Origin of the sequence: Neptunicella sp., from assembly GCF_048268085.1 — a bacterium.
Classification (GTDB): Bacteria; Pseudomonadota; Gammaproteobacteria; order Enterobacterales; family Alteromonadaceae; genus Neptunicella.
Map to the genome: position 1 here is coordinate 1 of NZ_JBLWWF010000025.1, position 57,671 is coordinate 57,671.

Below are 57,671 nucleotides of genomic sequence, written 5' to 3' on the forward strand. Positions count from 1 at the left end.
TCAGTCAAGAAGCCGCCGCCAAGCTGTTTGCCAATGCACCGATGAGTCTGGAACAAATTTATCAGGAACTGGAAGCAGATAAATCCCCTGTCGGGTTCGATTTACCGGTTAGTGTCGAAATGAGTAAAACCAGTACTCACAAACTGATTACTAGCCCCAATGTAGCAGGCGTCTTGGTGGGTAGCGATCCTGAGTTGAAAAACGAGTTTGTTGTTTATAGCGCTCACTCGGATCATCTCGGTATTGCCAAATCGGTGGCGAAGGACAAAATCAATAATGGCGCAATGGATAACGCCACCGGTACTGCCATGCTAATCGAAACGGCTCGAATGATCAGTGAAGGTCCTACTCCGAAACGCTCAATATTATTCTTGGCGGTGACCGGTGAAGAAAAAGGCTTATTGGGTGCCGATTATTTTGCTCACAATCCTACACTGCCAATTGACAATATCGTCGCGGACGTCAATCTGGATATGCCGGTATTAACTTATGAATTCAGTGACATCATTGCTTTTGGTGCCAATCATAGTGACCTGCAAAAAACCGTTAGTGAAGCGGCACAGAAAGCCAATTTGACCTTAAGCCCAGACCCCATGCCAGAACAAGCCATCTTTACCCGTTCCGATCACTATGCCTTCGTTAAGCAAGGTGTGCCTTCGGTGTTTGTGGTTCCCGGCTGGACCTCAACCGATCCTAACGTTGATGGCGGCAAACTGTTTGCTCAATTCTTACATACCAACTATCACAAACCGTCCGATGATATGAATCAGGACTTTAATTGGAAAGCAGCGAAAAAGTTTGCCGAGGTAAATGCGCAGATTGGTCTAAGTATCGCCAATCAAATCGAGCGCCCTAAATGGAATGAAGGTGATTTCTTTGGGAAGACCTTTGGTAGAAAAAACTAGCCTACCAACCGGTATATATATGCAAACAAAAACGCGGCTAATGCCGCGTTTTTTATGATTCAATAATTAAGCAAAAATGTACATCAGGCAAAAAACTGGTTTTTAATAAACTTCCATTGCTCACTAAAACCTTCTGTTGGCCGTTTGGTAAACTCACTGCGTACAAACTGATTAATACGTCCATCCGCGAAGCACACCAAGATATTGGCCACATGACTTTCATCGGTGCCTAAGGTTTTGCCTTCCCGCAGTTTTCGCTCACGCAATACCTGCCGTAACTGAGTTTCTAAACGTTCGTACAATTGGGCGATACGGGCCCGCAATCTTTCCTGCTCACCCATCAGTGCATCACCATTTAAAATACGAGTGATCCCGGGATTTTTTTCTGCAAAGCCCAATAATAATTGCAGAATTAGTTGGCAGCGGACGGTGGTTTCTTTTTCTTCATCCAGAATCTTATTAATCCGCGAAAACAAGGTTTCTTCGATAAACTCGATTAACCCTTCAAACATCCGCGCTTTGCTGGGAAAGTGACGATATAGCGCAGCCTCGGATACACCGACTTCAGCGGCTAACTTAGCCGTAGTGATCCGTTGTCCCGGATTGGTTTCCAACATACTGGCTAGAGATTGTAGGATTTGCGCACGTCGGTTAGAGCGTTTTTGAACAGCCATGGGATATCCTTATTATTGACGACCCGACGAGCCAAAGCCGCCTTGCCCACGTTCACTTTCTGAAAATTCATTTACCACGTTAAAGCTAGCTTGAATCACCGGCAGTATCACTAACTGGGCAATACGATCACCGGGTTCAATATTGAAGCTTTGTTGGCCACGGTTCCACATTGATACCATTAACGGCCCTTGATAATCAGAATCGATCAATCCGACCAAATTACCTAACACGATACCGTGTTTATGCCCCAAGCCGGAACGCGGCAAAATGGTAGCGCATAAGCCAGGATCGGCAATATGGATAGATAATCCGGTGGGGATTAAATGGGTTTCACCAGGCTCGATAGTTAAGGTGTTATCCAGACATGCGCGTAAATCTAATCCGGCTGAACCGGGAGTGGCATATTCTGGCAATGGAAAGGTGGTACCCATTCTCGGGTCGAGTATTTTAAGATCGATTTTATGCATTGTTATAATGTTGATTCAGTAAAGTAAGTAATTGGCATGCCAAATTATATTTATCATTTTTTGGCAAACGTTGTTCCCCATCGGGCCAATATATCGTTAAGGCATTGTGATTACTATTAAACCCGATACTTTGATCAGACACATCATTGGCCGCGATCATATTCAATTTTTTTCTACGTAGTTTATCTTGCGCATACTGGCCCACATGCTGGGTTTCTGCGGCAAATCCCAACGTAAAAGGTGGATTTGGCAACGCAGCAACACTGGCAAGAATATCAGGGTTTTTAACAAAAGTAAGTGATAACTTATCATTGTCTTTCTTAATTTTTTGTGACACTTGCTCAGCCACTTTATAATCGGCTACCGCGGCACAGCCGATAAAAATATCACAGTCATTCACTTGCTGCATAACTGCCTGATACATTTGTTCGGCACTTTTGATTTGTGTTGTGTGGCAATGAATTGGAGCGGTTAACGCGGTTGGACCGGAAACAAGACTCACCTCTGCTCCCAAGTCCAATGCTGCTTGGGCTAATGCATAACCCATTTTCCCGGAACTATGATTACTAAGATAACGTACCGGATCGATGGCTTCCTGAGTCGGGCCCGCAGTAATTAAAATACGTTTACCGGCTAAAATAGGTTGGATAAAACACTGGCTGACCGCATCAACAAGTTGTTCTGGCTCCAACATACGACCGGCTCCCACATCACCACAAGCCTGCTCACCTTCAGCAGGTCCGAAAATGCGGACCTGCCGCTGGATTAATATTTGCAAATTTTGTTGGGTGGCCGTGGCGCGCCACATTTGCTGGTTCATGGCAGGGGCTACCGCGATTGGAGCGGCGGTTGCCAAACATAATGTGGATAATAAATCATCGGCTAGGCCATGAGACAACTTTGCGATCATATTGGCGGTAGCGGGAGCGATTAAGACTAAATCAGCCCATTTAGCTAATTCGATATGGCCCATTGCAGCTTCAGCGGCAGGATCGAGTAAATCGTCCGCCACCTCATAACCTGAAACCGCCTGCAAAGACAATGAACTCACAAACGCTTTACCGGATTGAGTTACCACGGTTCTGACATTGGCTCCAGCGGCTTTAAGTTTGCGCACTAAATCCGGTGTTTTATAAGCAGCGATACCGCCACAGATGCCTAACAGAATATTTTTATTGTTCAGTACACTCATTGACAAGCTCGTTGTGGCATTCGATACATTCATTCTGGATCCGAGGATGAGTAGATTAGCATAAATTAATAACAGGTCGTTAATGGCTGAATTATTGCCTTTTTGCTAACGTTATCAATACCTATTATCTCAATTGAATCGATTTATTCTTTGCATTTAAGGAAAACACAGGAATTGCTGTAGACGATTTAATCGCATGGAGTGCGCCGCATGAAAATTACTGACTGGCCCGCAGCAGAACGCCCTCGTGAAAAACTACTGGCACGGGGAGCATCTGCATTATCTGATGCAGAACTACTCGCTATCTTTCTGCGTACTGGCATTGCTGGAATGAGTGCAGTAGAACTCTCTCGTAGTTTACTTAATCAATTTGGTAGCCTTCGGGCGATGCTTGCCGCCAGGCAGTCGACATTTTGCCAACATAAAGGACTGGGACCGGCCAAATATGTTCAGCTGCAAGCCGTTGTCGAAATGTCCCGTCGTTGTTTTGCAGAACAGTTACCCAAAGGCACGGCCCTTAGCAGTGCGTCACAGACACGGGAATATTTGATCAATCAGTTGCGCGATGAACCCAACGAAGTCTTCGCCATGCTACTACTGGACAGCCAGCATCAGGTCATCGAATTCAAACCCGTATTCTACGGCACTATCGATTGTGCGGCAGTATATCCCCGAGTGTTGGTAAAACTGGCGTTAGACAAAAACGCAGCGGCAGTTATTCTGGCGCATAATCACCCGTCTGGGGTTGCCGAACCGAGTCAGGCTGATAAGCAGATAACCCAACGTATTATCGACGCCATGGCATTAATCGATATTCGTGTACTGGATCATTTTGTTATTGGTGATAGTACAGCGGTCTCCTTTGCGGAGCGGGGGTTACTGTAAACCATAAATACCTCATCAATTTGTCAATCAGGCTTATCTACAGCACTGATAAAATGGCATAATATAACGCCCAAAGCAGTTAATGGATTAAATATACAGTGATAACTCAAAAGTTGATTTTTTGTGCCTAGCCAATATAAAACATTACTTATCAATCTGGTCCACTCAAAGGAACGCTTAGCCCATTCTAGTGATAGCCTTAAGCAAGCAGGTATAGAATTCGAGCGTATTGAAGCAGTTAATGGTAACGCATTAGCCACCAATGGCTTAATTCCAAACTATAGTGCGACACTCAACAATCGCACTTACCATAAAGACCTGAACTATGGTGAAATTGGCTGTTATTTAAGCCATCGTAAAGCCTGGCAAAAAATCGTAGATGAAGGTCTCAATTTCGCGGTAATTTTGGAGGACGATTTTTCATTAACCGGAGATTTGACCAAAGCGATTGAAATTGCCAAAACAACTCATCATCAATGGGATTATATTAAACTGGCAGGTCACCGACGTACGCGCCACCCTATTCATATTCAAAATATCGACGATATGCAGTTGGTAACCTATGGAAAATTACCTTCGCAAACATGCGCCCAATTAGTAAGCTTGGCTGGAGCTAAAAAACTGCTAGCAAAATCCGAACAATTTGGTCGGCCTGTTGATGTGGACATTCAACATTGGTGGGAGGCAGATTTACAAGTCTATGGATTATTGCCTTATGCGATTACCTCAAAAGAGGCATTTGGTAGTGAAATTGATCGTATTTCTCGACGAAGAGAAACGTCCCAGCGCCCTTTCCAAAAAATCTGGCTGCAAATATTATTCAAATTAAGAAGTAACAAAGAAAACAAACGCCGGCTGGTGACATTGAAATCAATTTAAAGACCAACATTTAAAGAGGAAAAAACTTGATCTGGCGGGGTGATTACTGTATAAAATGCGCCCTCTTGTCACTAGCGTGAAATTTGTCGACGCGTGCAGATGACGTGTTGAAGCAGTATTTAAGTAATTGGAGACAATAATGTCCAGAGTATGTCAAGTAACAGGTAAGCGTCCAGCGGTAGGTAACAACCGCTCACACGCTAGAAATGCGACCCGTCGTCGTTTTCTACCAAACCTACAAAACCACCGTTTTTGGGTTGAAAGCGAAAACCGCTTTGTAAAATTGCGTCTTACCCCTAAAGGTATGCGTATTATCGATAAGAATGGCATTGATTCAGTATTAGCTGACATGCGTGCCCGCGGCGAGAAAATTTAAGGAATCCACCCATGCGTGATAAAATTAAATTACTATCTACTGCTGGTACAGGCTTTTTCTATACCACAGACAAAAACAAACGTAATATGCCTGGCAAAATGGAGATCAAAAAGTTTGATCCTAAAATTCGTCAGCACGTTTTGTTCAAGGAAGCAAAAATCAAGTAATTGACTTGCTTTTTGTCTCCCGAGAAACCCGGTTTTTTAGCCGGGTTTTTTGCGTTTAGAAATAAGCGTAAACTAGGATACGCGGAATCAAACTAGCCAAAAAGGAAAGCCAATGATTCGATTATCCAGACGTGGCTGGAATAATGTACTGATTTTTGCCACTCTATTTATGATCTTGCTATTTAGCACCTCCAATCGCATGTTGCTGCAAAATGCAGAGCAATCTCAGAGTCAATTATTATTACCTGAATCCAGCGAAATCATGGCGATCGATTACGGTACCCATAAGATTGAACGCATTGGTCGTGGATGGCGAGCCGTTCCTGGTTTGAATCTGAATGAATCCCAACTCAACAATATTAATATCCATTGGCAACAGGCCATTGGCCAACCGATCGATGGACAGCTCAGCCAACCTTACATTGTGACTATCTGGTTAGCAGGACAAGAACAAGGGGCAGTATACAAAGTCCTCCCTCAGGGTGAAGATTTACTGGTACAGCATCAACAGCAAATTTATCTGGTAAAACATCAATCCTTGTCTAGCTTTATCCCATTGGAGATCCAATAATGCCAGAGTTACCAGAAGTAGAAGTTTCCCGCTTAGGCATTAGTCCCCATATGATTGGCCATACCATCAGCCAAATTATTGTACGCCAACCCACATTGCGTTGGCCGGTTCCGCAGGAAATCCAACAAGCTTGCGGATTAACCATCAACACTATCCGCCGTCGGGCTAAATATCTTCTGATTGATACCCGTGCCGGCAGTATTATTCTGCATTTAGGTATGTCAGGTAAATTACGGGTGATTGATGCCACCACTCCATTACAAAAACATGATCACATAGATATTGTGCTTGATACCGGTGTTTGCTTGCGTTTTAACGATCCGCGCCGTTTTGGTGCCTGTTTATGGCAACCGGCAGATCAACCGCAAAATACTCTGCTGAGTCATTTAGGCCCAGAGCCTTTATCGGAAGACTTTGACCAACAACGGTTATTTGAACTGTCACGTGGTAAATCGGTTGCGGTTAAGAATTTTATTATGGATAACAAAGTCGTGGTCGGTGTAGGTAATATCTATGCCAACGAAGCCTTATTCTTTACCGGTATTGATCCACGTAAAGCCGCCGGCAAGGTCAGCAAAAAAAAGTATCACCAACTCACTGAACAAATCAAAATCGTGCTAGCAAAAGCGATCCAGCAAGGGGGAACCACCCTTAAAGATTTCGCTCAGGCCGACGGTAAACCTGGTTATTTTGCCCAGCAATTACAGGTATATGGACGTAAAGGTGAACAATGTCATCAATGTGATAGCTTGATCGAATCCATTACTATTGGTCAGCGTAACAGTTTTTATTGTCCTAACTGCCAGCGTTAATCGGCAAACTTTTCTCGCAACGCTGTTTCTATGATTGGATGACAAAAACCGCTGACATCGCCTTTATGCAAAGCAACCTCTTTCACCAGTGTGGAAGAGATAAATGCATTCTCTTCCGATGGGGTTAAAAATACACTTTCCAATTCCGGACTCAAACGACGATTCATATTAGCCAGTTGGAATTCATATTCGAAATCCGACACAGCACGCAAACCACGAATTAACACCGTTGCTTGGCACTGTTTGGCAAAGTTAACTAACAAACCGGTAAAACCAACAACCTCAACATTATCCAGATGGGCGGTCACCTGACGCGCCAGCTCAACGCGTTCTTCCAGACTAAATAACGGCTTTTTGCTGGGGTTTGAAGCTATTCCCACTGTAATATGGGCAAACATATTGGCCGCACGTTCGATTAAATCGATATGACCATTGGTAATAGGATCAAAAGTACCGGGATAAACGGCTTTGGTATGCATAGTGTTCTCGTCATTTATTTTGCGCGAAAGCTTAACGTAGCGCCGTTAAAGTTTCCAGTAACCGAGTTTTTTGCGTAATTTCAGGTTACGGATACGATTTTGGGGTTTAGGTAATAAAGGCGTTTGATCTTCATAAAAAGCGTCAACGGCATCTAATACCCTGACACTCGATTTACCATCTGTATAGGGGTGAGTTTGTTGAGCATAATCACGAATCTTAACCATTAATTCTTCCGGTTTCCCAAGCGCATATTGCATGGTTTCATGTAGCTTTTCTTTTTCTATCACATTAAGTAAATGCGGCATCGGATGTTCATTTTTGAATGTTACCACCGGTTTATCCAATAACAGGAAGTCTATAAGCATCGATGAATTGTCACCCAGCATTAAATCCGCTTCCAGCATGTAGGGAGTTAAGTCATCAGTCTCAATAAAGGTTAGGTTGTCGTGTTGGATAGCCTTATAGGCGTTTACCACTGATTTATCCATCTTGGGGTGAAAAGTCACTTTCCACTCCCATTCACGACTTAGTGACAACTGTTTTATCGTATCAATCAGTGCCGGGGCTTGAGTCATCCGCGGCGAAAACGTTGAGCTGAACAAAATAATAGGTCTTTGTTTATCCGGGTTACTGGATTTTGAAGTATTAAAATAGGGATCCATTTTGGAAAAGCCGGTTTCCTGTACTCTAAAATGCCCTAATTGCTTGGCTAAAACTTTGTAAGGTTCTGTGGTAGTTGGACCGTAAGTACAATACAAGTCAAAACAATCACGGATAACAAAAAAATAATTTACGTTATCTTTGGCACGAGTTTTAAAGCCCATAAAACCATGATGTAGAGAAACCTTTAACCCCGGGATAAAAGCAGGAACAACATTGCCGGGCACAAAAACCGCGTAAGGATTAAAACGCACGACTTCATCAATGGAACCTAACAACAATTCGTTTTCACGGAAGTAATCTCGATTGACATCGTTACCTTCAATAAACCAGGCAACTTGATCACCCCTTTTGATGATTTCATCCTGAATTGGACGCAATATTTGAAAAGAATAGTTTTGCGAAATATAAAATAAATATTTTTTCAAAGTTTCCCTATTATCTATCCGGAGTAAGGTGCAAATAGTCGTATGTCACGCTGTGTTTATGGAGTATATGTAATTCAAAGTCATGAATTTCAATGAGTATAATATGAAATACTCACTGAAATATTATCACAATTCAGATAAATTAACGCCTTTATAAGGTTGTGTAATGCTAGAATATCCCGTTTTTTACCTATCATTTTTGTTTGGGTACGTTGCATCATATGAATAAATTTAAATTTTGCCGAGTCTTTGTTTTAACTTGTTTCAGCCTGCTTTACTCAATACAAGCTTCATACGCCTCTCCATGGATAGGAACCACAGAACCTTTATTATATCGAGATTTACAAACACTGGTGGAACAGGGCTATCTTAATGTCGCCCTGAGCACCTTTCCGGTACCTTGGAAAGGTATAGATACACAATTATCCTCACTCGACATCAGCCAATTAAGTGCCGAAGCTCAAGTTGCTGCCAACCGTCTGCAACATTATTTCAATCAACAAAAAAACAATCATACCCAACGATTTTTAAAGCTGTATGCCGCTAATGCTAAAAAACGCTTTGTTGATTTTGCCGAAGAAAAAGGCAACAACGCTGCATTTAGTGTAATCAATGACTCAACAATGGGACACTGGGCTGCAAAACTGTCAGTTAATTTTGAACCTGGCGGCGAGAAAAATTTAGACCAAAGCTACGTGGCCTATCAATTTGGTGATTGGAATTTACGCTTAGGTGCAATTGATCAGTGGTGGGGGCCGGGTAATGCTTCTAGCCTTATCTTATCCACTAATGCTCGACCAATAACCTCCGTAGCACTATCACGTTCACAAGCGACCGTCTCAGCAGATTCATGGCTTAATTTTTTAGGACCTTGGTATTTTACTGCGCAAATCGGTCAAACAGGTGATGACCGTGCCGTAGACAACGCTCGATTATGGGCTAGCAGGGTAAACTTCCAACCACTAACTGGATTAGAAATCGGCTTGTCCTGGACCGCAATGTGGGGAGGCAATGGGCAGGGCAATGGCTTTAGTGATTTATTTAAAGTACTTACGTTTCGAGCAGAGTGCGCCAACAATGCCAAGCAATGCGATGACAGTTTAGACACTAAGGCCGGGAATCAATTAGCTGGCTATGATATTCGCTACAGTTTTACCCTGTTCAATCAGCCACTCAGTTTATACGCCCAACAAATTGGTGAAGATGCTGTCGATTACTACAAAATTACTGATAAGGCATTATTAGTAGGTTTATCAACCTACCTATGGGGTAACAAACTGTTTATCGAAAACGCCGATACCAATGTGGTGTGTGGAGCATCAGAATCAACTATCACTAATTGTTATTATGAACATAGCCTGTATAAATCAGGTTACCGTCATTACGGCCGTGCGATTGGTAGTACCTTCGATAGTGATGCCAATGTCACGTCTATAGGACTGACTCGCCACTTAGCCAATGGTAACGCTTATGCTATCACTGCGCATTATGCTGATTTAAATAAAGATGGGGTGCGCCCTTCACCTTTATTAGCTGGTCAACAAGAAAAGTTGATTCAATTAAGTGGTTATTACCAATTTCCACTAGATAACTGGTTAATTAAGCTGGGTACCACAATTACTGGCAGTGAAGTTGATTTGCAACCCCGTGAATGGGACTCGGTTTTCTATGCTCAATTTAACTATTACTTGTAGCCGTTATAACCTTCACATAAGTATTCCCAATCATCTTCCTGCCAATAAAAACAGGGCTGCCGTTGCTTCTCTTTGCACAATGAACGCAATAGTCGCTCTAGATTTTGTTGCTTCCATACATGGCCGTTTTTGCGCTGACATTTATCAAAATCGATAATCCAGATTTTACCCTGTTGATCCAACATCAGGTTATGGATATTTAAATCATGATGAAATATCTGCTGATCATGCAATTGTCGGATGGTTTGCCCCATCTTGCCCCACTGTTGTGCTGACAGTTCTTGCTGACACAACAGTTGAAAAACATCTTGGCTGGCCGGAATTCTTAATGTAATCAAATCCGCTCGATACCCGACGCCCCTGCGTTCAATTTTAGCCGCAACAGGAACAGGGGTTGGCAATTGAGATTGTTGCATCTTGGCCAATAAATAAAACTCCTGCCAAGCCCGTGTTTGCGTTAAGCCAGTATAAAGATATTGATCCTGTAGTATTTTGCCAATCACCCCTCCCCGTCGATAATGACGCAGGACCATTTCATGTTGTTGATAGTGAAAAAAATAGGTGGTTCCGCGCCCTGTTGATTCACCAGTCAGGCTCTGTTGCGCTCGCCAGTGTTCGGGATCAAATAACAATACATCGGGATTGGAGACAATGTCTGCGTCAAACAGGATGGTTGTTCTATTTTGGCTAATTATCTGAATGTCCGACATACCATCCCATCAGGGTTTAATTGAGAAAGGCTTTTCTCATATTGATTATTTTATAATGGGGTAGATGAAAGATAAACACGCCCCATAACTTATGATAGATTCCACATTGTAATCAAATCATCAAAATATTCAGCGGTTTATCCGTTTAAGTGTGCAATTTAGTGAAAAAAATATGCCTTCTGCGCCTGTCTGCTATCGGTGATGTTTGTCATGCTGTGGCCATGGTGGCGCGCATCCAGCAACATTGGCCTGAAGCTGAACTGACTTGGATTATCGGAAAAATAGAATACCAGCTGGTTGGTGATATGCCTGGTATTCGTTTTGTGGTGTTTGATAAAAGCCTTGGCGTCCAAGCATATAAAAAACTGGCAGACGACTTACAAGGTCAATTATTCGATACGTTATTAGTGATGCAAGTCGCCTTTCGAGCCAATCTGGCCGCACGCACAATAAACGCTAAACAAAAAATCGGGTTCGATTGGCGCCGCAGCAAAGAATTACATTGGCTTTTTACCAATAAACGCATTACCGCCCAGCCCCACGCCCATGTTTTAGATGGTTTTATGGCTTTTGCTGACGCATTAGGTGTTCCAATCTCTACCACTCCCCATTGGCCGATTCCGCTCTCAGAACAAGACCAGGCGTGGGCGGAGGAACAGGCGAGGCAACTAGGTAAATTTGTGATTATCAGTCCTGCCGCCAGCAAGGCCGAACGTAATTGGTTAGCCGAACGTTATGCCCAAACGGCAGAGTATTTGGTCAGTAAAGGTAAAAACGTCATTTTATGTGGTGGTCCGGGCAAATTAGACCAACAAATTAGCCAAGACATTTTGGCTCATACAGATTGTTTTAGCGCTAACTATGTGGGTCAAACGTCGCTCAAACAATTATTTGCGTTAATCGGCAAGGCGCAATTAGTCATTGCTCCTGACACCGGCCCAACACATATGGCAACTGCAGCGGGTACCCCGGTGATTGGACTATATGCCCATAGTAATCCGCGTCGCACTGGCCCGTATTTAGATCAGCAGCGAGTAGTCTCAGTCTATGATCAAATCATCGAGCAGCAACAAGGTAAGCCCTGGACTGAATTGCCTTGGGGAGCCAGAGCCAAAGGTGAAAATTTAATGGCACAGATTCAGGTCAGTGAGGTGTTCGACAAGATCGATCAGTGGCTTGAGTAAGGTTACTTTTTCGAGCTCAGATTAATGTTCAAGCATCGCCAAACTTTTCGCTAATGCTCCGCTATTGTCGAGAATCACCTGATGAGCATGCTGACCGGCTTCGCTCCGGTTTGCATTATGTTCAAACCAGTACTGGGCGGCATTCACTATTTGAGCCGAATTTTCAATCACCTGCATGCCTTTTTGCGCCATTAACAATGCGCAAATTTGCGGATTATTAAACTGACTGGGACCCATTAAGATTGGCACTGACCAAATAGCCGCCTCCAAAGGATTATGCCCACCTCTTTGTGCAATAGAGCCACCAACAAAAGCCACGTCGGCTGCCGCGTATAAGGATTTTAACAATCCCATTGCATCCCCTAGAAAGATATCAGTTTGTTGACTAACTGGCTGCTGCAACGACGCTCTGACAATCGTCCAACCAGCTTGCTGGCATAATTGAAAAACTGGTTCAAAACGCTGGGGGTAACGAGGTACCAAAATCAACAACAAATCCGGTATGGATTGTTTTAAATGCTGAAAGGCATCCAGCATCAGTTGTTCTTCTGGATCATGAGTGCTGCCAGCGATTAAAATGGGTCGCTGCTGTAAATTGAATTGCTCAAGGATTTCTTTTGCCTGTGCTTTATCTTCATCCGTTAGCTGCAAATCAAATTTGATATTGCCTGTTAGACATAGTTTTTTCGGTGATAAACCTAATTGCAGATAGTTATCATAATCACGCTGTCCTTGTGCCCCGACATAGCGAAGTGAGCTAAGCATAGGTTGAAACAACCAGCTTAAACGCTGCATTCTGCGATAAGATGGCTCGGTCATTCTAGCATTGAGAATGTAAACCGGTATTCGCCGAATTGCGCACTGGTGAAGCATGTTAGGCCAAAGCTCAACTTCAGTGATAATGAGCTTTTGTGGTTTTAACTGTGTTAATAATCTGGCCATACACCAAGGTAAATCAACCGGTAAATAGTAATGGCTGACCCGCTCAGAAAATAATTGTTTAACCCGCTGCCCTCCCGTTGCAGACGCAGTCGTAATCGAAATGGACAAGTTGGGATACTGTGCAAGTAACCTATTAATTAAACCGGATGCCGCCACGACCTCACCCACCGAAGCACAGTGAAACACCCACCCTCCGGATGATTTAGCAGCCCCCTTAGCGACCCCGAATCCTAAGCGTTGCAAGCACTCAGCATCGTTATCAAGCCCCGACGCCCTCTTTTGCCGCCAGAGATATATCCCCAATAACGGTAATAGCAATAGCATGATGAATGTGTAAAACCAGCGGGCGAAGGTAACTTTCACTGTGACTCACATAAGTTAACGATTGGAATTTTTAGCACATTTATCAACTTCATTATTTAAACAAATTTATACTCATTATAATATCAAGCAGCTACACTAAAAAACTAAAACATTAGCTATTATAAGTAGTTACCATGACCAAAGGGGCATCGATGTGCTGATTAGGGCATCACGGATGATAATTTTTCTGTTAGGGATCGTGCTTGTAAGCCATCCCCTACCCAGTATTTCACAACCTTCCAATCAGGTTTTTGTAGGTGTCAATCCATCTGTTTCAGTCAAACAACTTTCTATCGCACAACTACGCAGAATTTTTACTATGCGGCAAAATAATTGGCCAAATGGGGACCCCATCACCGTTTTTGTTTTGAATACCAACAATTCATATCACCAATACTTTACAAAATCAGTACTGGACTTATTCCCTTATCAACTAGAGCGACTTTGGAACAAATTAGTCTACTCTGGGCAAGGGGAGCGACCAATCATGGTCAGTGACATGCTTGAAATGCAGCAGCGGGTAGCCAATACCCCTGGAGCCATTGGTTATTTTTCAGGATTGGATAAATTAATCAATATCAACTTAGTTAACATCAAGGAAGAAAAATGAGTTTAATGAAATACATTTGTCATTTAGCTTTGATCGTCCTGTTTTCCGTCGCCTATTCAAAACACACACAAGCAAATGATTTTAATTGGCATGGATTTATTGCACAAGGAATTACCCAAGCCAAAAGCAGTAACTTTATTAATCAGGATGGCCAACCGTCTTTTGAACTAACCGAGATGGGCATCAATGCCTCCTACCAAATAAATAATAAACTGAGACTGTCAGGTCAAGCTGTCTATCTAAACGGTGACAATCGTTATTCGGATGGCATACGGCTTGATTACTTATTTATCGATTGGTCCATTGTGTCAAAGCTGGATTGGCAACTAAATGCTCATATTGGCCGATTTAAAAATTATCACTGGTTATATTCCTCCACCCGTGACGTTCCTCATACCCGCCCGTCGATAATTTTACCTCAATCAATCTATTTTGACGTCTTTCGGGATATCGCCCTGGGTTCTGATGGCGTTGCGTTGCGGGCCAGTATTAACAGTCAGTTTGGTGAGTGGGATATTGATTGGGGGTATGGCAACACCCCTGTAGACAAATCACAAACTCAAAACTTATTCAGCCAATGGGCTCACGGTGATATTGACCTAAAGTTTGATCATAAACTTAGTGCCTATTTTCGTCCCAAGGAAACCAATCTGCAATTGGGAATAAGCCTACTAGATTCAAAATTTGAATATTTGCAGGGCCCAGAGGATATGCTCGGAGATGGCGAAGCTCGGGTACAACGCATTATATTCAACGCAAAATACGGCGCAGATAGATGGGATCTTGTAACAGAAATTATGCAGGAACGCGTCATTTACGATGACATTATCTATCCCGGATTTCACAATGAATCGAAATCACAGGGCGGTTATCTTCAGGCTACCTATCACTTAAATGAAAGTTGGGACGGATATTCCCGCATTGATCTGTTTGATCTGGACAAAAATGATCGCAATGGACAACGTCGCCAGCAACAGAGTAACAATACTATCCCAAATTATTTTGGCTATATGGATACCGCAACTATTGGTCTGGCGTGGAATATTCAGTCGCAATGGAAATTGGCAGTAGAGTTTCATCGAGTAAAAGGACGCGGAAGATTAGCTCCGGTGTTGGTACCTGACTTAGTCAGCAACCATGGTGAGTACTGGAATATGTGGGCTGCTCAGTTAATGTACTGGTTTTAATAATGAAATTTTCACTTAGCCTCCCCTGGAAAATATTAGGGCTTCTGTCAGGTTTTTTCTTACTGGTTAGTGCGCTTATTACTAATAGTTGGATTAACAAAAATGATCAGGATTTTTTAAATTTACAAAAGCAGCTTAGAAATCAAGATCAGAGACAATTACAAGTTATAGATGAACTCCTGCGTAACCGTATTGAAGCATGGTTTGAAGCATTTGTTCATTTTCAAAAAAACTATGGTAACAACATAGAAGCCACCGCATTTTTTTTAGAAAATGAATTTGATTTTCTACAATTACATTGGCAAATAAATAATATTTGGTTATTTGATAATCAGAAAAAATTGTATTTCTCTTCCTCTGCAAGCATACCTGATGAATTACAGTCCGATGTCATCCAAACCTTTAAACAACAACGCTCTCAAACTAATGTACGTTGTAATCCTGTATGTGAACAATTTTTTTCTATTCCGCTGTTAATTGATCAGAAAGAAATTGCAGTATTGGCTGTCAGTAATTCACTGCAAGAAACCCTAGCTTCGTTAAACCAAGCTACCCACGCTGATATGGTTATAATGAAAATGAGTGGAAAGCAGTGGGCTACAACACCGATAAAAGAATTGGATATACAGCCTCCAATAGCAGCGTCTCAGAAACTATTTATCATAGATTTATTCAATAAAATTAACGCCAATATCAGTGTCGAAAATGTTATTCACCAAGGTGTTCGAGTTGGCAACAATCAGCATACATATCTAATCAACATGCTACCAATTAGAGCGTCCGAACAAAGTAGCCACTTTTTAACTTTTATTCACGATATAACAGAATCCAGTCAGCTTCATACCGACTTTCAAGCGAAGATCATATGGGTATCAATTACTGTCATTAGTCTCTCTTTTCTCGCTTTTTTTGTACTCACCCAACGTTTACAACGGCGTTTATTGTCTATAACTCGCAGCCTGCCATTGCTTGCCGAAAAGCGCTACGACGATTTCCAACATCACCAATATATTAGTAGTTACTTTTTTACTGATGAAATAGATAACTTACAGGAATCTGCAACTTTACTCTGTCACGAACTTGAATCCCTTGACCGTCAAATTGAACGCAATACCCGCGAACTGGAAAACATCGCCATGTATGATCAATTATGCGGTTTACCCAATAGGAATATGCTTAACCATAGGTTAAAAAAATCCATTCTTGCCTTGGCTGGTGAAGCAAGACAAGTCGCTGTTATGTTTCTCGATTTTGATAACTTCCGTAAAATCAATGATAGCCACGGCCACAATATTGGTGACTCATTCCTGATGGAAGCGGCTAGACGTATAAAGGAAACAATCAACAAATCTGATTTTGTTTGTCGGTTTGGCGGTGATGAGTTTGTGGTGGTCTTGGAGGATCAAGAGTCGTTGGACGATGTGATGCTAATTGCCGAGCGGCTTATCAATCGTTTCCATCAGCCAATGGTCATTGTTGGACAACGATTTTATGTCACCACCAGTATAGGTATTGTAGTGACCAATAACCCGCTCGACCAGGTAGAAGATTTGATTCGACAAGCTGATATGGCGATGTATACGTCAAAAGATCGTGGGGGTGATCGTTATAGTTTGTTTAATCATGAGATGTATCAGCGAGTTATCGGTAGAGTGCAAATCGAAGATGAGATGCGTGAAGCAATCGAAAACGAGGATATTAGCTTCGCTTTGCAACCACAAATAGAAATAAGCACCGGTAAATTAGTGGGATTTGAAGCACTTATCCGCTGGCATCATCCTGACAAAGGTCTGGTTCCGCCTGATGAATTTATTCCTATTCTGGAAAACTCTGAAAACATGATCCAGCTGGGTTACTGGGGATTAAGGCGGGCTTTTATTATTCTATCGAAAATGGAGCAACTTGGTTTTAAGCATCAACGCGTAGCGGTGAACCTGTCTGCGGTGCAATTACTTGATCCCAACCTGCTACCCTTTTTAAAGCAGCTATTGATAGATTTTAACCGGGATGGTTCACAAATCGAACTTGAGTTGACCGAACGAACTGTGGTGGCTGATATTGAAAATACACTCACTATCATGTCTGATTTGAGGAAACTGGGATTCACCTTTTCTATTGATGATTTTGGTACTGGTTACTCATCGCTGGCTTATTTAAAACAAATGCCAGTGGATATTATTAAAATCGATCGGAGTTTTATTTCAGGCATGACAGATCGACAAGCTGATAGACAAATTGTCTCTTCCATCATTGCCATGATTCAAAAATTGGGGATGAAAGTCGTGGCTGAAGGGGTGGAAACGTTGACGCAGTTGAATATGCTCAAAGAAATGAATTGTGAAATAGGTCAAGGCTATTTTATCGCCAAACCCATAATGGAAACTGAATTATATGACTTAATGCCCGATATGCTAAAAAACGGGATCTGGGATAACATGGATAAGGTTTAACTCTTTGTACAATTTACCTGACGGTTGATTGTTCTCTCCACCATTACCTTTATATCGCAATTCCATTAGAATAGCCGCCAATTATCAGTAGCGAGGCCAATCCATGAAAGCCGATTTCTATGCACAGATCCAGCAACAAATCCGTGATACACAAGAGCAAGGTTTATATAAAGATGAGCGGATCATCGTCACCCAGCAACAAGCAGACATCGGCATTAGTTCAGGTCAGCAGGTATTAAACTTTTGTGCCAATAATTACCTTGGTTTAGCCAACCATCCCACTCTAATCAATGCGGCTAAAGAAGGTCTGGACAGCCATGGTTTTGGCATGGCCTCGGTACGTTTTATTTGTGGTACTCAAGATATTCACAAAACCCTGGAACAAAAGCTCAGTCAATTCTTGGGTATGGAAGATACGATTCTTTATTCTTCCTGTTTTGATGCCAATGCCGGTTTATTCGAAACCCTCTTGGGTCCTGAAGATGCGATTATTTCCGATGCGCTCAACCATGCCAGTATCATTGATGGTGTGCGCTTATGCAAAGCCAAACGGTATCGCTACGCCAATAATGATATGACCGAACTGGAACAACAGTTAAAACAGGCCAAAGCTGATAATGCCCGGCATATTTTAATTGCCACCGACGGGGTATTTTCCATGGACGGAGTCATTGCCAATCTTAACGGCATTTGTGATTTAGCCGATCAATACGGTGCATTAGTCATGGTGGATGATTCCCATGCAGTGGGTTTTATTGGTGAAAATGGCCGGGGGAGTCATGAATATTGCAATGTGATGGACAGAGTCGACATTATCACCGGCACACTCGGTAAAGCGATGGGCGGCGCATCAGGGGGTTATACCTCGGCAAGCAAGGAAGTGGTAGACTGGTTGCGTCAACGTTCCCGCCCCTATTTATTTTCTAATTCGTTAGCACCAGCGATCGTATCAGCCTCAATTGCGGTGATTGATTTGTTAGCTCAAAGCCATCAATTACGTCATCAATTACGCGACAATAGTGCTTATTTTCGTCAGCGCATGACGGATGCCGGATTTACCTTGGGAGGCGCCGATCACGCGATTATCCCGGTAATGTTAGGTGACGCCAAGTTGGCGGGCCAAATGGCCGATAAAATGCTACAACGCGACATTTACGTAGTAGGATTTTCCTTTCCGGTGGTGCCACAAAATAAAGCCCGGATCCGCACGCAAATGTCAGCCTCTCATACCAAAGAGCAACTTGACCGCGCAATTGATGCCTTTATTGAGGTAGGCAAAGAATTGGGAGTGATCGCATGAAAGCCCTGAGTAAACTTAAAGCCGAAAAAGGCATCTGGTTAACCGATGTTGAACAACCCGAGGTCGGTCATAATGATCTGTTAATCAAAATTCGCAAAACGGCCATTTGCGGTACCGATATGCATATTTATCATTGGGACGAGTGGTCACAAAAAACGATTCCGGTGCCTATGGTGGTGGGTCACGAATATGTCGGTGAAGTCGTTGATATGGGTCAGGAAGTACGTGGCTTTACTATTGGTGATCGCGTCTCTGGTGAAGGTCATATTACCTGCGGTCATTGTCGTAATTGCCGTGCAGGACGACGTCATTTATGCCGCAATACCGTGGGCGTGGGTGTCAATCGCCCCGGCGCTTTTGCCGAGTATTTGGTTATACCCGCCTTTAACGCATTTAAAATTCCGGACAACATCAGTGATGATCTTGCATCTATTTTTGACCCCTTTGGTAATGCAGTACACACCGCATTATCGTTTGATTTAGTTGGCGAAGACGTACTGATTACCGGAGCTGGCCCAATTGGTATTATGGCTGCGGCGGTGGCTCGCCATGTCGGTGCCCGCCATGTCGTTATCACCGATGTAAACGACTATCGACTGGAGCTGGCGAAAAAAATGGGCGCGACTCGCGCAGTTAATGTTAGCCGGGATAACCTAAAGCAAGTGATGAACGAACTGGGCATGACGGAAGGCTTTGATATTGGATTGGAAATGTCCGGTGTGCCATCAGCATTTAATGATATGCTGGCAAAAATGAACAATGGTGGCAAAATTGCCATGCTCGGGATCCCTCCCGGGGATATGGCAATTGACTGGAATCAGGTTATTTTTAAAGGCTTAGTGATTAAAGGCATTTACGGACGTGAAATGTTTGAAACATGGTATAAAATGGCCAGTCTCATTCAAGGTGGATTAGATTTATCCCCTATCATCACCCATAAAATGTCGGTTAATGATTTCCAGCAAGGATTCGAAACCATGGCATCGGGTCAATCAGGTAAAGTTATTCTGGAGTGGTAATGGAGCAGTTTGCACATATTTCAGTCAGTGAAACGGCACAAAAACTGGCTAGGGGTGAGGCGCGTTTAGTCGATATACGGGATGAACAATCCTTTGCAGCAGGCCATATCAAAGATGCATGGCATTTGACCAATGGTAGTCTCAATCAATTTATGGCTGATACCGAATTTGAAACCCCGGTGATTGTTTGCTGTTATCACGGAGTAAGCAGTCAACAAGCCGCGCAATATCTAATCCACCAAGGTTTCGAACAAGTGTACAGTATGGATGGTGGTTTCGAAGCTTGGAAGAGCACACAGCCCTACGATACGGCCAGCAATGCTGATTAATTTCGGGCATGAAAGCCACGCCCGTTTATTGTGTAACTACTTACAATCCGAAGGATTACATGTCAGTTATCGTTACCAGGCGGGAGAACACCCGCACGGGATAGAGTTACTCGATACCAGTCAGCAAGAAAAAGCCAACCAGTTAATCAAGGCCTTCCTGCAAAATCCGCTGGACAAAAAATATCAGCAATCGGCCTGGCAAACCGGTACTGCTGTTAATATGCGCACATCTGTTAAGGTGTCGCCGGAACGTGCCATTCAGTTTTGCCAACAAGCGCCTTTCACCTCAATCATTCTATTGTTGTGCGGCTTGTTTTATATCACCGCCAGTTTAGGCTGGTTTATGCAGGTAAATAACTTTCTGGCTTTTCAACCACTGCCCGTATTAGCTGAAACCCATCAGTGGTGGCGACTGTTTAGCCCCACGTTATTGCATTTTTCTATTTTGCATATTGTCTTTAACTTACTGTGGTGGGGCATGCTCGGCTCAAAAATCGAGCAACGTTTTGGCAGTACTGCGCTGTTTATGTTGTATTTTTTCAGTGGGATTATTTCTAATTACGGACAATATATGGCCACCGGTGTGCACTTCGGAGGCTTATCGGGAGTCGTCTATGCCCTGCTCGGCTTTGTGTGGTGGATTGGTTGGCTGCGTCCCGACTGGAAATTAGGTCTACCCAATTCGATTGTTGGCTTTATGCTAGTGTGGCTGGTCATTGGTTACGCTGACATACTGTGGGTCAACATGGCCAATACTGCGCATACGTTAGGCTTAATATGTGGTTGCACAATGGCGTGGCTGGTCAGTTTGTTAAAAACACGCCCTAAAACCGATTATTAAGGATCAACCCTGATACAGATATTTGGTAAAAATAATATCTTTAACCATTTCCGAGCCGGTTTCTTTTTTCAATTGCTCTCTTAACGTAGTCAAACAAAGTTGTCGAATTTCTTCCCGCCCGGTTAGTGACTTGATTTTATCCGCAGGCTGGCGACCAAAGATTTCAATGGTTAACGACCGCAATAAGGGCGCATGATGAGCAACGACCTCAAGGTAAGTCGCATCTTCAAGCATCAACTCAACCGATACACGGATATAGCCTAAATCTCGATTACTGGCACCGATATAATTGGTAACAATATCGGGTTCTAAACCAAAGTACGCATATTCAGCTTTGGCGCTATACGACTGGGCCATCAGTAATAAGACAAGAATAGTATTCTTCAGCATAAACTTGATCATCTTTTCCCCTATCGGCTAGAAGCCTACGAAACAAAATGGTATCACCATTCCATACAATGATTAACAGAATTCGATTCAGTTGGTATTATCCGCATTCATTCATTACTTGTTGTGCCTGTTTTGACCAAGCATTTTTTATTTCCAATCAATTACGTTCCTCAATGGTTTTCGGCCGAACAACTGAAAATTCCAGATCCGGTTTTAAAAAATTGGCTTCTCGACACCGGCTCCCTCACCGAACGATTACAAGCGAATAGTCGTCATTTTCGGCTAGAATTGCTTGGGCAGGAAGAATTAGCGATTAATGCCAGCGAACAGACGAGCCTCGGTATTGAACAAACTAATCCGGTAGTACGCGAAGTTTTACTACAAGGTAATCAACAAAATTGGGTTTATGCACGCTCACTGATGTCACGCAAATTATGTGATGATGCCAGCCATCAATTCGGCCAACTTGGCAATACACCACTTGGTAAAGTGATATTTAATGATCCTCGTTTTACTCGTCAGCCCTTTGAGATTTGCCGGGTACAAAGTGGTTCGGTGTTACACCAGAAACTCAATATCGACAGCTCCTTTTCATTATGGGGAAGACGCTCCGTGTTTAGCTATCAAGAATACAAACTGATGGTAGCTGAAATATTTTTACCTAATGCTCCGGCCTACAAAAATCAGGAAATTTAAATTTTGCCTTCAGTAAGCTCAAAAATTAATGCCTATTTGCGCCTTATGCGGATGGACAAACCTATCGGAACTCTCTTATTGCTTTGGCCGACACTTTGGGCGGTGTGGATAGCAGCGAATGGGCAGCCTAGCGTTAGCATTATTGTGATCTTTATCCTCGGTGTCATCGTGATGCGAGCCGCAGGCTGTGTGATCAACGATTTTGCAGATCGCAAGATTGATGGAGCAGTAAAACGAACGTCCACACGACCTATCATTACCGGTGAAATTAGTGCCAAACAAGCAATCATATTATTTGTTGGGCTCTGTCTGATAGCTCTCCTGCTCGTTTTGCAATTAAACATTCAAACCGTTTGGCTGTCTTTCGGAGCTGTTACTTTGGCGTTTTGTTACCCTTTTAGCAAACGGGTCACCCACTTACCTCAAGTAGTGCTGGGGGCGGCATTTAGCTGGGGGATCCCCATGGCATTTACTGCTACCAATGGTGAACTTTCTCCAGTGGCGTGGTGGCTATTTGCGGCAAATCTGATTTGGACCGTGGCCTACGATACACAATATGCCATGGTAGACAGAGATGACGATTTGAAAATTGGAGTAAAATCTACCGCCATATTATTCGGGCGTAACGATGTAGCAATTATTAGCGTATTACAGATTGTAACCGTAGCGATACTGTTAAGGATCGGCCTTGGGCTAGGTTTTAGCTGGCCATACTACCTAGGCTTACTGGCCGCTTGCGGTTTATTTGTTTACCAGTATCAACTCATTCGTCACCGCCAACGAGACAATTGCTTTAACGCTTTTTTAAACAACCACTATGTGGGCATGGTGATTGCGATAGGCTTAGCAGTCCAGTATTTATATTAATCAGGTAACTGAGTCTCAATACTGTACCAAAGCTCTTTCCTGCCGAGGGGAGTTTGCGCGGACATCATTGGATTATCCAACCTAATAATCTTACGCTGTTTAAGATTGGCATCCTTTAACATGGACCCGAAATACTGGTAAAAAAGTTGATCAAACGTGCCGTTAGCAATGGCTTTATTCAACCCCGTTTCGAGAATGTCATGCAATATTTGATTGTCTTTACGTACAAACAAATACTGCGCCGCTGGATATTGAAGCACAAATGTCGGGTCAATCACGATGGCGTCATATTGCTTAAGATTGTACTCATGCCATATTTCGATCACCGAGCGAGGAAAGTAATCAACTCTTTTCAGGCTTACCATCTGCAGCAACCCAGCCGTAGTAGTCGCCTTAAATACACGGAAACCATTGCTTTCCAGCACCTTGGTATCCGGCCAGTCTCTTCCTTGCCCAGCAGTCAATTTCTGTAAATTCTGTTTTGTTTCAAGAGCTGCAAACCGTTTTACATTGTCCTGATGTACAAACATCAATCGCCAACCGATTAATCCCTTAAACAGGGGAATTCGGACAGGTAATAATTGCTTCTCACGCTCCTGACTGGTCGCCATCCAATGCACGTCATAGACTCCCTGCTGGATCAGACTAATACTGCGACTCTGCGGCAAGGTAGGAATAGGTACGTTGTGAAAATCAAGCGCAACTCCAGATTGCTGAAACGCAAGACGCACAACGTCTTGAATGTAAAGATCTTGAAGACGATAAATGGGATTACTACTATTGACCGGATAGTTAAGTGTAAAAATAGGCTGCACCGGTTCCTCACTAGCCACTCCGGCGCCGCAAAATAACCCACACATCAGGCACAGGAGCCACTTCCACGCTTTGGCATTGCCAAACAGCTTAAGTTTTGCACCTGTTAAATTCGTTACTAACAACCCAACCTCTGGCTGAAAACAAAATTTCGTAACCATGTTAATACGCTTTGTAAAAAAGGTAGTCAACTACATTTGGCCGATGCTAGTGCATGAAAAAATGATTATTTACATTAAATTCAATTAGTTATTAAATAGCCAAGATAACTAACCAAGCTTGATACTTTGGGCTACATCCGCAACTAACCAGCCACTTAGCTCATTCAACAACCAATGACTTTGCTCAGTATGCGTGAGCATCCCTTCCTCGTCATTGTGCAGTAATTTCATCTCTCGCATGGCGTTAATTAACGCGCTAATCACATTCTTATCGTAAAACTCGGGGGCGGTTATACCATGCAATGTTGCTAATCTTTCGGCAAAACGGATACTTTGCTTTTCTAATTCCGAACGACTGAGCTTGTCTCCTGTTTCGGCCAGCGTTAATACGATGGCATAACGCTGCAACGTTTCTTGAATACAACGATTAAGCATCATTAATGAAAAATATTGCGAACTGGAACGAGCGGCTGGCAATATAGTTTCTTCATCTTGCTGCAAAAGACCCGTTACTCGCATGGACTCAATCATATCGACACATAGTTGTTGAGCTTGCGATGCATCCAAATACATGAACAGCTCTTTTTTCAGTAAGGGAAACAATAAAGCTACCCGGTCGATAATCTGCTGTTTCTGCATCCCGTTATTAGCAATCACCATCGCAGCAATCAAACCGGGGATCACGAATAAGTGCAAAATATTGTTTCGGTAATACGTCATCGCTATCGCGGCGGGCTCGTTCAACGAAATAATCCGTCCAAAGCTATCGTCCTGGACTGTGAATTTATCCAAGCTGAGTGTTTGTTCCAACAATGAATGGGCGGAATTTTCAGGCAGGGTAACCAGTTGGCTATAGGGAGCTTGTTGCAGTAGTTGTAGATAATCCCCAAGACATTGGTGTAATTCAGACTCGGTCAAAGCATGTTTATCCGCCGCCAATAGACACAATGAGATTAAATTCATGCCATTAACCGCGGTTGCCTGATTAATTCGTTGCATCACATCAGTAGCCAATTTATTGACCATCGGTGTCAGCCAAGTCGGTTTTTTATCTGGATTCTGTAAAACTTCATCACGCCAGTCTGGCTGACATTTATCCATAAACTGCCCCAAATTAATTGGCTCACCAAAATTCAGGTACCCCGTGCCATAATTTTTCAATTTGCGAATCGCTGAAAAAATTTGCCAAAAAGATTCTTTCTTTTTGTCTTTGCCACGTAATTCCTTTAAGTAACTGGCCACTTCCATAACGTGCTCATAACCAATGTACACCGGCACCAAGCTAATAGGTCGCTTCAGTCCTTTAAACATACTTTGTACTGTCATGGCTAGCATACCGGTTTTAGGCGGTAATAAACGCCCGGTGCGACTGCGCCCTCCTTCAGGATAATATTTTACCGAATAACCACGATTAAATAGCTGTTCCAGATATTCGCGAAACACTGCAGTATATAGCTTATTACCGGCAAAACTGCGGCGAATAAAAAATGCACCGGCCCGTCTGAAAATAGGTCCTGCTGGCCAGAAATTGAGATTTATCCCCGCCGCAATATGCGGGATCATTAGTCCTTCATGATAAATGACATAAGTTAATAACAGATAATCCATATGACTACGGTGACAGGGAACATAAATAATTTCGTGACCACTTTGTGCCAACTGGCGGACTTTTTCTGCATGTCTGATTTCCAACCCGTTATAAACTTTATTCCATAACTTGGTCAGCATTTTTTCGGCTATCCGAATCAACCCTTCACGATAATCACCGGCAATCTCATTGGCATAATCCTGGGCGCGTTTTTTGGCTTTTTCTGGACTAATCTTCTTACTGTGCTGTTCATCAGCAATGGCTTCTTGTACTGACTCTGATGCCAGTACACCTTGAATTATTTGTTCCCGAGCCATTTGTCTTGGGCCGGTAACAGCCTGACGACGACGCTGGAAATGCGTACGCGCCACCCGAATCAATTTATGTGCGATTTGTTCATCAGAGCCATGCTCGTTTGCCATGTATTGTGACGATACGGCTTTACTAAAATAAACCAAATTATCCCGTCCCAAAAACAGCACTATAAAAATCTTACGTAACCAATTTGGTGATGCCTTATTAGCAATTAATGCCCGCCAACTGGCGTCGGTTTTACCGGGTGCTCGACCCCAAAAAGTTGATACTGGGACTATTTGCAAATCAAGTTCTGCATTTAAGTGATGCTGTTCAAATAACAATTTGAAGGTATGAGCAATATCACTGGCCGTTGCTTTATCAGTAAATACTGATTGAGGTCGTTCTAAAAAAAGACAACGAGAAATTGTATGTGGTCCTACCGTAATCGTCCCATCCGGATCGACAAGGCCTACCTTTTTAACCGCATTTTTTAATGCCAGGCGATCGGTAACCGATTCGGTTTTAAGTAAATATAAAATCGGCTTTTGTGGATCAATTCCTAATTCTTGCTGAACATCTGCCGGAACTACTTTGGTACGAATAAGCAGCTTTGCCGGGATAGAAATGATTGCTGAAAACAACTGTTGCAACCAAGCCATAACCAATAAACTCCATTAAATAATTGCGCCATAGAATAGCATGGCAAGGCATGAAAAATCTGAAGATTAATCGACAATCAACAGTCATTATAACGTTATATTGTGTAAATAAGTGGATACGCTATGATGGCACTATTCTATTTACCGTCATAATAGCATTGGCAAACATGTTGAAAAAATCGATTCTGTTGTTGTCTTTATGCTGGATGAATTCAGTTTTCGCGTTACCGACGCTATCTGTTGTTACTGAAGTATCGCCCCCCCATCAAACACTGATCGATGGAGAAGTTGCCGGAATTAGCACCGAATTAGTTCGACTAATCCTCGACGATGCGGGTTTCGAAGCCAATATTAACGTGTATCCTTGGGCTCGTGCCTATCATATTGCTGACTCACAGCCTAATACACTAATTTATAATATGGCTCGTACTCCAAAGCGCGAACACCATTTCCACTGGATTGGATTCGTCGCCAGTTATCAATTGGGTTTTGTATCACTTTCAAGACCAAGTCAAGTGATTAAAATTGGCTCTTTAGATGATGCAAAGCAATATGTGACAGCAGTGCAGCGTGGTGATTTTTCTACTGAATGGCTGATACAACAGGGGTTTAAACCGGATACTAATCTGATTATCACTCCCAGCATCGCTGAATCATGGCAACTATTACAAAAAGGTAAAGTGGATTTAGTGATTGATGATATCGAGTCGGTCAATGCGATGTTTCATGAACATGCTGATACACCACCTTCAATCACCTTGCAGTACATTATTCCCGAATTAAAACAACAAACTTGGCTTGCTGCTAATATTGATACTCCATTAGCCACTATCGATAAGTTGATTGCTGCCCATAAAAAGGTGAGTAAAACCGAGTTATACCGCCACGTTATGCGTTATACAACCGACTAGGTCATCACACCGGCACACAAGCCACTTTTTCAGACTCACATAAATTGGTATTAATGTAATACTCAAATTTAGTTGTGATTTAAATATAACGGGATATACTGTTTGAAACTGTATAGAAAAACAGGCTGTTTATGCGTCCACTAACTCCCAGACAACAAGAAATTTTGCAACTGATTAAAGACACGCTGGCAGAAACTGGCATGCCGCCCACACGTGCCGAGATTGCTCGACAACTTGGTTTTAAATCGGCTAATGCTGCAGAAGAGCATCTTAAAGCGCTCGCCAAAAAAGGCGTGATTGAGATTCTACCGGGAACATCACGAGGAATTAGAGTTCAATATAGCGAAGAAGAACTACTTGAAGAACAAGGGCTTCCTCTAGTTGGACGAGTCGCAGCGGGAGAGCCTATTCTCGCTCACGAACATGTTGAAACCCATTACAAAATCGATCCCGCTATGTTTCACCCGAGTGCCGACTTTTTATTACGGGTAAGCGGTATGAGTATGAAAGACATTGGCATTATGGACGGTGATTTATTAGCGGTACACCGCACTAAAGATATTCGTAATGGTCAGGTTGTGGTGGCCAGGGTGGATGAAGATGTCACCGTAAAACGTTTTGAGCGCAAAGGTAGTCAAGTTTTATTACATGCTGAGAATGAGGAGTTTTCTCCAATCAAGGTCGACCTTTCCGTACAACCTTTCGATATTGAAGGCATTGCCGTAGGAGTCATACGCAATACTGACTGGATGTAATCCCACTGCTCAATTTTTATTCCTTCCAAAATTCTTCAAGCTAACTTTGTTTTAACTCTCAACAGGTTAGCTTTTTTGTGTTATTACTAACACTTGTTCAAAAATCAATCAGTTAGTTGTAAATTATGCATAAAAAGGTGGACGCCAACCGCCTTATTGAGTAATTCTTGTACTCTTATTTACATATGCATAACAAAAAAGTGGAATATCACTTACAAAAGTGAAGTTTCATCATGTCGATATGACAAATTAGTGTGCGGTTTGTCGATCGATGATTTCTACCTAACGAGGAGATGTCACGTGAACAGAGGTGTTTTCAGAGGGGCGATGGCCTTAATTGCCTTATTGTCTACATCTGCGCTGGCTAATGATATGCGGTTAAACCTGACCAAAGGGGTTTCCGATATTAGTGCGCAGGTTTACGATTTACATATGACCATTTTTATTATCTGTGTGGTTATTGGTGTTGTGGTCTTCGGCGCCATGTTTTATTCCATGGTCATGCATCGTAAATCTCGAGGGGTTAAGCCCGCCAACTTTCATGAAAGTACCAAAGTGGAGATTGTTTGGACCATCATTCCATTTATTATCTTAATTGGTATTGCCATCCCAGCCGCTAAAACACTCGTTGCCATGGAAGATCCCAGCGATCCTGACGTCACAGTGCTTATTACTGGCTCTCAGTGGAAATGGCACTACAAATATATGGATAGTGATGTGGAGTACTATTCCGTCTTAGCTACCCAGCAAGATCAAATCCATAATAAGTTGGAAAAAGGTGATAACTACCTGTTAGAAGTCGATCGCCCTCTAGTCGTACCAACCAATAAAAAAGTCCGTTTTTTAATTACCTCTGATGATGTTATCCACGCCTGGTGGATGCCAGCATTTGCGATTAAAAAAGATGCCAATCCGGGCTTCATTAACGAAGCATGGACCCGAGTTAACGAGCCCGGCATATATCGTGGCCAATGTGCCGAACTGTGTGGAAAAGATCATGGTTTTATGCCCATCGTCGTAATTGCCAAAGAGCCAGCAGAATATCAAGCCTGGATTGATGAACAAGCCGCTATCCAACGCAAAGCCAAAGAAGAAGAGCAAAAATTACTGGCAATGAATATGGAAATGGATGAACTAATGACGTTAGGTGAAAAAGTGTATCTATCTACCTGTGCTGCTTGCCACCAAGGTAATGGTGAAGGCTTGCCGGGTATTTTCCCTGCCTTAAAAGGCAGTCCTATCGCCACCGGTAACATGTCCAAGCACATAGAAACGGTCGTAAATGGTGTTAGTGGTACCGCGATGCAGGCATTTGGCAAACAGCTTAGTCTCAAAGAATTAGCCGCTGTCATTACCTTTGAACGTAATGCTTGGGGCAATAGCACTGGTGACACAGTACAAGCCAAAGATGTTAATGCCGTAATTAAAGGCCAATAGGAGAAAGATCATGAGTAGCGTAGCCGACGATTTGCAACACGACGAACATCATGAACATCATGCTCCCAGCGGCATTAAGCGCTGGTTGTATACTACTAATCATAAAGATATAGGTACATTATATTTATGGTTCGCCTTTATTATGTTTTTAACTGGCGGTGCCATGGCGATGGTAATCAGAGCCGAATTATTCGAGCCCGGATTGCAGATTGTTGAGCCAAATTTCTTTAATCAGATGACGACCGTACATGGTCTGATTATGGTGTTTGGTGCCGTCATGCCAGCCTTTACCGGTCTGGCAAACTGGATGGTACCATTAATGATTGGCGCGCCGGATATGGCGTTACCCCGGATGAATAACTGGAGTTTCTGGATCCTGCCTTTTGCCTTTATCATCCTGCTATCGTCACTGTTTATGGAAGGTGGTGGTCCTAACTTTGGTTGGACATTCTATGCACCGCTTTCAACCACTTATAGTAATGACAGTACCGCCTTGTTTGTATTTTCAGTGCATATCATGGGGGCTTCTTCGATTATGGGAGCGATTAATGTCATCGTAACCATATTTAATATGCGTGCTCCCGGCATGACCTATATGAAGATGCCAATGTTTGTGTGGACCTGGTTAATAACAGCCTTCCTGTTAATTGCAGTTATGCCGGTGTTAGCGGGTGCGGTCACCATGGTATTAACTGATAAATTCTTTGGTACAAGCTTCTTTAATGCCGCTGGAGGCGGTGATCCGGTGATGTTCCAGCATATTTTCTGGTTCTTCGGTCATCCTGAAGTGTACATCATGATTTTGCCAGCCTTCGGCATCATCTCACAAATAATCCCAACGTTTTCCCGTAAACCCTTGTTTGGTTATGCTTCAATGGTCTACGCAACCGCGTCTATCGCGTTATTATCCTTCATCGTATGGGCACACCATATGTTTACCACCGGTATGCCGCTTTTTGCGGAGCTATTCTTTATGACTGCAACGATGCTAATTTCGGTCCCAACCGGGGTAAAAGTATTTAACTGGGTTGCCACCATGTGGCGCGGATCGTTAACCTTTGAAGTCCCCATGTTATTCGCACTGGCGTTTATTGTGTTGTTTACCATCGGTGGATTTTCAGGATTAATGTTGGCGCTTACGCCAGTGGATTTCCAATATCACGATACCTACTTTGTAGTTGCCCATTTCCATTATGTGCTGGTTACCGGTGCGATCTTTTCAATTATGGCAGCCGCCTACTACTGGCTACCCAAATGGACTGGCCGGATGTACGACGTCAAGCTGGCTAAATGGCATTTTTGGTGTTCTTTAATTTCAGTTAACTTACTGTTCTTCCCAATGCATTTTGTTGGACTGGCCGGAATGCCAAGACGTATTCCAGACTATTCTCTGCAGTTTGCCGATTTTAATAAATGGATCAGTATTGGTGGCTTTGCATTTGGCCTGTCTCAACTGATTTTCCTGACCCTACTGATTAAAGCCTGTAAAAAACAAGGCGAACCTGTATCAGATCAAGTATGGGAAGGTGCAGAAGGGCTAGAGTGGGAAATTCCATCTCCTGCCCCTTATCATACTTTTGAAACACCACCGAAAGTGAAATAAGCGATGACGGCACCTAATAAGCCTTCTAAACATAGCAAAACCGTTACCAAACTTATGCTGGTGGTGGTGGGCATGTTTGGTTTCGGCTTTTTACTGGTGCCGCTATACGACGTGTTTTGTGACGTGACAGGTATTAACGGCAAAACCAATGACACCGCGGCCAGTTATGATGGTGTAATTGTTGATGAAAGCCGCTGGGTAACAGTGGAATTTATTACTCGCACCAATACCGGAATGCCGTGGGAATTCTCGGCACAAACCCAAAAAATCAAAGTCCATCCCGGTGAAATTAATCAGGTCGACTTTTATGCTAAAAACCCGGCTAACCGGGATATAGTCGGTCAAGCGGTTCCTTCCGTTTCGCCGGGGTTAGCGGCACTGTATTTAAATAAAACCGAATGTTTTTGTTTCGAACAGCAAACATTGAAAGCCGGTGAAGAAACAATGATGCCGGTACGTTTTTATATCGATCCGCAATTACCGGATGATATTACGTTTTTTACCTTGTCCTACACCTTGTATGACGTCACTGAACCAACCGTAGCAATGAATTAAAAGGGTAATGGAGAACAATATGTCAGAACAACAATACGAAAAATATTATGTCCCTGCGCAAAGCCCATGGCCAATTTTGGGGGCAATTGCATTATTTTTAATGGCGGTTGGTGCCGGTAACTTTGTTATTGAAGCAACCAAAGGCAAAGAAGGCCATGGTGGCTGGATTTTACTCGCCGGTTTAGCCATTCTGTTTTTTATGTTGATCGGGTGGTTCAAAGATCAAATTCATGAGTCCATGAATGGTATTCATAGCAGACAGTTAGGTCGCTCTTATCGTCAGGGTATGAGCTGGTTTATTTTCTCTGAGGTGATGTTTTTCGCGGCATTTTTTGGTGCACTTTTTTATGCCCGGGTGATTTCCACTCAGTGGTTAGGTGGCGCTTCGAATAACGCCATGACACACGAAGTTTTATGGCCTGGGTTTGAGGCCATCTGGCCACTTGTAACGACCCCAGGTGGCACGACAACCGAAGCCATGGGTTGGTATGGATTACCGTTAATTAATACCGTTATCCTGTTGGTTTCTTCAGTGACTTGTCATTTTGCCCATACAGGTCTGGAACAGGGGAATAGAAAAAAGCTTATCACCATGCTAGGGGTCACAATATTACTGGGTATTAGCTTTCTATTTTTACAGGCAGAAGAGTATGTGCACGCCTATCGAGAAATGGGCTTAACTTTACAGTCCGGTGTTTATGGTAATACCTTTTTCATGTTAACCGGATTCCACGGCTTACATGTAACGCTAGGCACGCTGTTATTAATCATTATGTTTTGCCGGATTCTAAAGGGCCACTTTGATGCCAAGAACCAATTCGCCTTTATGGCAGCCAGCTGGTATTGGCACTTTGTTGACGTAGTTTGGGTAATGCTGTTTTTCTTTGTGTATATTCTTTAACTGGTATCCCAGGGCTGATAATTTCAGCCCTGGGGTGAGTCTCTATATTGTATTTTTTTAACTAGAACATACGTGGATTGGGAGTGATAAGTCCGGTCGCAATGGCAATTAACAGCAAGACAATAATAGCCGCAGAGATAAGAACACGACGACCAATAAATTTACTCATCGGTGGTTGATCAGGATCATCTTTGATCATGATTAACATCGCACGAAACAGGTTGTATATCATTAGTAATAATAATCCACCAACAACGATTTTAATCAACATATAAGCCCCTTATGAATATTGCCAAAGGCAACATCAAGCTACCCATTGTTGCTACCTTAATCAGTTTAGTCGCTTTTGTCATCCTGCTTTGTTTAGGCTTTTGGCAACTGGATCGGGCAGAACAAAAACGCTTACGTTTGCAACAAATCGAACAGCGCAAACAGCAGCAAGATATTAATTTGGCTGACATACTGAGTTTACGTGGTGATATTAGAGACTATCCGGTCACCGCATCGGGACATTTCGACCTGTCCCACTATTTCTTAATTGATAATCGAGTTGAACAAGGCCGTACCGGATACCATGTAGTGGGAATTCTAAACACCAATAGTGGCAACGTAGCGGTCAACTTAGGGTGGTTGCCGGCAAACGGTAATCGTGACAGTTTGCCTGAATTTCAACTGCCAAAGGGCTTGCAAAAGGTCAATGGCATTGTGGCATTACCCTCACTTAATCCGATGATAAGTGAAACGGTTAAATCCGCTACTCACTGGCCGGTCAGAATTCAACAGCTTGATCTCACCGTAATGCAGAACTTATCCGCAATTACCCTTTTACCAATGGTCATTTTAGCCACGCCTGATTCAACACAACCACTGATCAGAAAGTGGCAAGCTGTGGTAATGCCTGCCGAAAAACATATTGCCTATGCCATCCAGTGGTTTGGTTTAGCCATTGCTTTAGTGGTGGTATTTGTCGTTGCATTAATGCGCAAAAATAGAGATGTAAATAATGAACAATAAAAAAAGCATGCTAATACTGGCGGTGATATTTTTACTTCCAGTAATATTAGCCAAGTTAGCATTAGAGTTTGACTGGTTTAATAAAGGCGTTACAAACAAAGGACAATTGCTTGATCCGGTGTTGGATATGACCTCACTCTATCCGAGTGACACCGCCCCTGCCATTTGGCGCATCATCTATGTAATGCCCGCTCAATGTGAACAATCCTGTCAAAATGCGTTATACAGTTTAAATCAAGTTTGGATAGCATTGGGTCGTGAAAATGAGCGCGTAAATTCGCTGGTTTTAGTTACCGGAACCAGTGATAAAGAGGCTGTGGAACAACTCAAATTAATGCCTAATCTCAAAGTCTTGCAGACAACTGAACAAAGTATCAATCAGGTATTTAAAGATACCGCGACAGATGGTATTTTTGTTGTAGACACGCTGCAAAACATCATTCTTCGTTATGATTTGCAGCAAGAACAACAACAAGCGGTAATGCATAGCCGCGAAATACTAGCCGACATTAAGAAGCTGTTGAAGCTTTCCCGGATTGGCTAAGGGAGCAAGTCTCGTGAAAAAGATGGTATTGGTTAGTATCTTGCTGGCGTATGTCGTTATTATACTTGGCGCATACACCCGTCTAACCGATGCCGGCTTAGGCTGTCCCGACTGGCCAGGCTGCTATGGCCATTATACCGTTCCTCAGCAAACCGAGCACCTTGAAGCCGCTCAACAAGCCTTTCCAGACCATCCAGTCGAACCCCATAAAGCATGGAATGAAATGATCCATCGCTACTTCGCTAGCACCTTGGGATTGTTTATCGTTATTATTTTTTTACTCAGCCTGTTTAGCAAAAAACCGCTTCGCCCTATTAAATTACCCTTTTTATTAGTACTAATGGTGTGTTTCCAAGGCGCTTTGGGAATGTGGACCGTCACCCTTAACCTAATGCCACTCGTTGTTATGGGCCATTTATTAGGGGGTTTTTCCATTCTTGCTTGCCTTTATCTGTTGCATTTGCGCTTATCCGGATTTCGCATTCCCGGTGGCGATCCTCATGTGAGACGACTCGCCCGATATACCATGTTTGGCCTGTTAATTGTTATCACTCAAATAGCCTTGGGGGGATGGACTTCCGCTAATTATGCAGCCTTGGCATGTACCGAGTTACCGGTATGTGAACCCGGATGGATAGATAATCTCAACTTTTCCGGGGCATTCAGTTTACCCATCGCCGAAACCTATGAATATGGCGTACATGATTATTCAGCGCGGATGACAATGCACATTATGCATCGGATAGGGGCATTAATTACCTTTGTCTATCTTTGTTGGCTAGCCATTAAAATATATAAGGTGGCGCATACCGAACGGTTTAGAAATCAAGCTATTCTGCTGGTATTAGTGTTAGGTTTACAAGTAGCACTAGGTGTCAGCAATGTTGTTTTTGGGTTACCTTTAATTGTAGCGGTATTACACAATGCGATTGGCGCTAGCTTGTTACTAGTGATGGTATTAATTAATTACACTTTATTCAGGAAAGCCTAGCAGATAATGGCATCTAAAATACTCGATCAAGAAATCAAAAATACGCCACAGGTTAAGTGGCGCGATTATTATGAAATGACCAAGCCCAACGTGATTTTGCTGCTGTTATTAACGGCGGTAGTGGGTATGTGCTTATCAACCCCTGGCGCATTACCCTGGCAACCAGTCATTGTCGGCTTGTTGGGTATTGGCTTACTTTCTTCCTCTGCGGCGGTGATCAATCACGTCGTAGACCGACAGATCGATGCCAAAATGGCCCGTACTCATAATCGTCCCGTGCCCAAAGGCAAAATTAGCCCACGAAGAGCTCTCATTTTTGCATTTGTATTGGCAGCAATTGGTTACCTAAGTTTAGAAGTGTGGGTTAATACCTTAACCGCAATGTTAACACTGGCCAGTATGGTGGGCTATGCGGTGATCTATACCATGTACCTTAAACGGGCCACCCCACAGAATATCGTAATTGGGGGGCTGGCGGGAGCCGCTCCACCACTACTAGGATGGTGCGCGATTACCAATGAAATTCATCCTTACGCGTTATTGTTGGTACTCATAATTTATACTTGGACACCGCCGCATTTTTGGGCCTTAGCCATCCACCGCGAAAAAGATTATGCGCGCGCTGGAGTACCAATGTTGCCGGTAACCCATGGCGTTGAATTCACCAAGACATCGGTGTTCTTATATACCATTTTACTTGGAATCGTTTGTTTACTGCCCTATTTGGTGGGAATGACCGGACTGATTTATCTGTTTGGCGCGACCTTATTAAATGCCGGCTTTTTATATTATGCATGGAAATTAAAATTCGACAGTAATGATAACACCGCGATGCAAACCTTCCGCTATTCCATTATTCATCTGATGTTATTGTTTATTGTGCTACTGTTTGATCACTATTTCGTTTTCCAATTATGAATATTAAAAATATCATCATTGGTGTCATACTGATTGCATCCTTAGCAGGAGGCATTTATTTATCTACCGTTATTTCTCCCAAAGAATCGATTCAATATGCCGATCTATATCCGCAACCCCGGGCTCTTGGGGATTTTGAATTAACCGACCAAAATGGCCAGCCATTAACGGCTAACCAACTTAAAGATCACTGGACACTGACCTTTGTAGGTTACACTTTCTGTCCCGATATATGCCCAACAACATTGGCAGAATTACAGTCCATCTATCCTGCATTACAGCGCATAGAAAGCCAATATCCGGTTCAAGTCTTATTTATTTCAGTGGATCCCGGTCGAGATACAACCGCTAGATTGAAAGAATACATCAACTATTTTAATCCTCAGTTTATTGCCGCGAGCGCTGAGCATAAGACGCTATTCCCACTGGTACGCAAAATGGGCATGATGTACGGGATGAACGAAAGTACCGATGGGGATAATTATTTAGTCGATCATAGTGCGTCTATTGTCATTATTAACCCCGCTGCCCAAGTGATTGGCCGTTTTAAGCCTAAACATGAACTTGGCAAGCCAGCTATTAGTGATGGACAGCAGATATTGACCGATATGCCGATCATCATGCAATCAAACTAAGGCCTAATTCAGCCAGTTACCATTTTTATCGGCGACAAAAAACGGCTGTGAATACCAATAATAATGTCCCTTGTGGGTATTACTCGGCACGGTACAATTAATCCGGGTACGACCGATTGGAATAACCTGATCTACGCCAACCTGCACGGTATTTTTATTCCAGTTAACCTCTAATGGCTTGCCTTTTAAAAAACAGGCAAATAGGGCCGGATTAAAATCGACTGTGGATACTTGTAACTCTAACTGAGGATAGGTATCACCCGCATTAAATTGCGGATCCTGAACGTTACTGTGCTCTACTGGCATTGCTAATGAAGCCAGTTTGACTTTGAGGCTATCTAAACTCGCATAAATTCCCGCGGCGGGATAACGCGGTAAAGCGGTAAAATCACTATCGCCGGATATGGCACCCGACTGTTGGCCGAATCCAATATATCCCGACTGTTTTACCCATTTTTGCAGTGCGGAATTATATTCTCCATATGGATAAGCCAAATACTTCAGACTATATCCCAATTGTTGCAGTAATTTAGCTTCAGCATCAACAATATTGCTTGTCACACGGTTTAACCACGCTGAGTGTGACTCTGCGGCTTGGCGTTGTAAAAGGTGTAAATGGTCGTTGGTATGATTGGCAAATAGGACTTTTTGGCTGGATAAAGATTTCACTTGCTGCCAATTCAATTGATTGGTGCGCTGACCAATTTCATCCGGATTAATAAAAATTGTATAGGGGAATTGATATTCTTTAAGGATAGGATCGGCATTTTGCAAAATATTGATATAGCCATCATCAAACGTAATCGCTACCACATTATCCGGCAACACTTCGGTATCTGTAGTTAACGTCTCAATCACTTTATCCAATGGCCACACTTGATAATGCTGTTGCAAAAATGCCATATGCTGACGAAACTGAGCAGTACTAATAGTCGTGCTTGGAGGGGTATCTTCTCCAACATGATGATATTGTAAAATCACTACACTCGGTTTGGCTTGAATAACAGCACTACACGCAACCAACATGATGAAGCTAAGCCATTGAAGGCGTGAAATTAAATTCTTGATCGTTATTCCCTATTGATTCAGTTACCCTGTCATTAACGTTATTTAAGCACGTCTCAAAATGAAAAAACACTGGTTCTGGAATAAATCAGAACACCGCAAAATCGCGCTAATCAGCGTTCCGATGTTACTAAGTAATATCACCCAACCTTTACTGGGCATGGTCGACACCGCCGTTGTCGGACATATGGCATCAGTTGACTTTTTGGCGGGTGTCGCCATTGGCGCGATGCTGATTACACAAATATATTGGTTATGTGGTGCATTGAGAATGAGCACCACCGGATTGAGTGCACAAGCGAAAGGCCAGCAGTCTGCGCACAATGCCTGCAAAGTATTAGTGCAATCGTTAAGTATTTCCTTACTCATTGCCATCATCATTTTTATTGCTAGGTTTGGGTTGCTGCAATCGGCTCTTTACTTCACCCAACCAGAACATAACGTTGCCAATATTACTCAACAGTATTTTTATATTCGCGTTTGGGGAGCCCCAGCCGCCTTAGCCAGTTTAGTTTTAGTGGGTTGGTTATTAGGCCAGCAAAATGCCAAATTGGTGATGTGGGTACAGATTGTCGGTAACACCGTTAATGTTCTACTAAATATACTGCTGGTATACGGTTTTGGCTTGGGCGTGGAGGGCGTCGCGCTAGCGACGGTTATCGCTGAGTATTGCATGTGTATCGCCATGCTTTATTACGCATTGAAAAAAATCGACTTAAGTTACTTTTCCGCTAGCTGGTTTTATTTTAGTCAGCTCACGTCGTTATTCTCGATCAATTCTGCCATGTTTATCCGCAATGTTGCACTGCAACTTTGTATGGCATTTATGGTCATTCAGGGAGCGCGCTGGGGAGAAATGACGGTCGCCATTAATAGCATTTTGCATCAATTTTTTATCTTGTGCGCCTTAGGGCTGGATGCGATCGCTTATGCGGTCGAAGCACTTGTTGGGGAGAGCAAAGGGGCAAGGCACACAGATTCAATTGTCTCACGAACCTGCCTTGGTCTGTGTTGGTCAAGTGCGCTTTCTATTTTCTACTGTCTGATTTATCTGCTTTTCGGTGAGTACATCATTGATCTCATGACCGATATTACGGCGTTGCAACAACACGCAAGAAACTTTCTGATTTATATCTGGATATTACCGCTGCTAGGTCATTGGTGTTTTTTAATGGACGGCGTTTATGTGGGACTTGGACGCGCGAAAGCCATGCGAAATTCCATGATCGTCAGTGCTGCTTTAGGCTTTTTCCCAGTATTTTATCTATTTAACACGCTGGGCAATGATGCGCTCTGGTTAGCTTTATTAAGCTTTTTAACATTACGTGGCATGACGTTGTTGTGGCATTTTAATTATCTTCGGAAGAAGGCGGTGTTACTCGATTAAGCACTTGCGAGAAACGATTGGCAAACAACCCAATATATCCCCAGACTGCCACTATAAAACCAGGAATTAACAGCACTAAACCAGGCACTTGCAATACATAATACCGTTCAGTTCCGACTAAAATTAGCAGTACACCCACCGCAAAAATCACTAACCCAATAATAAACAAGCGCCAACTCTTATGCGGGTTGGCGCCTGCTCGGTAGATGAAATTACGGATAGACATAAATTTATGTCCAATTATTAATAATAGGAATGCTCACCCGCTTCATGTTCAGTGGCATCTTTGACTCCGGTTAATTCATTCGGAAACTGGGCTAACAGTTGTTTTTCAATGCCTTCTTTAAGCGTGACATCCACCATCGAGCAACCGTTACAGCCACCACCAAATTGCAATCGTGCAATACCCTCCGGGGTTATTTCCACCAGAATGACCTTGCCACCATGACTGGCCAATTGCGGGTTAATCTCAGCATCAATCATATAGTTAACACGATCCATTAAAGGAGCATCATCATCGACCTGACGCACTTTAGCGTTAGGCGCTTTAAGGGTTAATTGCGAGCCCATTTGATCGGTTACAAAGTCAATCTCGGCATCTTCCAGAAAAGGGGCGCTTTCAGCATCAACTACCGCATCAAAACCGTTAAAGTTCAATCGCATATCTGTTTGTTCTACCGCATCTGCGGGGCAATAGGATACGCCACATTCAGCGTTAGGTGTGCCTGGATTAACCACAAAAACCCGAATATTAGTTCCTTCGGCCTGACTGCTAAGTAACTTGCCAAAATGCGTTTGGGCAGATTCGGAAATATTGATCATAAAAAATCCTATGATTATGTGACTGGTATGGGTACTAGTTTAACAAAATTACCTGACCAAATCACTCAAGTAATAATTCGCCTGAACGCCGGACAAAAAGTGTCATAACAATTTAAATTTTATATAGCATTAAGGCTTTCAATTGCTAGAAAACTCAAATTCAACAGGCTCAAAAATAGCGCGACTTAAAAGTGCGTCTATTCCAAGTTCAGATTAGTTACTATATGGCGCTGCTACGGCCATATTCAAGCGAACCAAAACGAAAAATATCGATACTGTTATATTCAATCTGGCAGCGCCACACATATACTCCATATATCTATTCGCATATCAGGATTGGCTTGCTTCAATGTTGTAGCCAGTTCATTTACGGTGGTGCCAGTGGTAATAATGTCATCAAAAATAGCAACATGCTGATAAGCCGGCACTGCATTGAGAACAAAAGCATTGTGCAAATTCTTGCGGCGTTGAGCCCCGGTTAAATCTGTCTGAGGTTGTGTCGCCCGCACTCGACGGCAAAGCTCATATTGTAAATAAAGACCCGTTTGTTTAGTAATATGGCGGGCGATTTCAAGACTCTGATTGTACAAACGCTGCCTAAAACGTCTCGGATGCAGGGGCACCGGAATAACTGCCTGTGGCAAGGTAATTGATTCACTAAGCACATAGTGACAGAACAGGTCAGCCAATGCTTTGGCATACAGTGTCCGATGTGAAAATTTTAAGCCAATTAACATATTACTTAGCGGCCATCGATATGCACCAAGCGCCAATAGTTGCTCACACTTAAGTTGCGGCAAGGCTTGCTGAATAACTGGAAAATTGAGTAAATTAGCTTGGCAATTAGCCAAATCAAACGTCGTTATATCCTGTCGACAACACCGGCAAATCAGTGATGATGACAGTTGCAAACAAATTAAACAGGATTGCTGTTTGAGTATATTAGCTAACAGCGCTTTGAATGGATGAAACGACTCAAGGCTCATATCCCTATTCCTCTTCCTAATTATCCCTTATGCTTAGGCGCTTTGAATCTAAGATTGATAAATATAGACCATATGAACACTTCTGTTTTTAGTCACGCACAAGGTATCGGCCCTGATTTAGTCTTATTACATGGTTGGGGAGTCAACTCCGGTGTGTGGGAGCCACTTGTTCGAGAAATGAGTGCAAATTTTCGGCTAACATGTATTGATCTACCCGGGTTTGGCCGCAGTATAGATTGCTTGCCGGAACAATATGATTTGGCCAGTTTAAGTAATCTGCTGCTCCCCCACATTCCCGCTAATAGCATTATCATGGGTTGGTCTCTAGGTGGACTTGTGGCCAATCAAATAGCCATTGAGCAGCAAGTGGCATTGCGTGGTGTTATTAGCGTGGCATCTTCGCCTAAGTTTGTTGCTGAAAATAATTGGCCAGGCATGGCGCCGGATGTGTTGCAGTTATTTGCCAAGCAACTTGAAGGGGATTTCAATAAAACGCTGGAACGTTTTTTAGCCATACAAGCCTTGGGCAGTCCCAGCGCCCGTAAGGATAGCAAAATACTAAAACAATCGATAAACCAGTACCCTACGCCCTGTGCAGAAGCACTGTATGGTGGTTTAGATATATTGCAGACTGCCGATATTAGAGCGGACCTGGCAAAGCTAAATATTCCCGTATTAAACTGCTACGGCAAACTCGATTCGCTGGTTCCTAGCAAAGTGCATTCATTGATCAGTGACTTATACACCAACAGCCCTCAAACACAGGTCTTTTCTAGCGCTTCACATGCCCCTTTTATCTCTGATCCCGATCGCTTTACAAAGGCCATCACTGAGTTTGTCCATTCAATTTCCCCTTAATGCTATAACCACAGACTGTAACCAAACATTCATCAGGCGAAACAAAAACTAATAAACGCTTCAAAAATACCTATTTTTGGTTAATAATTAACCATGAGGTATGAGAGGAGTAGTGATATGTCGTTTAACGTGACCGATAGTGTCAATTCAGCATTGTTATCTGGAGCATTTGAATCCGGTAAATTTGGCTTGCAAAAAGCCTCTAACGGGATAACTCAAGCATCTATCGATATTGCGAATAAAGCCGCCGAACCGCGCGATACAAACGCAGTTTTAGCCGATGCAGCCAAACAGCAACTGGGTTTGCCACGCAATTTATTATCCGGATTAAACAATCAGGATAATCTAACTAACGATCTGCTTTCATTGCAGAACAATCTTAACTTTGCTCAAGCCTCTTCCAAAGTGGTCGGCACCGCACATGATGTGCTTGGCAAGATAATTGACGATATTGCCTAACTAATAATCGAGTATTTTGATGAATATCGTCACCCCACTCCCTACTGCAATACCGTTTACTACATCCAATGTGAACACGGAATCTGCGCGTCGCGATAGTCAGTTGCGCGAAACGATTCCCGCACTATCCAACGGTGAAAAATCCGCAGCAGAGAGTGGATTAGGATCAGAATCAGACAAAGCGAAAGCAGCAGGGCAACCCCCTTTACCCGTCACCTATGAAAAACCGCAACCCAACCAGACTGCGGCAAATCAAAATTCGCCGGGCAAAGATAATGCTGAAGATCCTAGTGCAGGCAAACAAAATGCCGAGGATAAACAGCAAGAACAACAGCAGCGTTCTGATAAGCAAGAAATTGAAGAACTAAAAGATCGGGATACTGAGGTCAGAAATCATGAGCAGGCTCATGCTCAAACCGGTGGGCAATATGCAGGTGCACCAAACTTTGAATTTAAATCAGGTCCTGACGGACAGCGTTATGCGGTAAGTGGTGAGGTGTCAATCGACATCTCGTCAGAAGCCACCTCTGAAGAAACGTTGCGTAAAATGCAACAAGTCAGGGCTGCCGCTTTAGCCCCCACCGAGCCTTCCCCACAAGATTTAAACGTGGCCAGTGAAGCGAGCAAAAAAGCCAGCGAAGCTAGAGCCGAGATAGCCGCTAAAAGCGCGGAAGAAACCAAACAAAGTTTCACTGATGTCTTTAGCGATGAACCAGCAGACACCAAAGTTGGCCCTGAATTAGCGGATATTGTAACAGGCAGTGGAGTTGACTCGGTTCGTCGTTCCTTACGTGAAGACGATCCTGTCGCTGCAGCAGGGGGAGCAGAAGTTTCTCTTGAAAGCAGTGACAATGAGCAAATCCGCCAGCGTTTAGAACAGCGGGATCCACTAATCAATCGATTTGCTTTACGCATTACCGACCATTATTTACAAACATCTCAACCGAATGACCCCAACATTCAGTTAAGTGCCTAGTATCATTGCAGTGATTTAAGTGGCAATCCACTATTGCCACTAAACCTTAATTAACTAACCTCTACGTTTTGCATTGGCAAAAGCATCGGCTAACGCATTCCCCATAATCGCATTGCCACGATTGGCTTGAGGTTGGGCTCCCCGACTAGTTTTTGGGGCTTTTTCATGGACTTTTTTAGTGTTTTTCTCTGCTGGTTTAGCCACCACTTCATCATCCATTCGCATGGTTAATGAAATACGTTTACGTGCAACATCTACTTCCAACACTTTAACTTTAACAATATCGCCAGCTTTAACTACTTCACGGGGATCGGAAACAAACTTGTTAGTCAGCGCCGAGATATGCACCAGACCATCCTGATGAACCCCAACATCCACAAAAGCACCAAAATTAGCCACGTTGGTAACGACACCTTCTAACGTCATGCCTAATTTAAGATCTGAAATTTTGTCCACACCATCTTTAAAGGTCGCGGTTTTAAACTCGGGGCGAGGATCACGGCCTGGTTTTTCTAACTCTTTAAGAATATCGGTAATGGTTGGCAAACCAAATTCATCACTAACAAATGTGTCTGGCTTCAAGCGTCGTAATAGCTCAGTATTACCAATTAAATCATTCACAGCCGTTCCCGCTGTTTCAACAATTTTGGTCACCAATGGATACGCTTCAGGGTGCACCGCAGAACGATCCAACGGATCCTTACCATTCATCACCCGCAAGAATCCAGCAGCCTGTTCAAAAGCTTTGGGTCCCAATCGGTCCACGTTTAACAATTGCTTGCGCCCTTCAAACGCACCATGAGTATCACGAAATTGCACAATATTATTAGCGAGCGTTTTGTTTAATCCTGACACATGAGAAAGCAAAGCTACGGAAGCGGTATTTAAGTCGACACCCACCGCATTCACACAATCTTCTATGACAGTCTCAAGACTTTTACCTAAATTACTTTGACTCACATCATGCTGATATTGACCTACACCAATGGCTTTAGGTTCGATCTTCACCAGCTCAGCCAACGGATCTTGCAAACGTCGAGCAATGGATACGGCACCTCTTAAGGACACATCCATATCGGGAAATTCTTTGGAGGCTAACTCAGAGGCCGAATAAACCGACGCTCCAGCTTCACTCACCACTATTTTATTTAAACCAAACTGGGGATTGGCTTTAATCAATTCAGCAACGAGCTTGTCAGTTTCTCGTGAGCCAGTACCGTTACCAATACTAATTAGTTGCACTTTATATTGCTGACACATATTGGCCAACGTTCTAACCGATTTATCCCAATGATTTTGTGGCGCATGAGGGAAGATGGTATTGGTCGCCAGTACTTTCCCGGTTTCATCTACTACTGCGACTTTTACACCGGTACGCAAGCCCGGATCGAGCCCCATTGTCACTTTAGCTCCGGCTGGCGCAGCCATTAATAAATCATTTAAGTTTTTGGCAAAGACTTGTATTGCTTCTTGCTCGGCATTGTCGCGCAACAAACCAAACAACTCATTTTCCATATGCAGTAATGTTTTAATCCGCCACGTCCACTGCACAACGGATTGTAACCACTTATCTGCAGCACGATCAGAAAAGGTTAAGCCTAAATGTTCCGCAATTATCACTTCACAATATGAGCTTCGCACATCATCTTGCTGACCGGGATCAGCGACCAAACTGACTTGTAGAATACCTTCATTACGCCCCCTGAACATAGCCAATGCCCGATGAGAAGGGGTTTTCATTAGCTTCTCTGTATGTTCAAAATAGTCCGAAAATTTAGCTCCGGCTTGTTCCTGACCAACCACGACCTTACTGCTGATAAAAGCATGTTCGATTAGATGCCGTCTGATTTTTTGCAGTAACACCGCATCCTCGGCAAAGCGCTCCATCAAAATAAATTTGGCACCATCTAGAGCCGCTTTGGTGTCTGCAACACCAGCATCTGGATTAACATAATCTGCCGCTTGCTGATCTGGATCTAATGTCGGGTCAGCGAATAAGGCATCGGCCAGCGGTAATAATCCTGCTTCGATGGCGATCTGACCTTTCGTTCGGCGCTTAGGCTTATAAGGCAGATACAAATCTTCCAGCTCAGTTTTACTTTGTACGCGAGTTAACTGTGTTTCTAATTCCGGGGTCAGCTTTTCCTGTTCACGGATAGACTTGATAATGACTTGCCGTCTATCTTCCAACTCACGCAAATATTGCAAACGCTGCTCCAGCTGACGCAATTGAATATCATCCAACCCTTGCGTTGCTTCTTTCCTATACCGAGCAATGAAGGGAACAGTTGCGCCATCATCTAATAAAGCGATGGCGGCTTGTACCTGTTGAGGACTGACCTGAAGTTCGTTAGCGATTGTGTTAGTTATCATGTAAAAGCTCTTGCTGGTAAATTGAAACGTCTAATTTGAAGGCATCTATAAGGGTTAATTGAGCAGTTTATCATTGGTAGCGGATCGGACAGAGTACTTTTTAAACTTGTCAGACTTAACGGTACTATTACTCCTCAAATGGCAACGAATAACGAATGTTAACCACATACCATTGTTTTGCACCATTCGGGGTTTGCACAACAACCTCATCATCAACCTGTTTTTTTAACAGTGCCCGTGCCATTGGAGAGTCAATAGAAATATAATCTTTTGCATCACCATATATTTCTTCGGGGCCAACAATTCTGAATTGCTTGACATCACCGACATCATTCTCAATTTCAACCCAAGCGCCAAAAAACACTCTCCCTTCTTGCTGCGGCGAATAGCTGACTATTTGTAATTCAGGCAGTAATTTTCTTAGATAACGAACACGACGATCAATTTCTCTTAACTTGCGTTTGTTATATTGATAATCGGCATTTTCACTTCGATCACCTAAGCTGGCTGCCCAAGTAACAATCTTGGTTATTTCCGGCCTTTGGTTATACCAAAGTTCATCATGTTCATCTTTTAGCTTTTTATAGCCTTCCGCTGTAATTAATTTTGTTTTCAAGTCCGAACCTTATTATAAAAATAGCGACTCATCTTTAAGAAGATTATTCTGACTAGCGCGCCAATTCATCGAATGACAATTTGCAGTTTACCCTTAGGTTAACCGAGTACCTTATCCATTAGTTTAGTCACCGTGAAGCAAAATTTATTCAGCTATTATGTGGCAACAGATTAGCGCTTTTTGTTATAAAAAATCACTAACTAAACCGCTAGGGTGAACTACACTATAACTAACACCGCAGATAAACAGGAGGTCGATTATAAAGCGTTCTGAATATCAGGTTTACCTCAATGTTAACGCATAAAAAATGGCAACAAACGCTATTGATTGAAAGAGGTAAGTCATTGAAATACATACTTTCCAGTTCAACAATCAGCCGGGCTAACCGGTCATCATCCCCCGTATAACGGGACATAAAATGAATGGGAAAAGGCTCAGCAAGGAAAACAAGCTGAATATCATTGAAAACAAAGCCGGGTCGAATGCCCGGCTTTTTAATTAACGGTCAAATTCCAACCGCCACATTGTTACTCTTTCGCATCGGCTTTTTTGACAATTTCCAATAACTCCACATCAAATATCAATGTTGAATTAGGAGTGATTTTACCGGTACTTCTAGCACCATAAGCCAATTCAGCTGGAATATAAAAACGGTAGGTAGAGCCTACATTCATCAATTGAACACCTTCCGTCCAACCCGCTATCACGCGATTAAGTGGAAATACAGCGGGCTCGTTACGAGCATACGAAGAATCAAATTCCGTTCCATCCAGCAATGTCCCTTTGTAATGCACCTTGACCGTATCTTCAGCTTTCGGCTTTTCACCATCACCTTGTTTAAGTACTTCATACTGAAGACCAGATTCGGTTACCGTTACCCCTTCTCGTTTAGCGTTTTTAGCTAAGTACGCCTCACCGGCCTTAATATTTTCTGCACCAGCAGCTTCTGCTTTTGCCGCCTGTTTTTCGGTAACTAATGTACGTAACGCTGTAATTTGCTCTTGTATTTGGTCAGAATCCAAAATGGATTTATCTTCACTAGCCGCAATAATGCCTTTCATCACTAATTGACGATCTAATACCACCCCTGTTTCTTCTTGAATGTTTAACTGTTGGTTTAAGTACTGTCCTAATGAAGCACCTAATGCATAAGCCTGTTTTTCTGCATCTGTTTTTAGTTCTACTGCCGACTCTTTAGTTTGCTCTGCAGCAATTTGAGTTTTGCTTTCGTTACTTTGCTCTTGTTGGCACGCAACTAAACCTAGCGATGACAAAAGCAATAATGCAACTGATGTGTACTTCATGAAAATCTCCAAATGATAATAAAATCAATGATGTATAAAAATTAATTGTCAATAAAAAAGACTATTGTGACAAATCGACTCTGGTAAATTACCCCGTCTGTACAAGACAAAAAATAGGACGGCTAATTGACAATAGGATTAGTCTAAAATTCCTTTTAATCGTAAAAACAATTCCGTTGCCATGATGAAATAAGCTGAGTAGTTATATCAAAGCGCTTATACTAAACCCACCGTAGTAAAAGAGAAACCGGTTATGCTGTTGTTTTTTCGATTATGGGTACTTTCCTTAATCCTGACAGGCTGCTCTTTCGCCATAGATGAGCCGTTAAAATCATCGACCCATAGCAAAGGTGGCGCACTCGCTGCAGTTATTGCAAACGACGCCAGTTTAAGTGTGGTGTCGGGCATTTCACAAAATGTGACCGTTTGGGATTTAACTCAAAATACCGCCAAATATCATTGGAGCCATCAAGGTGAAGGCAATAATCTGGTCGTCAGCCTTGCCATTGCTTACGATAATTCTTATGTCGTCACATCAGATAGAGAAGCATTTGGTTTATGGAATCTGACAACAGGTGATCCCGATGGCTTTTGGCGAATTGATGAATCCAATATTCGAGATATTGCCGTATCGAATCAGGGTCGCGGCATTTTAGTCGGACGGAGTAACGGCAAAGTGATGTTTTTTGAACCCAAAACAGGCCGCCGATTAGAGTTTTTAGGTCATCAGGAAAAGATTAACAGTGTAGACTTATCTCCCAACGGCTTTTATGCACTAACCGGTGGCAATGATTATGTGGCTTATTTGTGGGACACTCGCAGTGGTCAAGTCATCTACAAGTTTACCCATCCAAGTCGAGTCACAATGGTGGCACTGGATCCTGAGGGACGTTATGCCTTCACCGCTGATAGTCAAAAGCTGGCCAGAATATGGGATATACAAACGGGCAAGGAAGTTAGCCGCCTGCACTATTTTGAGCGTCAGAAAATTTTCAGTTCTGCCCGGTTTTCTAAAGATGGTAAACAGTTACTTACCGGCTCGCCCACAAGACGCATAGACTTATGGGATGTAGCAACAGGAGAAAAACTACAAGAGTGGCGAGTCGCACCGCGAGAAGGCCCCCAACCTCAAGGAGCCGTTGTTTACGCAGTTGGTTTCCTGAACGAGCATAGTCTAATTTCAGAAAGTAGTAGTGGTTTAGCTGAAGTGTGGCCACTGGAGAGTAACAAGTGAATGAATTAATTAATCAAATAGAACAGTTAGAAACGAAAGTGGCGTTTCAAGAAGATACCATTGAACAACTTAATGACGCTTTAACCAATCAACAACATCAATTGGAAAAATTACAGTTCCAAATGCAATATTTGTTGGATAAAGTGAAAACCATGCAAGGCTCTAATATTGCTCGTGAAGATCAGGATGTACCACCGCCTCACTACTAAAGGCTATAGGAAACACTATGCAAGAACAAAAGTCTCAGATCATTTCCAGTAATGGCGATCCATTATTAAGCAATAAAGAAACCGGCCGTTCCAAAGAGAGAAAGCAAGAAAATAGCGAATTTGTCTCGGTTATCGTTAAACGCACTGACGAAACCTTTCGCCATCCCGATGATATTCTTGAAAAAGCCATACAAGAAGGTAAGGAGCAACTCGAAAGACCTGCAGCCTCTCTGTTTTTATCCGCGGTTGCAGCCGGAATGATTCTCTGTTTTAGTGTGTTAGCGGTAGCAGTAATGGCCAGTTTGATCCCTGATTTAAGCCATGGATTGAATAAGGTCGTTGTGGCCGCAGTCTATCCTCTCGGCTTTGTGCTATGTATTTTAAGTCGAACACAATTATTCACTGAACATACTGCCACCGCGGTGTATCCAGTCTTAGACGGAAAATCCAACTTTAATAAGTTATTCCGCCTTTGGGCGGTCGTCGTGGCCGGTAACTTAGTCGGCGGGGCGGCTAGTGCAGGTCTGTTAAATATCGCAGAGGATGTCATTCAAGCCAGTCGCGGCTATGCCATATTAGCCGAACATTTAATGCATTTTTCCACTACCACGTTGTTTGTTAGCGCCATCTTAGCCGGCTGGTTAATGGCTCTAGGGGCATGGATTGTGCTGTCGACTTATTCAACCTTGAGTCAAATATTTAGCATTTATATCGTAACGTTTATTATCGGTTTAGGCGGGTTACATCACTCAATTGCTGGTTCCATCGAATTGTTTGCTGCTTATTTTGCCAGCGATAATATTGCCTTCTTTGAACTAGTGCCGATCATTTTAACAGTGTTGGCTGGCAATATGGTCGGTGGCAGTGTATTTGTTGCCGTGCTCAACTATGGCCATATTCGTCATAGTCAGCGCAGTAATTAATCGTCACTATTCCGGCTTGAACACACCAATAACTTGTTCCTGATCCCGGCTAGCCTGCTGAACCTTTTCGTCAGGCTGGCTATCATTATATCCGCATTTTACACATTCCAGTTTTTCAATATTATCTTGCCAAAACAGCATAATGCTATCCAAGGCTTTACATTCAGGGCAAACGGCACCAGCTATAAATCGTATTTTGCTTTTTTCTGACATATCCACACAATCATTATTCATCAATGTCCAGTAAACAAGAGTTGTTTGCTGGCTAAGGGATAAGGATAATACCCCAAAATAATCCAATGAGCGAAAGATGATCCAGTTTTCCGATGTCGTACTGATGCGCGGCAGCAAAATATTGTTAGAAGGGGCCAATGCACGTATTTATCCGGGCCATAAAGTAGGGCTCATCGGCGCAAACGGATGTGGTAAATCAAGTCTCTTTGCACTGCTAAAAAAACAATTACAAACCGACCAAGGTGATGTAAATCTGCCACAACAATGGCGCTTAGCCAGCGTGGCACAAGAAACCCCGGCGGTTGAGCGCAGTGCAATTGATTATGTCATTGATGGTGATCAACGTTACCGTGAATTGCAAACACAGTTAGTTGCTGCCGAGCAAAGTCACCAAGGTGAAAAAATCGCCTCTATTCATCTTCAACTTGAAGAAGCCGGCACTTATGATATTCAAGCCAGAGCCGCAACCATTCTCAATGGCCTAGGCTTTTCAGCCGAACAAATAGAGCACCCTGTCACGGCATTTTCAGGTGGTTGGCGCATGCGTCTTAATCTGGCTCAAGCGCTAATATGTCACTCCGACTTATTGTTACTCGATGAACCGACTAACCACCTGGATTTAGATGCCGTTATCTGGCTGGAAAAATGGCTACAACGTTATACCGGAACCTTATTACTAATCTCTCACGATAAGGAATTTCTGGATAATACCATCGGCCATATACTGAGCATTGAACAATGCCAACTGGTCGCATACTCCGGCGGCTACTCTGCTTATGAAAAGCAACGGGCCGAGCGTTTGCGCCTGCAACAAATAAACTATCAGCGTCAGCAAGAAAAAGCGGCGCATTTGCAATCTTTTATCGATCGTTTTGGCGCCAAAGCCAGTAAAGCCAAACAAGCCCAAAGCCGGGTTAAACAACTAGAAAAAATGGAAATGTTACTACCGGCCCATCAGGACAGTGCCTTTTCGTTTTCTTTTCCTCCTCCGCCTAAATTACCTAATCCTTTAGTGAGTATGGATCAGGTTCAGGTGGGTTACGACGACACCATTGTTCTGGAAAAACTACAATTAAACCTGGTTCCGGGAAGCAGGATAGGCCTATTGGGTCGCAACGGTGCCGGAAAATCCACCTTAATTAAATTATTAGCCGGTGAGAAAAAACCAATTCAGGGCGAATACCTTACCTCAGCCGGACTTCAGATTGGTTATTTTGCCCAGCATCAACTGGAATACCTGCGCGGAGAACATACTCCACTTGATCATTTGGTTAGCATAGATCCCAAAGCCACCGAACACAGCCTGCGGACTTTTTTGGGAAGTTTTGGCTTTAATGGAGATGAAGCTCTCAGTCCTGTCGCCCCCATGTCCGGTGGTGAGAAAGCCCGCTTAGTGCTCGCACTGGTGGTGTATCAAAAACCGAATTTGTTATTGTTAGATGAACCAACCAACCATCTGGATCTTGATATGCGACATGCGCTCAATATTGCATTACAAGGATTTTCAGGCGCAATGGTATTGGTTTCCCATGATCGTTTTTTATTGTCTTCGGTCTGTGATGAGTTTTATTTAGTTGATAAGGGTGCGGTTCAATCTTTTGCTGGTGACCTGGACGATTATCGACAATATTTGCTGCAACAATCCGACCCCACCAATCAAGCAGCTAAATCCGATAAGCCCAGTATTGATCGTAAGCAATTAAAACGACTGGAGGCCGAATTTAGACACAAAACACATCCAATGCGGCAGGCAATTAGCAAACATGAAAAAGCAATGCAGCAATATCAAACCGCTCTGGCCGATATTGAACAAACGTTAACAGATACTGATTTATATAGTTCTGAACGAAAGCAAGAACTCACCAACTTATTACAACAACAAGCGACAAAGAAAGCTCAGCTGGATGATATTGAAATGCAGTGGCTTGAATTACAGGAACAGCTTGAGCAATTACAGCAGGAATTTGACCTTGAAATGGCAGGCTAATTCCTTTTGGCACTTTAGTGGTCAAGTTTATAAATCACACAAAATGCTGTGCTTGCATTTACAAGATCACTACCAGCTCAACGTAAATTTGATTTTAGTGGGCCTTTATCTTAATCAGTCAAATACACGCCTTAGCCAAGATGATTGGCGATGCCTCATTGACTCTATTGCTGATTCAGACCAACAAATAAAACAGCTACGCGAACAACGTAGAGCCATTAAAGCTCAAAATAAAGACTACACAGAGCTGTTGGCAATAGAGTTAAATCAAGAAAAAAAACAGCAAAAGCTGATTATAAATCAACTCAACAAACTCAATCCTGCCACGAAAAATCAACCGGATAATTTAAAGTATTATTGTCTCGCTCAAGGGCTTGAACTGGATAGTTGGTTGATTCGACAAATTGCCCAGTTTAACAACTCAAATTAATTGGCTGGATCTGTCAAAATTCAAGCGTATTAAATCGGTATGCTTGCGCTTATGATTAATCTATAGTGAAATTTCACTTTACAGCACAAATTGTCTTCCGATCACTACATACCTGAATACGTTGTTTTCCCAATTTCAGGTTAAATAATAAGAGTTAATAAAAGACGTGAACGCACAAAGTCATGGACAGATTATCACCAGCGAATTTAAGCCGGCTTGGTGGGCAAAAAACAGACACATACAGACTATTTGGCCACGTTTCTTGCAGCGTCGTCAGCAAATCGCTCTCGACTCCCAGCGGTTAGAGTTGCCCGATGGTGACTTTGTTGATCTCAGCTGGACACCTAAACCGCAAAAATGTCATGGCATTGCTGTTCTGTTTCACGGTCTGGAAGGGTCAGCGCACTCCCATTATGCAAAAGACATGTTAGCAATACTGGCTAAACATGGCTGGCATTGCGTTTTAATGCATTTTCGCGGTTGTAGCGAAACTCCGAATAGATTGGCCCGAGCTTATCATTCTGGCGATACGGCTGATGCCGCCTTTATGCTTAATTGGTTACAACAACGTTTTCCCAAACTGAACAAAGTAGCGGTCGGGTTTTCTTTAGGTGCCAATATGCTGTTAAAACTACTCGGTGAATATCCAAAACAAACGTGGCTGCAAGCGGCGGTGTGTGTGTCGCCACCATTTCGCTTAAATGAATGTGCAGATGCAGTAAATCGAGGTTTCTCGCGCAATTATCAAAAATATTTATTAAAAAGTATGATCCGTAAATTACGTCATAAGATGGCATTCATTGATTATCGCGAATGGTTAAAAATTAAAGCCTCTGAGCTAAATCGTCTCACCAGTTTCCGCTTATTTGATGAACACGTCACTTCAAAATTGCACGGTTTTAAAGATGCCGATGACTATTATCAACAATGCAGTGCTGCAGGTTTTAGTCGGCTGATTCAAACCCCGACCCTAATCTTACATTCCAAAGATGATCCCTTTATGAATCACAAGGTCATTCCTACAGCCAATGAATTATCATCGGCAGTCACGCTGGAATTAAGTGACCAGGGAGGGCATGTAGGGTTTATGCAGGGCACACCGTGGAAACCTACAGTATGGTTGCATCAACGTATCCCACAGTTTTTCAGTCAACAGGGGCTTTGCTAAATTGATCATTCCTATTGAACAGTTAGATACAGACACACTACAAAATATTATTGAATCTTTTGTCTTACGGGAGGGCACTGATTACGGTGAAAACGAAGTCGATATGCGGCAAAAAGTCACTCAGGTACACCAACAGCTAATCAATGGCTATGCAGTCATTGTCTATTCAGAATTACATGAGAGTATCGATATTATTCCCGCAGATAAATTTAAACAATCGGTCAATGAATCCGATTTCCCGCAATAAATTGTCGTTGCCGTCTGTGCGACAAATGTCTCCCCAATAATCTAACACCCAATCGGCTACCAATTCATGACTCGGCCTTTGACGAACCTTGTTCATCTATGCGGTAATGAATAAATTTTGAGCCAATCTTCGCTGATAAGACCAGTATTTTGCTGCGATTTATCCAGTCATGACTATAATGGGGAAAAAATTAAGTGGGCCTGTGTGTTTTTTGTTCACTTAACATGATTAAGCTCGTATTCTGTGAAAAAATACGTAAAGATGAGCTTTTAACTACAAGATCGATGCATAATAGTGAAAATTTTATTAGTTAATGGTCCTAACTTAAATATGTTAGGTAAACGTGAACCGGCTATATATGGCTCACAAAGTCTAGACAATATTGTTGAGCAGCTGAAGGAGCTAGCGACCCAACATCAGATCAGCTTGGAACATGTACAATCCAATGCCGAACATCAATTGCTAGACACTATTCATGCTGCGATGGGTAAAGTCGATTTTATTATTATTAACCCCGGAGCATTGACGCACACCAGTATTGCGTTACGTGACGCATTATTAAGTGTGTCGATTCCGTTTATAGAAGTTCATCTATCTAATATTCACAGCCGTGAAGCTTTCCGACAGCATTCTTATTTAGCTGATAAGGCAATAGGGGTGATATGCGGGTTAGGTCCTCAAGGCTATGAATTTGCATTAATGGCAGCCAAACAACATATGGCTAAGCAAAACTAAAGAGAGTGTTCCATGGATATTCGTAAAATTAAAAAACTAATAGAACTGGTTGAAGAATCCGGTATATCTGAGCTTGAGATTACCGAAGGCGAAGAATCCGTTCGTATCCATCGTGGCAGTAGCGCTTCTGCCGTACCGATGCAGTATTCTGTACCCGCCCCAATGCCTCAGGCAGCTCCAACACCTGCGCCTGCAGCCGCTGCTCCAGCAGAAACCGCACAAGCTCAACCAGCCGAAATAACAGGCCACATTGTGCGTTCTCCCATGGTCGGAACATTCTATACATCACCTTCCCCTGGTGCGAAAAACTTTGTGGAAGTCGGCCAACAAGTCAAAGTAGGCGATCCATTATGTATTGTTGAAGCCATGAAAATGATGAACCAAATTGATGCTGACAAGAGCGGAACTATTACCCAAATTCTAATCGAAAACCAAGAACCGGTAGAATTTGATCAACCCATGTTCGTTATCGAATAATAGGCGCTTATGGATATGCTGGATAAAGTACTTATTGCAAACCGTGGTGAAATTGCCCTGCGGATATTACGTGCCTGTAAAGAATTAGGCATTAAAACCGTTGCCGTACATTCCACAGCAGATCGTGGTTTGAAGCATGTATTGCTAGCAGATGAGTCCATCTGTATCGGCCCTGCGTCGGCAACCGAAAGTTACCTGAATATACCCGCAATTATTGCTGCTGCTGAAGTGACCAATTCAATTGCGATTCATCCTGGTTATGGATTTTTAGCCGAGAACGCTGACTTTGCCGACATGATTGAAAAAAGTGGCTTTGTTTTCATTGGCCCCACAGCCGATACCATTCGCTTGATGGGTGATAAAGTCTCGGCTATTAAAGCCATGAAAAAAGCCGGCGTACCCTGTGTTCCCGGTTCCGATGGCCCTTTAACCGATGATCATGAACGCAATAAAACTATCGCTAAACGAATTGGTTATCCCATTATCGTTAAAGCCTCTGGTGGCGGTGGCGGTCGTGGTATGCGAGTGGTTCGCAATGAAGCGGAATTGGCTTCATCGATTGAAATGACTCAGACCGAAGCTGGTGCTGCATTTGGTAACAGCATGGTTTATATGGAAAAATTTCTAGAAAATCCACGCCATGTTGAAGTTCAAGTGTTAGCTGATGGACAAGGTAACGCCATTCATTTAGGTGAACGTGATTGTTCCATGCAACGTCGTCATCAAAAAGTCGTTGAAGAAGCACCTGCTCCTGGTATTACTGCAGAAATGCGTGAAAAAATTGGTGATCGCTGTCGTCGAGCTTGTATCGAGATTGGCTATCGCGGTGCTGGTACCTTTGAGTTTCTATATGAAAATGGTGAATTCTACTTTATTGAAATGAATACACGTATTCAGGTGGAGCATCCTGTTTCAGAGATGATTACTGGTGTTGATTTGATCAAAGAGCAATTACGAGTCGCTGCTGGTCAGCCATTGTCCTTTGAACAATCACAAATTCAGATCCGTGGGCATGCGATTGAATGCCGTATTAATGCTGAAGATCCGGAAACCTTTATTCCTTCTCCCGGCAAAATCAATATGTTCCATCCTCCGGGCGGATTAGGTGTTCGTTGGGATTCACATATTTATGCGGGTTATTCCGTGCCGCCAAACTACGATTCAATGATAGGCAAACTTATCACCTATGGTGAGAGTCGCGATGTGGCCATTGCCAGAATGCGTTTGGCACTTGATGAGTTGGTGATCGAAGGGATCAAAACCAATGTACCATTGCAACGAAAAATTATGGCCGACGAAAACTTTAGAAATGGTGGTACCAATATCCACTATTTAGAGAAGAAATTAGGGCTATGATCAAATTTTAGCCCAGTAACCACTGGGCTAAATTTTCTTTACTATCGGGGATCGATTGTGAGCATTGAAGTCATTATCGCAAACTATTCCGATCCGAAGCACCAACAAGATATTCCCGCTTTACTGAATCAATACGCCCAAGATCCAATGGGATCAGGCGCACCTCTAGCTACGAACGTATTAAAAAACCTCACCGCTGAACTAGCGAAAGTACCTAATGCATTTTCAGTATTATGTTATGTTAATCAACAGCCTGCAGGTCTTGCGAATTGCTTTCAGGGCTTCTCGACATTTAAGTGTAAACCCTTAATTAATATCCATGACTTAGCGGTGTTATCCCAATATCGTGGAGTAGGAATTAGTCAAAGAATACTGCACGTAATCGAACAAGAAGCACAACTTAGAGGCTGCTGTAAAATCACATTAGAAGTACTTGAAGGTAACCATATTGCCCAGCAAGCTTATCTAAAATTTGGTTTTGCGGGCTATCAGCTTGATGTTAAGACAGGTAAAGCGTTGTTTTGGGAAAAGCCAATCTCTTGAAATAGTATTAATAACCTACTTGAATTAATTCGATTTCCCCCTATATCTATTAATACCGAATTAAAAAAATTTCTATTGAACTTTTTAGCACTTATTAGCACCTAACAGTTAACAGCAGTAGAATTAATAGTAAGATAACAATGAATCAGATGTTGGAAAAACCTAAATTTACCTCACTACTCTTAGCAGTTGTGGCGTTGGTTGTTAATCTTTTCCAACCTAATCTAACGTTAACCAAGGGATATAGCGCCCCTGAACTCACCGTTCAAGTAAGCATTAGTGCCGATCAAGATGATCAAAACAAGACTTCCGCTGATCCTGATCTAGATTACTTCATTCCTGCGCATCTTAATAAAACGGATATTATCCGCCAATCAGTCAATAGTATTCCAGCTCAATTACCCGCTCAACGGGTATCAAA

The 57,671-nt window shown here is 42.9% G+C and carries 64 protein-coding genes (1 of these 64 running past the window's edge); 45 read left to right on the forward strand and 19 right to left on the reverse strand.

The genetic code is table 11. The annotated features are described in order from the left end of the window. Positions 1-905: M20/M25/M40 family metallo-hydrolase (locus ACTD55_RS16870; protein ID WP_438865503.1), on the forward strand; the 905-nt coding region annotated here is incomplete at its 5' end. 83 nt (positions 906-988) lie between these two features. Here the strand turns inward: ACTD55_RS16870 and slmA are convergent. From slmA to coaBC, 3 genes are read right to left on the reverse strand one after another with little or no spacing between them, the layout of a single operon-like run. Then, the gene (gene slmA / locus ACTD55_RS16875) at positions 989-1,579 is read right to left on the reverse strand and encodes a nucleoid occlusion factor SlmA (protein ID WP_438865504.1); all 591 of its coding nucleotides are present in this window, start codon (positions 1,577-1,579) and stop codon (positions 989-991) included. Positions 1,580-1,591: 12 nt separating this feature from the next. Continuing rightward, positions 1,592-2,047: a dUTP diphosphatase gene (dut, locus tag ACTD55_RS16880; RefSeq protein ID WP_438865505.1), complete on the reverse strand. Its 456-nt coding sequence runs from the start codon at positions 2,045-2,047 to the stop codon at positions 1,592-1,594. Beyond that, positions 2,040-3,239, reverse strand: coding sequence for a bifunctional phosphopantothenoylcysteine decarboxylase/phosphopantothenate--cysteine ligase CoaBC (gene coaBC / locus ACTD55_RS16885; RefSeq protein WP_438865506.1), 1,200 nt, complete (start codon positions 3,237-3,239; stop codon positions 2,040-2,042). The genes dut and coaBC overlap by 8 nt, the downstream gene beginning before the upstream one ends. A gap of 210 nt (positions 3,240-3,449) precedes the next feature. On the opposite strand from coaBC, the gene radC reads away from it, so the two are divergent. The 6 genes from radC (at position 3,450) to mutM (ending at position 6,929) form a co-directional block, all read left to right on the forward strand. After that, a complete protein-coding gene (gene radC / locus ACTD55_RS16890) occupies positions 3,450-4,124 on the forward strand; it encodes a RadC family protein (RefSeq protein ID WP_438865507.1) in 675 nt (224 codons plus the stop codon). 123 nt (positions 4,125-4,247) lie between these two features. Beyond that, positions 4,248-5,003 (forward strand): glycosyltransferase family 25 protein, encoded by a 756-nt coding sequence (locus ACTD55_RS16895; protein ID WP_438865508.1) that lies wholly within the window; start codon positions 4,248-4,250, stop codon positions 5,001-5,003. Between the two features lie 139 nt (positions 5,004-5,142). Next, positions 5,143-5,379: a 50S ribosomal protein L28 gene (gene rpmB, locus ACTD55_RS16900; RefSeq protein ID WP_416306870.1), complete on the forward strand. Its 237-nt coding sequence runs from the start codon at positions 5,143-5,145 to the stop codon at positions 5,377-5,379. 11 nt (positions 5,380-5,390) lie between these two features. Then, positions 5,391-5,546, forward strand: a complete 156-nt coding sequence (gene rpmG / locus ACTD55_RS16905) for a 50S ribosomal protein L33 (protein WP_416306869.1) — start codon at positions 5,391-5,393, stop codon at positions 5,544-5,546. A 112-nt stretch (positions 5,547-5,658) separates the two neighbouring features. After that, positions 5,659-6,117, forward strand: coding sequence for a hypothetical protein (locus tag ACTD55_RS16910; protein ID WP_438865509.1), 459 nt, complete (start codon positions 5,659-5,661; stop codon positions 6,115-6,117). Then, complete coding sequence (gene mutM, locus ACTD55_RS16915) at positions 6,117-6,929, forward strand: bifunctional DNA-formamidopyrimidine glycosylase/DNA-(apurinic or apyrimidinic site) lyase (protein ID WP_438865510.1); 813 nt, start codon at positions 6,117-6,119, stop codon at positions 6,927-6,929. Before ACTD55_RS16910 ends, mutM begins: the two co-directional genes overlap by 1 nt. Here mutM and coaD read toward each other — a convergent pair. Together coaD and ACTD55_RS16925 are read right to left on the reverse strand one after the other, a co-directional pair. Then, on the reverse strand, positions 6,926-7,408 hold the full coding sequence (gene coaD / locus ACTD55_RS16920) for a pantetheine-phosphate adenylyltransferase (RefSeq protein ID WP_438865511.1): 483 nt from the start codon (positions 7,406-7,408) through the stop codon (positions 6,926-6,928). The two genes, mutM and coaD, sit on opposite strands and share 4 nt — an antisense overlap. Before the next feature lie 45 nt (positions 7,409-7,453). Beyond that, positions 7,454-8,497 carry a CDP-glycerol glycerophosphotransferase family protein gene (locus ACTD55_RS16925; protein ID WP_438865512.1) on the reverse strand — a complete coding sequence of 348 codons (1,044 nt, stop codon included), beginning with the start codon at positions 8,495-8,497 and terminating at the stop codon, positions 7,454-7,456. 221 nt (positions 8,498-8,718) lie between these two features. On the opposite strand from ACTD55_RS16925, the gene ACTD55_RS16930 reads away from it, so the two are divergent. Next, positions 8,719-10,191 carry a capsule assembly Wzi family protein gene (locus tag ACTD55_RS16930; protein WP_438865513.1) on the forward strand — a complete coding sequence of 491 codons (1,473 nt, stop codon included), beginning with the start codon at positions 8,719-8,721 and terminating at the stop codon, positions 10,189-10,191. On the opposite strand, the gene ACTD55_RS16935 is transcribed toward ACTD55_RS16930, so the two are convergent. Continuing rightward, positions 10,182-10,901, reverse strand: coding sequence for a 3-deoxy-D-manno-octulosonic acid kinase (locus ACTD55_RS16935; RefSeq protein WP_438865514.1), 720 nt, complete (start codon positions 10,899-10,901; stop codon positions 10,182-10,184). The genes ACTD55_RS16930 and ACTD55_RS16935 overlap by 10 nt on opposite strands. Positions 10,902-11,062: 161 nt before the next feature. Here ACTD55_RS16935 and ACTD55_RS16940 point away from each other — a divergent pair, with 161 nt between their 5' ends. Further along, on the forward strand, positions 11,063-12,085 hold the full coding sequence (locus ACTD55_RS16940; protein WP_438865515.1) for a glycosyltransferase family 9 protein: 1,023 nt from the start codon (positions 11,063-11,065) through the stop codon (positions 12,083-12,085). Positions 12,086-12,106: 21 nt separating this feature from the next. On the opposite strand, the gene waaA is transcribed toward ACTD55_RS16940, so the two are convergent. Further along, positions 12,107-13,390 (reverse strand): lipid IV(A) 3-deoxy-D-manno-octulosonic acid transferase, encoded by a 1,284-nt coding sequence (gene waaA / locus ACTD55_RS16945; protein WP_438865516.1) that lies wholly within the window; start codon positions 13,388-13,390, stop codon positions 12,107-12,109. A 175-nt stretch (positions 13,391-13,565) separates the two neighbouring features. On the opposite strand from waaA, the gene ACTD55_RS16950 reads away from it, so the two are divergent. From ACTD55_RS16950 to glpG, 7 genes are all read left to right on the forward strand, one after another. Further along, complete coding sequence (locus tag ACTD55_RS16950) at positions 13,566-14,000, forward strand: substrate-binding domain-containing protein (RefSeq protein ID WP_438865517.1); 435 nt, start codon at positions 13,566-13,568, stop codon at positions 13,998-14,000. Next, a complete protein-coding gene (locus ACTD55_RS16955) occupies positions 13,997-15,187 on the forward strand; it encodes a TonB-dependent receptor (protein ID WP_438865518.1) in 1,191 nt (396 codons plus the stop codon). The genes ACTD55_RS16950 and ACTD55_RS16955 overlap by 4 nt, the downstream gene beginning before the upstream one ends. Before the next feature lie 2 nt (positions 15,188-15,189). Then, entirely contained in the window at positions 15,190-17,637 is a 2,448-nt protein-coding gene (locus ACTD55_RS16960) for an EAL domain-containing protein (protein WP_438865519.1), read from the forward strand. Between the two features lie 103 nt (positions 17,638-17,740). After that, positions 17,741-18,937: a glycine C-acetyltransferase gene (locus ACTD55_RS16965; RefSeq protein WP_438865520.1), complete on the forward strand. Its 1,197-nt coding sequence runs from the start codon at positions 17,741-17,743 to the stop codon at positions 18,935-18,937. Continuing rightward, positions 18,934-19,956 (forward strand): L-threonine 3-dehydrogenase, encoded by a 1,023-nt coding sequence (gene tdh / locus ACTD55_RS16970; RefSeq protein ID WP_438865521.1) that lies wholly within the window; start codon positions 18,934-18,936, stop codon positions 19,954-19,956. The genes ACTD55_RS16965 and tdh overlap by 4 nt, the downstream gene beginning before the upstream one ends. Beyond that, entirely contained in the window at positions 19,956-20,285 is a 330-nt protein-coding gene (glpE, locus tag ACTD55_RS16975; protein ID WP_438865522.1) for a thiosulfate sulfurtransferase GlpE, read from the forward strand. The genes tdh and glpE overlap by 1 nt, the downstream gene beginning before the upstream one ends. Next, positions 20,275-21,126 (forward strand): rhomboid family intramembrane serine protease GlpG, encoded by an 852-nt coding sequence (gene glpG, locus ACTD55_RS16980; RefSeq protein WP_438865523.1) that lies wholly within the window; start codon positions 20,275-20,277, stop codon positions 21,124-21,126. Before glpE ends, glpG begins: the two co-directional genes overlap by 11 nt. 3 nt (positions 21,127-21,129) lie before the next feature. Here the strand turns inward: glpG and ACTD55_RS16985 are convergent, their stop codons facing one another. Beyond that, positions 21,130-21,516: a flagellar basal body-associated protein FliL gene (locus tag ACTD55_RS16985; protein ID WP_438865562.1), complete on the reverse strand. Its 387-nt coding sequence runs from the start codon at positions 21,514-21,516 to the stop codon at positions 21,130-21,132. A 132-nt stretch (positions 21,517-21,648) separates the two neighbouring features. On the opposite strand from ACTD55_RS16985, the gene ACTD55_RS16990 reads away from it, so the two are divergent. Beyond that, on the forward strand, positions 21,649-22,212 hold the full coding sequence (locus tag ACTD55_RS16990) for a chorismate--pyruvate lyase family protein (RefSeq protein ID WP_438865524.1): 564 nt from the start codon (positions 21,649-21,651) through the stop codon (positions 22,210-22,212). 3 nt (positions 22,213-22,215) lie between these two features. Beyond that, the gene (gene ubiA, locus ACTD55_RS16995) at positions 22,216-23,079 is read left to right on the forward strand and encodes a 4-hydroxybenzoate octaprenyltransferase (RefSeq protein WP_438865525.1); all 864 of its coding nucleotides are present in this window, start codon (positions 22,216-22,218) and stop codon (positions 23,077-23,079) included. Here ubiA and ACTD55_RS17000 read toward each other — a convergent pair. Further along, positions 23,076-23,912: a substrate-binding periplasmic protein gene (locus ACTD55_RS17000; RefSeq protein ID WP_438865526.1), complete on the reverse strand. Its 837-nt coding sequence runs from the start codon at positions 23,910-23,912 to the stop codon at positions 23,076-23,078. The two genes, ubiA and ACTD55_RS17000, sit on opposite strands and share 4 nt — an antisense overlap. A gap of 249 nt (positions 23,913-24,161) precedes the next feature. Further along, positions 24,162-26,597, reverse strand: a complete 2,436-nt coding sequence (gene plsB / locus ACTD55_RS17005) for a glycerol-3-phosphate 1-O-acyltransferase PlsB (protein WP_438865527.1) — start codon at positions 26,595-26,597, stop codon at positions 24,162-24,164. Positions 26,598-26,764: 167 nt separating this feature from the next. Between plsB and ACTD55_RS17010 the strand changes: the two genes are divergently transcribed. From ACTD55_RS17010 to ACTD55_RS17035, 6 genes are all read left to right on the forward strand, one after another. Then, entirely contained in the window at positions 26,765-27,508 is a 744-nt protein-coding gene (locus tag ACTD55_RS17010; RefSeq protein WP_438865528.1) for a substrate-binding periplasmic protein, read from the forward strand. A 131-nt stretch (positions 27,509-27,639) separates the two neighbouring features. Further along, positions 27,640-28,263 carry a transcriptional repressor LexA gene (lexA, locus tag ACTD55_RS17015; protein ID WP_438865529.1) on the forward strand — a complete coding sequence of 208 codons (624 nt, stop codon included), beginning with the start codon at positions 27,640-27,642 and terminating at the stop codon, positions 28,261-28,263. A gap of 327 nt (positions 28,264-28,590) precedes the next feature. After that, the gene (coxB, locus tag ACTD55_RS17020) at positions 28,591-29,700 is read left to right on the forward strand and encodes a cytochrome c oxidase subunit II (RefSeq protein WP_438865563.1); all 1,110 of its coding nucleotides are present in this window, start codon (positions 28,591-28,593) and stop codon (positions 29,698-29,700) included. Positions 29,701-29,710: 10 nt separating this feature from the next. Beyond that, positions 29,711-31,303, forward strand: coding sequence for a cytochrome c oxidase subunit I (ctaD, locus tag ACTD55_RS17025; protein ID WP_438865530.1), 1,593 nt, complete (start codon positions 29,711-29,713; stop codon positions 31,301-31,303). Positions 31,304-31,306: 3 nt separating this feature from the next. Next, complete coding sequence (locus ACTD55_RS17030) at positions 31,307-31,858, forward strand: cytochrome c oxidase assembly protein (RefSeq protein ID WP_438865531.1); 552 nt, start codon at positions 31,307-31,309, stop codon at positions 31,856-31,858. A 19-nt stretch (positions 31,859-31,877) separates the two neighbouring features. Further along, complete coding sequence (locus ACTD55_RS17035; RefSeq protein ID WP_438865532.1) at positions 31,878-32,759, forward strand: cytochrome c oxidase subunit 3; 882 nt, start codon at positions 31,878-31,880, stop codon at positions 32,757-32,759. A 61-nt stretch (positions 32,760-32,820) separates the two neighbouring features. Here the strand turns inward: ACTD55_RS17035 and ACTD55_RS17040 are convergent, their stop codons facing one another. Further along, positions 32,821-33,030 carry a DUF2909 domain-containing protein gene (locus ACTD55_RS17040; protein ID WP_438865533.1) on the reverse strand — a complete coding sequence of 70 codons (210 nt, stop codon included), beginning with the start codon at positions 33,028-33,030 and terminating at the stop codon, positions 32,821-32,823. A gap of 11 nt (positions 33,031-33,041) precedes the next feature. Between ACTD55_RS17040 and ACTD55_RS17045 the strand changes: the two genes are divergently transcribed. The 5 genes from ACTD55_RS17045 to ACTD55_RS17065 are packed head-to-tail and all read left to right on the forward strand — an operon-like array spanning position 33,042 to position 36,861. Then, entirely contained in the window at positions 33,042-33,773 is a 732-nt protein-coding gene (locus ACTD55_RS17045; RefSeq protein ID WP_438865534.1) for an SURF1 family protein, read from the forward strand. Next, the gene (locus ACTD55_RS17050; protein ID WP_438865535.1) at positions 33,763-34,317 is read left to right on the forward strand and encodes a hypothetical protein; all 555 of its coding nucleotides are present in this window, start codon (positions 33,763-33,765) and stop codon (positions 34,315-34,317) included. Before ACTD55_RS17045 ends, ACTD55_RS17050 begins: the two co-directional genes overlap by 11 nt. Positions 34,318-34,330: 13 nt before the next feature. Next, positions 34,331-35,308 (forward strand): COX15/CtaA family protein, encoded by a 978-nt coding sequence (locus tag ACTD55_RS17055; protein WP_438865536.1) that lies wholly within the window; start codon positions 34,331-34,333, stop codon positions 35,306-35,308. Positions 35,309-35,314: 6 nt separating this feature from the next. After that, the gene (cyoE, locus tag ACTD55_RS17060; protein WP_438865537.1) at positions 35,315-36,226 is read left to right on the forward strand and encodes a heme o synthase; all 912 of its coding nucleotides are present in this window, start codon (positions 35,315-35,317) and stop codon (positions 36,224-36,226) included. 2 nt (positions 36,227-36,228) lie between these two features. After that, complete coding sequence (locus tag ACTD55_RS17065; RefSeq protein WP_438865564.1) at positions 36,229-36,861, forward strand: SCO family protein; 633 nt, start codon at positions 36,229-36,231, stop codon at positions 36,859-36,861. Positions 36,862-36,864: 3 nt separating this feature from the next. On the opposite strand, the gene ACTD55_RS17070 is transcribed toward ACTD55_RS17065, so the two are convergent. After that, positions 36,865-37,887, reverse strand: a complete 1,023-nt coding sequence (locus tag ACTD55_RS17070) for a polysaccharide deacetylase family protein (protein WP_438865538.1) — start codon at positions 37,885-37,887, stop codon at positions 36,865-36,867. A gap of 100 nt (positions 37,888-37,987) precedes the next feature. On the opposite strand from ACTD55_RS17070, the gene ACTD55_RS17075 reads away from it, so the two are divergent. Next, positions 37,988-39,313 carry an MATE family efflux transporter gene (locus ACTD55_RS17075; RefSeq protein WP_438865539.1) on the forward strand — a complete coding sequence of 442 codons (1,326 nt, stop codon included), beginning with the start codon at positions 37,988-37,990 and terminating at the stop codon, positions 39,311-39,313. On the opposite strand, the gene ACTD55_RS17080 is transcribed toward ACTD55_RS17075, so the two are convergent. The 3 genes from ACTD55_RS17080 to ACTD55_RS17090 form a co-directional block, all read right to left on the reverse strand. Continuing rightward, on the reverse strand, positions 39,276-39,539 hold the full coding sequence (locus ACTD55_RS17080; RefSeq protein WP_438865540.1) for a hypothetical protein: 264 nt from the start codon (positions 39,537-39,539) through the stop codon (positions 39,276-39,278). The genes ACTD55_RS17075 and ACTD55_RS17080 overlap by 38 nt on opposite strands. 17 nt (positions 39,540-39,556) lie before the next feature. Beyond that, positions 39,557-40,135 (reverse strand): Fe-S biogenesis protein NfuA, encoded by a 579-nt coding sequence (gene nfuA, locus ACTD55_RS17085; RefSeq protein ID WP_438865541.1) that lies wholly within the window; start codon positions 40,133-40,135, stop codon positions 39,557-39,559. Positions 40,136-40,419: 284 nt separating this feature from the next. Beyond that, positions 40,420-41,121, reverse strand: a complete 702-nt coding sequence (locus ACTD55_RS17090; protein WP_438865542.1) for a ComF family protein — start codon at positions 41,119-41,121, stop codon at positions 40,420-40,422. A 72-nt stretch (positions 41,122-41,193) separates the two neighbouring features. Here ACTD55_RS17090 and bioH point away from each other — a divergent pair, with 72 nt between their 5' ends. From bioH to ACTD55_RS17105, 3 genes are all read left to right on the forward strand, one after another. Then, positions 41,194-41,979 carry a pimeloyl-ACP methyl ester esterase BioH gene (bioH, locus tag ACTD55_RS17095; protein ID WP_438865543.1) on the forward strand — a complete coding sequence of 262 codons (786 nt, stop codon included), beginning with the start codon at positions 41,194-41,196 and terminating at the stop codon, positions 41,977-41,979. Positions 41,980-42,096: 117 nt separating this feature from the next. Beyond that, on the forward strand, positions 42,097-42,438 hold the full coding sequence (locus tag ACTD55_RS17100) for a hypothetical protein (RefSeq protein WP_438865544.1): 342 nt from the start codon (positions 42,097-42,099) through the stop codon (positions 42,436-42,438). A 19-nt stretch (positions 42,439-42,457) separates the two neighbouring features. After that, positions 42,458-43,414 (forward strand): putative metalloprotease CJM1_0395 family protein, encoded by a 957-nt coding sequence (locus tag ACTD55_RS17105; RefSeq protein WP_438865545.1) that lies wholly within the window; start codon positions 42,458-42,460, stop codon positions 43,412-43,414. A 54-nt stretch (positions 43,415-43,468) separates the two neighbouring features. Here ACTD55_RS17105 and ACTD55_RS17110 read toward each other — a convergent pair whose 3' ends face one another. From ACTD55_RS17110 to fkpA, 3 genes are all read right to left on the reverse strand, one after another. Continuing rightward, entirely contained in the window at positions 43,469-45,787 is a 2,319-nt protein-coding gene (locus ACTD55_RS17110; protein ID WP_438865546.1) for a Tex family protein, read from the reverse strand. Positions 45,788-45,914: 127 nt separating this feature from the next. Next, positions 45,915-46,403, reverse strand: a complete 489-nt coding sequence (greB, locus tag ACTD55_RS17115; RefSeq protein WP_438865547.1) for a transcription elongation factor GreB — start codon at positions 46,401-46,403, stop codon at positions 45,915-45,917. A 527-nt stretch (positions 46,404-46,930) separates the two neighbouring features. Next, positions 46,931-47,707: an FKBP-type peptidyl-prolyl cis-trans isomerase gene (gene fkpA, locus ACTD55_RS17120; protein ID WP_438865548.1), complete on the reverse strand. Its 777-nt coding sequence runs from the start codon at positions 47,705-47,707 to the stop codon at positions 46,931-46,933. Between the two features lie 253 nt (positions 47,708-47,960). On the opposite strand from fkpA, the gene ACTD55_RS17125 reads away from it, so the two are divergent. Genes ACTD55_RS17125 through ACTD55_RS17135 form a run of 3 tightly spaced genes read left to right on the forward strand, consistent with a single transcriptional unit; the run spans position 47,961 to position 50,073 of the window. Continuing rightward, positions 47,961-48,941, forward strand: a complete 981-nt coding sequence (locus ACTD55_RS17125) for a WD40 repeat domain-containing protein (RefSeq protein ID WP_438865549.1) — start codon at positions 47,961-47,963, stop codon at positions 48,939-48,941. Beyond that, the gene (locus ACTD55_RS17130; protein WP_438865550.1) at positions 48,938-49,150 is read left to right on the forward strand and encodes a SlyX family protein; all 213 of its coding nucleotides are present in this window, start codon (positions 48,938-48,940) and stop codon (positions 49,148-49,150) included. Before ACTD55_RS17125 ends, ACTD55_RS17130 begins: the two co-directional genes overlap by 4 nt. Before the next feature lie 17 nt (positions 49,151-49,167). Beyond that, positions 49,168-50,073, forward strand: a complete 906-nt coding sequence (locus ACTD55_RS17135) for a formate/nitrite transporter family protein (RefSeq protein ID WP_438865551.1) — start codon at positions 49,168-49,170, stop codon at positions 50,071-50,073. A gap of 6 nt (positions 50,074-50,079) precedes the next feature. Here the strand turns inward: ACTD55_RS17135 and ACTD55_RS17140 are convergent, their stop codons facing one another. Next, on the reverse strand, positions 50,080-50,286 hold the full coding sequence (locus ACTD55_RS17140; protein ID WP_438865565.1) for a YheV family putative zinc ribbon protein: 207 nt from the start codon (positions 50,284-50,286) through the stop codon (positions 50,080-50,082). A 97-nt stretch (positions 50,287-50,383) separates the two neighbouring features. Here ACTD55_RS17140 and ACTD55_RS17145 point away from each other — a divergent pair, with 97 nt between their 5' ends. From ACTD55_RS17145 to ACTD55_RS17185, 9 genes are all read left to right on the forward strand, one after another. Then, positions 50,384-52,294, forward strand: a complete 1,911-nt coding sequence (locus ACTD55_RS17145) for an ATP-binding cassette domain-containing protein (protein WP_438865552.1) — start codon at positions 50,384-50,386, stop codon at positions 52,292-52,294. Beyond that, complete coding sequence (locus tag ACTD55_RS17150; RefSeq protein WP_438865553.1) at positions 52,278-52,724, forward strand: TIGR02444 family protein; 447 nt, start codon at positions 52,278-52,280, stop codon at positions 52,722-52,724. Before ACTD55_RS17145 ends, ACTD55_RS17150 begins: the two co-directional genes overlap by 17 nt. 166 nt (positions 52,725-52,890) lie before the next feature. Then, on the forward strand, positions 52,891-53,892 hold the full coding sequence (locus ACTD55_RS17155; RefSeq protein ID WP_438865554.1) for a hydrolase: 1,002 nt from the start codon (positions 52,891-52,893) through the stop codon (positions 53,890-53,892). Position 53,893: 1 nt separating this feature from the next. Then, positions 53,894-54,139 carry a YheU family protein gene (locus ACTD55_RS17160; RefSeq protein WP_438865555.1) on the forward strand — a complete coding sequence of 82 codons (246 nt, stop codon included), beginning with the start codon at positions 53,894-53,896 and terminating at the stop codon, positions 54,137-54,139. A 294-nt stretch (positions 54,140-54,433) separates the two neighbouring features. Beyond that, a complete protein-coding gene (aroQ, locus tag ACTD55_RS17165; protein WP_438865556.1) occupies positions 54,434-54,874 on the forward strand; it encodes a type II 3-dehydroquinate dehydratase in 441 nt (146 codons plus the stop codon). A gap of 12 nt (positions 54,875-54,886) precedes the next feature. Continuing rightward, on the forward strand, positions 54,887-55,351 hold the full coding sequence (gene accB, locus ACTD55_RS17170) for an acetyl-CoA carboxylase biotin carboxyl carrier protein (RefSeq protein WP_438865557.1): 465 nt from the start codon (positions 54,887-54,889) through the stop codon (positions 55,349-55,351). A gap of 15 nt (positions 55,352-55,366) precedes the next feature. Then, positions 55,367-56,707 (forward strand): acetyl-CoA carboxylase biotin carboxylase subunit, encoded by a 1,341-nt coding sequence (accC, locus tag ACTD55_RS17175; protein WP_438865558.1) that lies wholly within the window; start codon positions 55,367-55,369, stop codon positions 56,705-56,707. A gap of 57 nt (positions 56,708-56,764) precedes the next feature. After that, positions 56,765-57,250: a GNAT family N-acetyltransferase gene (locus tag ACTD55_RS17180; protein ID WP_438865559.1), complete on the forward strand. Its 486-nt coding sequence runs from the start codon at positions 56,765-56,767 to the stop codon at positions 57,248-57,250. A 140-nt stretch (positions 57,251-57,390) separates the two neighbouring features. Then, positions 57,391-57,671 carry the 5' portion of a hypothetical protein gene (locus tag ACTD55_RS17185; protein WP_438865560.1) on the forward strand. 46 nt of this gene lie beyond the right edge of the window, so the window shows 281 of its 327 coding nt (coding positions 1-281); its start codon is at positions 57,391-57,393; the stop codon falls past the right edge of the window.

Excerpts from the sequence above, each read along its gene's own strand:
- fkpA (WP_438865548.1), bottom strand. The coding sequence starts at position 47,707 with ATGAAGTACACATCAGTTGCATTATTGCTTTTGTCATCGCTAGGTTTA.
- ACTD55_RS17080 (WP_438865540.1), bottom strand. The coding sequence starts at position 39,539 with ATGTCTATCCGTAATTTCATCTACCGAGCAGGCGCCAACCCGCATAAG.
- ACTD55_RS16930 (WP_438865513.1), top strand. The coding sequence starts at position 8,719 with ATGAATAAATTTAAATTTTGCCGAGTCTTTGTTTTAACTTGTTTCAGC.
- ACTD55_RS16960 (WP_438865519.1), top strand. The coding sequence starts at position 15,190 with ATGAAATTTTCACTTAGCCTCCCCTGGAAAATATTAGGGCTTCTGTCA.
- coaBC (WP_438865506.1), bottom strand. The coding sequence starts at position 3,239 with ATGAGTGTACTGAACAATAAAAATATTCTGTTAGGCATCTGTGGCGGT.
- ctaD (WP_438865530.1), top strand. The coding sequence starts at position 29,711 with ATGAGTAGCGTAGCCGACGATTTGCAACACGACGAACATCATGAACAT.
- ACTD55_RS17140 (WP_438865565.1), bottom strand. The coding sequence starts at position 50,286 with ATGTCAGAAAAAAGCAAAATACGATTTATAGCTGGTGCCGTTTGCCCT.
- radC (WP_438865507.1), top strand. The coding sequence starts at position 3,450 with ATGAAAATTACTGACTGGCCCGCAGCAGAACGCCCTCGTGAAAAACTA.
- ACTD55_RS17045 (WP_438865534.1), top strand. The coding sequence starts at position 33,042 with ATGAATATTGCCAAAGGCAACATCAAGCTACCCATTGTTGCTACCTTA.
- tdh (WP_438865521.1), top strand. The coding sequence starts at position 18,934 with ATGAAAGCCCTGAGTAAACTTAAAGCCGAAAAAGGCATCTGGTTAACC.
- rpmG (WP_416306869.1), top strand. The coding sequence starts at position 5,391 with ATGCGTGATAAAATTAAATTACTATCTACTGCTGGTACAGGCTTTTTC.
- ACTD55_RS17100 (WP_438865544.1), top strand. The coding sequence starts at position 42,097 with ATGTCGTTTAACGTGACCGATAGTGTCAATTCAGCATTGTTATCTGGA.
- ACTD55_RS16950 (WP_438865517.1), top strand. The coding sequence starts at position 13,566 with ATGATAATTTTTCTGTTAGGGATCGTGCTTGTAAGCCATCCCCTACCC.
- ACTD55_RS17145 (WP_438865552.1), top strand. The coding sequence starts at position 50,384 with ATGATCCAGTTTTCCGATGTCGTACTGATGCGCGGCAGCAAAATATTG.
- cyoE (WP_438865537.1), top strand. The coding sequence starts at position 35,315 with ATGGCATCTAAAATACTCGATCAAGAAATCAAAAATACGCCACAGGTT.
- coxB (WP_438865563.1), top strand. The coding sequence starts at position 28,591 with ATGGCCTTAATTGCCTTATTGTCTACATCTGCGCTGGCTAATGATATG.
- ACTD55_RS17010 (WP_438865528.1), top strand. The coding sequence starts at position 26,765 with ATGTTGAAAAAATCGATTCTGTTGTTGTCTTTATGCTGGATGAATTCA.
- dut (WP_438865505.1), bottom strand. The coding sequence starts at position 2,047 with ATGCATAAAATCGATCTTAAAATACTCGACCCGAGAATGGGTACCACC.
- ACTD55_RS17030 (WP_438865531.1), top strand. The coding sequence starts at position 31,307 with ATGACGGCACCTAATAAGCCTTCTAAACATAGCAAAACCGTTACCAAA.
- ACTD55_RS17070 (WP_438865538.1), bottom strand. The coding sequence starts at position 37,887 with ATGTTGGTTGCGTGTAGTGCTGTTATTCAAGCCAAACCGAGTGTAGTG.
- ACTD55_RS16985 (WP_438865562.1), bottom strand. The coding sequence starts at position 21,516 with ATGCTGAAGAATACTATTCTTGTCTTATTACTGATGGCCCAGTCGTAT.
- accC (WP_438865558.1), top strand. The coding sequence starts at position 55,367 with ATGCTGGATAAAGTACTTATTGCAAACCGTGGTGAAATTGCCCTGCGG.
- glpG (WP_438865523.1), top strand. The coding sequence starts at position 20,275 with ATGCTGATTAATTTCGGGCATGAAAGCCACGCCCGTTTATTGTGTAAC.
- ACTD55_RS16965 (WP_438865520.1), top strand. The coding sequence starts at position 17,741 with ATGAAAGCCGATTTCTATGCACAGATCCAGCAACAAATCCGTGATACA.
- coaD (WP_438865511.1), bottom strand. The coding sequence starts at position 7,408 with ATGCATACCAAAGCCGTTTATCCCGGTACTTTTGATCCTATTACCAAT.
- ACTD55_RS16935 (WP_438865514.1), bottom strand. The coding sequence starts at position 10,901 with ATGTCGGACATTCAGATAATTAGCCAAAATAGAACAACCATCCTGTTT.
- accB (WP_438865557.1), top strand. The coding sequence starts at position 54,887 with ATGGATATTCGTAAAATTAAAAAACTAATAGAACTGGTTGAAGAATCC.
- ACTD55_RS17110 (WP_438865546.1), bottom strand. The coding sequence starts at position 45,787 with ATGATAACTAACACAATCGCTAACGAACTTCAGGTCAGTCCTCAACAG.
- mutM (WP_438865510.1), top strand. The coding sequence starts at position 6,117 with ATGCCAGAGTTACCAGAAGTAGAAGTTTCCCGCTTAGGCATTAGTCCC.
- ACTD55_RS17035 (WP_438865532.1), top strand. The coding sequence starts at position 31,878 with ATGTCAGAACAACAATACGAAAAATATTATGTCCCTGCGCAAAGCCCA.
- ACTD55_RS17090 (WP_438865542.1), bottom strand. The coding sequence starts at position 41,121 with ATGAGCCTTGAGTCGTTTCATCCATTCAAAGCGCTGTTAGCTAATATA.
- ACTD55_RS17050 (WP_438865535.1), top strand. The coding sequence starts at position 33,763 with ATGAACAATAAAAAAAGCATGCTAATACTGGCGGTGATATTTTTACTT.
- glpE (WP_438865522.1), top strand. The coding sequence starts at position 19,956 with ATGGAGCAGTTTGCACATATTTCAGTCAGTGAAACGGCACAAAAACTG.
- ACTD55_RS17040 (WP_438865533.1), bottom strand. The coding sequence starts at position 33,030 with ATGTTGATTAAAATCGTTGTTGGTGGATTATTATTACTAATGATATAC.
- ACTD55_RS17135 (WP_438865551.1), top strand. The coding sequence starts at position 49,168 with ATGCAAGAACAAAAGTCTCAGATCATTTCCAGTAATGGCGATCCATTA.
- lexA (WP_438865529.1), top strand. The coding sequence starts at position 27,640 with ATGCGTCCACTAACTCCCAGACAACAAGAAATTTTGCAACTGATTAAA.
- ACTD55_RS17075 (WP_438865539.1), top strand. The coding sequence starts at position 37,988 with ATGAAAAAACACTGGTTCTGGAATAAATCAGAACACCGCAAAATCGCG.
- nfuA (WP_438865541.1), bottom strand. The coding sequence starts at position 40,135 with ATGATCAATATTTCCGAATCTGCCCAAACGCATTTTGGCAAGTTACTT.
- slmA (WP_438865504.1), bottom strand. The coding sequence starts at position 1,579 with ATGGCTGTTCAAAAACGCTCTAACCGACGTGCGCAAATCCTACAATCT.
- bioH (WP_438865543.1), top strand. The coding sequence starts at position 41,194 with ATGAACACTTCTGTTTTTAGTCACGCACAAGGTATCGGCCCTGATTTA.
- ACTD55_RS16910 (WP_438865509.1), top strand. The coding sequence starts at position 5,659 with ATGATTCGATTATCCAGACGTGGCTGGAATAATGTACTGATTTTTGCC.
- ACTD55_RS17125 (WP_438865549.1), top strand. The coding sequence starts at position 47,961 with ATGCTGTTGTTTTTTCGATTATGGGTACTTTCCTTAATCCTGACAGGC.
- plsB (WP_438865527.1), bottom strand. The coding sequence starts at position 26,597 with ATGGCTTGGTTGCAACAGTTGTTTTCAGCAATCATTTCTATCCCGGCA.
- ACTD55_RS16955 (WP_438865518.1), top strand. The coding sequence starts at position 13,997 with ATGAGTTTAATGAAATACATTTGTCATTTAGCTTTGATCGTCCTGTTT.
- ACTD55_RS17105 (WP_438865545.1), top strand. The coding sequence starts at position 42,458 with ATGAATATCGTCACCCCACTCCCTACTGCAATACCGTTTACTACATCC.
- rpmB (WP_416306870.1), top strand. The coding sequence starts at position 5,143 with ATGTCCAGAGTATGTCAAGTAACAGGTAAGCGTCCAGCGGTAGGTAAC.